The organism is Gemmatimonadota bacterium (assembly GCA_040882465.1).
GTDB lineage: Bacteria > Gemmatimonadota > Gemmatimonadetes > Longimicrobiales > Gaopeijiaceae > JBBEBG01.
On the sequence record JBBEBG010000018.1, the window covers coordinates 1 to 57,671 of the forward strand.

Below are 57,671 nucleotides of genomic sequence, written 5' to 3' on the forward strand. Positions count from 1 at the left end.
CCCCCCCCCCCCTTCGATTTCCCCCCCTGGTGACCCCCCGAAATCCCGCTTCCGACAAGACTCTTGACCCCCATGGGACCACTCCCTAAGTTGTCCCAGTCGTTGCCACAACTTACCACTCTAACCCACTTGCACCCACTCAAGGGGGAGCGTGACGGGGTTTCTCGGGCGGTTTGAATACCAGCTGGATCAGAAAGGGCGGGTGAGCCTGCCGGCCGATTATCGCCACAAGGCCCAGGGCACCCGCTTCGTTCTCCTCCAGTGGGAGCGCACCCACCTCACCCTCTTTCCAGAAGAGGTGTGGGGCGAGGTCAAGGAGCGGCTCCTCGAACTGCGCCGTACCCGTGCCGATCTGTCGCAAGTGCTCCGCGACGTGACCTCGCGGGCGACCGAAGTGGAGCCCGACAAGCAGGGGCGCATCCTGATTCCCGGGTGGCTGAAAGAGCGCGCTGGGCTGAAGGGGGCGGTTCTCCTCATCGGTGCGATGGACCGGATCGAGGTCTGGGATCCAAAGACGTTCCTGGACCGGCACCCCGACGAAGTGCCGGAGGATGCGGAGCGGGCGGCGGAGATGCACCGGATCTTCGGCTGACCGGGGAGGCTCTTGGCGAAAGACTTCCACCATCAGCCGGTGTTGGTCCGGGAGGTCGTCAATCTGATGGAGCCCGCGGGGCGCGGGGAGATCATGGACGGAACCGCTGGGGGCGGCGGCCACACCCTCGCGCTTCTCGAGCGATATCCGGAGTGCCGGATCCTCGCGGTGGATCGGGACCCCGAGGCGCTGGCGGCGGCGCGAGTGAACGTGGGGCGCCACGAGGGGCGGGTTCGATTCTTTGAGGGAGGGTTCGAGGAGGCGGCCCGCTCCGCGGCCGACGAGGGGCCGAAGCTGGCGGGGGCCCTGCTCGACCTGGGAGTGAGCGCACACCAGCTCGATCGCGACGCGCGGGGATTCACCTTTCGGCCCGAGGCTCCACTCGACATGAGAATGACGGGCGCGAAAGGCGCCGGGCCGACGGCTGCCGACGTCCTGAACGGGTGGGAGGAGGAGGAGCTCCGGCGGATTTTCCGTGAATACGGGGAGGAGCCCCAGGCGCGACGGCTCGCGAAGGCCGTAACTCTACTTCGGGGCGACCGCCCCTTTCGCGTCGCGGCTGACTTCATCGAAGCGATGGAGAAGGCCTTTCGGCGGCCGCCCACGATCAAAGAGAAGGCTCGTTGCTTCATGAGCCTGCGACTCGAGGTGAACAGGGAGATCGAGGTCCTCGAGGCCGCGCTCCCCGCCCTCAAGGAGGCGCTGTGCCCGGGCGGGATTCTGGCCGTGATCTCCTACCACTCTCTGGAGGACCGGCGGGTAAAGCAGGCCTTCCAGTCCTGGAGCCAGGGCTGCGTCTGTCCCCCCAAGCTCCCCGTTTGCCTCTGCGGGGGGAAGGCGTCCGGGACTCTCATCACCCGCCGCGTCGTCCGCCCCGACGAAGACGAAGTCGAGGCGAACCCTCGCGCACGAAGTGCGCGGCTGAGGGCCTGGAGGAAGGCGGCATGAGATCCGCGAACCCCCTTCTCGTGGCGCTGGCCGCGGCGCTCCTCCTCGCCTCGCTCAGCCTCGTGACCTGGCGTCAGGCTCGGGCGCTTGAAGAGCTGGCGGAACTCGACGGTCTCCGTCGGGAGATCTCGCTTCTCGAGGCGGAGCGGACCGACCTCGAGACGCGGATCCAGGCTCTCGAGAGCCGGGGAAGGGTCCTACGCACCGCGAGCGAGCGCCTCGGCATGCGTCGGCCGAACGACGCGTCCGGAGAGATCGTTCTCCTCTCGGGGACCGAGCCATGACGCGCCGCTCTTCGACGAAGCCGCAGCGCTCGACCAACCGAAAACGGGCTGCTCCGACCGGGAACGGTTTCCCCTCAGAGCGCACGCTCGAATGGCGGCGGAGGATTCTCCTCGGAGCCTGGGTCTTCGGTGGAGCGCTCCTTTTCGCGCGTGCCGTCGAGCTCCAGGTACTCGAGGGCACGGAATGGCGCGAGGAAGCGGAACGCCAGCACCAGATGTTGGGCGAGGTCGCGGCTCCCCGCGGAGCGATTTTCGACCGCGAGGGACTCTACCTCGCACTGTCGCACGAGACCTTCCGAGTGGCGCTCGCGCCGCACGAATTGACCGACCGAGGACAAGCCGCAGAGCTCCTGGCCGCGGCGCTCGACCTCTCTCCCGCACAGGCTCGCCGTTACACCAACGATTCCCGTCGCTGGGTTACCATTCCCGGACGTTTTCCCCCGGCGGTGCGGGATGCGCTCTCCGGAGCGCGGGGGATCTACATCGAGCGGGAGCTGCGCCGCGCCTATCCGCACGACGATCTCTTCAAAGGGGTTCTGGGCGGCGTCGTGGACGGGGTCGGGACGGGAGGAATCGAGCAAGAATTCGGGGACCTGCTCGAGGGGACCCCGGGGACCGAGATCGTCGCGCGGGATTCCGAGGGGCGGGCGATCCCCGGAGAAACCTGGGTCACGCGCGCTCCCGCGGCGGGGGGCACGGTCGTTCTCACCCTCGACACCGCGCTCCAGGAGATCGCGCACGAGGCGCTCCTCGAAGCCGTTGAGAACACGGGCGCGCGGGGCGGCGATCTCATCGTCACCGAGCCATGGACGGGAGAGATCCTGGCGCTCGCTTCGCTCCGCGACGGAGAGACCGGCCTGGCGGGGATCAACACCCCGTACGAGCCGGGTTCGACCCTCAAGCCCTTCACAGTGGCGACCCTCCTCCGCGAGGGGCGGGCCGAGCTGGCGGACTCCGTGGACACCGGAATGGGATCCTGGGTGATCAACCGCCGCACCATCCAGGATGTCGCGCCTGTCGGTGGAATGCTGACGCTCGCGCGGGCACTCCAAGTCTCGTCCAACGTGGGGATCGCCAAGTTCGCGCAGAGTCTCGATCCAAACGAGCAATTCGAAGGCCTCCGCGACTTCGGTTTCGGTGTGCCGACCGGGATCGCACTTCCCGGCGAGGCGAGCGGGGTCCTCCGGCGTCCGTCCTCCTGGTCCTCCCAGTCGGCGGCGTCGCTCGCGATCGGCTACGAGATCAACGTGACCCCGATCCAGATGGCGATGGCGTACGGCGCGATCGCGAATGGCGGGGTCCTCATGGAGCCCCGACTCGTGCTGGAAATCCGTGACGAGTCGGGGCGCGTGATCCAGCGCTTCGACCCGGAGCCCGTTCGACGTGTGCTTTCGGAGGAGATCGCGGAGGAGATCACAGCGACCCTCGTGGGTGCCGTGGAGACGGGAACAGGCACCCAGGCGCGCCTCGCGTCCTTCGCGGTTGCCGGGAAAAGTGGAACGGCGCGCGCTTACGGAGCGGGTGGGTACGAAGAGGGAGCTTACGTGGCCTCCTTCGTCGGGTTTTTCCCGGCCGAACAACCCCAGCTCGTCATCTACGTGAAGCTGGAGCGTCCACAGGGGGCCTATTACGGCGGAGCGACGGCGGCGCCGGTGACCCGCGCCACCATGGAGGCCATCCTCGCGGCACGCCGTCCGCCCCTCGACCGCGAGGCGCTCGCAGCGATCGCCGCGGCGCAACGCCTTCCACGGTCCTCGGTGCCCGTGGTCGCCGCCGCGTTGGCCGAGCCCGTCGAGGTTGCGCCCTCGCCCCCACCCGTGGTCAACGGGCGGATCTCGGTGCCCGACGTGCGGGAGCTCTCTCCCCGCGCGGCGGCAAGGCGGCTCCACTCGATGGGGCTCTCGGTGATCTGGGAGTCGGCCGGAACCGTGACCGGAACCGTCCCCTCTCCCGGGACACTCGTTCTTCTCGGGGACACGATCCGGCTCCTTCCCGTCGTCGCACCCGGACCTCCCAAAGTCACGAGGGGCGCCGATGATTAGGTCGCCCCTGACGCTCGATCGGCTGGTCGAGGCCCTGAAGGGGGCCGGACTCGAGGCCGAGCTTCAGGGACCGGGAAAACTGGCGGTCGCCGCCGCGGCACAGGAATCGGGGCGAATCGGAGAGGGCGAGCTCTTCCTGGCCTGGAAAGGGACGGCAACGGACGCACACGACTTCGTGGCGGAGGCTGCCGAACGCCGCGCGGCGGCGGCTGTCGTCGAGCGCTTCGTCGAGGCGCCGATCCCGCAGATCCGGGTGAACGACGGGCGTCGGGCCGCCGCCATCCTGGCCCACCTCCTGGCGGGTGAGCCGACTCGTCACCTCCGCGTCGCCGCCGTGACGGGGACAAACGGAAAAACGACGACGGCGCTCCTGGCGCGTCATCTCCTCGGTACGCTCGGACCGGCGGCCGCGATGGGGACACTCGGCACCGTGGGCCCGGACGGAGAGGTCGTCCCGGGTTCGGGCGGGCTCACGACCCCTGGCCCCGTGCAGCTGGCGAACGCCCTCGAATGGTTGGTCGAAAAAGGGATGACCACGGTCACAATGGAGGCCTCTTCCCACGCGCTCGATCAGCGGCGGCTCGATGGGCTCGAGGTGGAGGCGGCCGTCTTCACGAACCTTACGCGCGATCACCTCGACTATCACAAGAGCTTCGCGGCGTACCGGGATGCGAAGGCCCGGCTTCTCCTCCTGGTTCGTGCAGGCGGGGGCGTCGTGGTGAACGGGGGAGATCCGGCCTGGTCCGGACTTCCTCCGGTGAAGGAACGACTTCTGATCGGACGGATCGAGGGGGATGAGGTGGCGGGGGTGCCCCCGTGCGAGGGTGAGCGCCTCCCCGATCTGGTGGCCGAGAACGTGGATCTGACGGGGGAAGGGAGCCGCTTTCGGGTGCGGTGGGGTGAAGACGATGCAGCGGTGTCCCTTCCCCTCCTCGGTCGATTCAACATCGAGAATGCAGTCGCCGCCCTCGGGGCGGGACTTCTCATGGGTGTCAGTCTCGACGAGGGAGCCGCGGCGCTGGCGGACGCACCGCCACCCCTCGGGCGCCTCGAAGTGACGGTGCGCGAGCCGGTTCCCGTCATCCTCGACTACGCACACACCCCGGACGCGCTCCGCCGCGTGCTCGAAACGCTCCGTCCCCTTTACCCGGGGCGGCTCATCCTCGTCTTCGGCGCCGGGGGAGACCGGGACCGCGCGAAGCGCCCGGAGATGGGGAAAGTCGCGGTCGCCGGCGCCGACGTGCTCATCGTCACCTCCGACAATCCGCGCACCGAGGACCCCGAAGCGATCATCGCGGAGATTCTTGCCGGGATGGTCGGGGCGACTTACGAGCGGATCACCGACCGACGGAAGGCGATCGCGCGGGCGCTCGAAGTCGCCGAGCCGGGGGATGCGATCCTCCTCGCCGGGAAAGGACACGAGACCTACCAGGTCATCGGGACGGAGAAGCGCCCCTTCGACGAGCGGAAAATCGTCCGTGAGCTCCTGGACGACGGGAGGGCCGCTTGACCCACGGCTTCACTTGGACGGATGCCCGGGTGCGCGATGCACTCGGGATCGGGGAAGCGGGTGCCGATCCGCGGCTCGCCTTCACCGGTGTCTCGACCGACACTCGCTCGGTTTCGACCGGGCAACTCTTCGTCGCGCTCACCGGTGAGCGTTTCGACGGCCACGACTTCGTGGGCGAGGCAGTGGCCCGGGGAGCGCGGGGCGCGATCGTCTCACGCTCGGTCGAGCCGGACTCCGCGCTCACGTTGTACCGGGTGGACGACACGCTCACGGCGCTCGGCGCCCTGGCGCGGTACCGTCGGCGGGCTCTTCCGGCGCGAGTGGTGGGGGTCACCGGGTCGGCGGGAAAAACGACCGTGAAAAATTTCCTCGCCGCGGCTCTCGCCCCATCGTACCGAGTCCACGCCACACGGGGGAATCTGAACAATCGGGTGGGCGTTCCCCTGACCTTGCTCGGGACGCCCGAAACCACGGAGATCCTGGTCCTCGAGATGGGGACGAGTGAACCGGGGGAGATTGCGATCCTGACCACGGTCAGCGAGCCTGACGCCTCAGTGGTGACCACGGTCAGCGAGGCTCATCTCGAAGGGCTCGGTTCCTTCCAGGGAGTCCTGCGGGAGAAATTGGATCTGACCCGGGGAACACGCACCGGCGGGCCCATCGTCGTGGGGGATGTCCCCGAAGAGCTTCCTCGCGAGGCGCGGGCGATGAGGCCGGACGTGCAGGTCGCCGGATTCACGTCCCTCGCCGACGCGGAGCTGCGCGCGGAGCTCCACGCCGAGCCGGACGAAGAGGGGCGCTTCCGCTTCCGACTCTGGGACCGCGAGATCACCGCGCCCGTTCCGGGACGGCATGGGGCGCGGAACTTCCTCCTGGCCCTCGTCATGGCCCGCTCCCTCGGCGCGAGGCTCGACGCCGCCGTCCGTGGGGCGTCGGAAGTGCGGGCGGGGTCGCTCCGAGGCGAAGTGCGGCGCGTCGGAGGCCTGACCCTCCTCCTGGATTGTTACAACGCGAATCCGCAGTCCGTCGCGGCCGCGCTCGACCTCCTGGCCGAACTCCCGGGCGCGAGGGGGCGGATCGCCTTCCTGGGGACCATGCTCGAGCTGGGTGAAGAGACAGGTCGCCTTCACCGCGCCGTGCTGGAACGGGCCCTCGCTCTCCCTCTGGACCTCATCGTCGCCTCCGGCGCGTTCGCGGATCCTGCGCGGGTGCTCTCCCGTGGGCGTGGTTCCGAGCACCCCGCGCTCCTGGCGGCCGAGACGATCGAGGAGGGATACGCCGCGCTCCTTCCGCGCCTCACCGGATCCGAGACGGTCCTCTTGAAGGCATCGCGCGGCGTGGCGATGGAGGGACTCCTCGACCGCTTCGAGGCGGACTTCGGGGGAGAAGGCTGAATGTTCTATCACTTCCTCCCGCGCTTCGCGGACTTCCACATCATCTTCAACGTCTTCAACTACCTGACGTTCCGGTCCGCAGGCGCGGTCGTGACGTCATTCGTCATCGCCTTTCTGGCGGGACCGAGAACGATCCGGTGGCTGCGCGAGCTTCGCGTGGGCCAGGTGGTTCGGACCGAAGGCCCCGAAACCCATCTGAAGAAAGCCGGGACGCCCACCATGGGCGGGAGCCTGATCGTCGGATCGGCCGCGATCTCCACCCTTCTCTGGGCGCAGCTCACGAACTGGTACGTCGTCCTCGCTTTCCTCACGCTCCTCTGGATGGGGGCGATCGGCTTCATGGACGACTACCTGAAGGTGGTGCGAAACCACCCGAAGGGGCTGATCGCGTTCTACAAGCTCGTGGGGCAGTTCTCCTTCGGGATCGCCCTCGGGCTCTTCCTCCTCTTCCACCCGATCTCGCCCGTCCAGCCGACCTGGACGATGGTTCCGTTCTTCGACGGGTGGGCCGCGGCCTTCTGGCCTCCGGCCTACGTGGCCTTCGTCTCTTTCATCATCTCCGGGTCGGCGAATGCGGTGAACTTCACCGACGGGCTCGATGGGCTCGCCGCGGGGCTGGGGGCGGTCGCGCTCGCGACCTTCGGGATCTTCGCCTACCTGATCGGCCGCGTGGATACCTCCGCCTACCTCGGGCTCTTTTACCTTCCCGGCTCGGGGGAACTCGCCGTCTTCGCGGCCGCGCTCGCCGGTGGCGCGGTGGGATTCCTCTGGTTCAACGCCCACCCCGCCGAGGTCTTCATGGGCGACACGGGGTCGCTCGCCCTCGGGGGAGCGCTCGCCGTCCTCGCCATTCTGCTCAAGGCCGAGTTCCTCCTCGCGATCGTGGGCGGCGTCTTCGTCGCCGAAGCGCTCTCGGTCATGCTGCAGATGGGCTGGTTCAAGTACACCCGCCGCCGCACGGGGGAAGGGAAGCGGCTTTTTCTCATGGCTCCGGTACACCACCACTTCGAAAAAGCAGGATGGTCGGAAACGAAGGTGGTGGTCCGCTTCTGGATCCTGGGAATCCTCTGCGCCCTCGTCGCCTTCAGCACGCTGAAGATCCGCTGATGGGAGCCTCGGTTTCGATCATCGGCCTGGGAGCGAGCGGAATCTCCGCCGCGCGCCTGGCCCTCACGAAAGGAGAAACCGTCTATGTCTCGGACGTCTCGACCAACCCTCGCGTTGCAGCTCGTGGACGTGAGCTCGAACTCCTGGGAGCCGAAGTCCAGCTGGGATCCCACGACCTCGACCGGATCCAAGCGTCCCGCCTGGTGGTGGTATCCCCAGGAATCGCCCCGGACACTCCTGTGCTCGCGGCTCTCCGGTCGAGGGGCGTCCGATGGATCTCCGAACCCGAGTTTGCCGTTCGGTTCTACTCGGGTTCACTGATCGCCATCACGGGCACGAATGGGAAAACGACGACCTCCTCACTGACGGCGCACCTCCTCGAGAGCTCGGGAATCACGGCTGCGCTCGGGGGGAATGTCGGAGGGTCGCTCGCGCCACCGGCTTCGGATCTGGCGCTGCTCGATCCGCCTCCGGCGTGGTACGTCCTCGAGATGAGCTCCTTCCAGCTCGCGGACACCCTGAGCTTTGCGCCGGAGATCGGCGTGGTGACGAACCTCGCGCCGGACCATCTGGATCGTTACCCGGACACGACGACGTATTTCGCGGACAAGGCGCTTCTCTTCCGGAACGCGAAAGAGTCGAGCCTCTGGGTGCTGAACGGGGACGACCCCGCGACCCTGGCGCTTCCCGGCAGCGCGGCCGGCGTGCGGCATCTTTTCACCTGGGCTTCGCCCGGGAACGAGCGGGCCGGGACGAATGGATCGCGAGGAAAGCCGTCGCCGTCGGCTTACGTGCGGGACGGGGTCCTCACGCTTGCCGTGGGTGGATCGAGGGGTGAGGAGGGTGGGGACGAGGCGCCCCTCCTCCCTCGTGGGGAGCTCCAGCTCCTGGGGCGACACAACGTCATGAATGCCCTCGCCGCTTCCCTCGCGGCGCGTCTCGCCGGGGCCGACCCGGAGGGAATCCGGAAGGGGCTCCGGTCGTTCCGGCCTCTCCCGCACCGGCTGGAGCCGGTCCTCGACGGGGGGGGCGTCCTCTGGGTGAACGACTCGAAGGCGACGAACGTCGCCGCCTCGCTCAGCGCGATCCGGAGCATGGAACGCCCTCTCGTCCTCCTCCTCGGGGGAAAGGACAAAGGCGAGGACTTCCGCCCACTCGGGCGGGCGCTGTCCGGCAAGTCACGCGCGGTGGTGATGTACGGGGCCGCGGCGGCGCGGCTCGGAAGAGAATTGGCGGAGGCACTCGGAGAGAAGGAGGCGAGCTCGTCGCGGAAGGCCCCCGTACTTCTTCACGTCGCGGGGGGACTCGAAGAGGCCGTCGCGCTCGCGGGATCGGTCACCGAGGCCGGGGACGCGGTGCTCCTCGCCCCCGCCTGCTCCTCCTTCGATGAATTCGAGGGTTACGAGGCGCGGGGGAGGCGGTTCGCGGAGCTCGCGAGCTTGCTCGGATCTTCGCGCGAAGGCGGCGAGCGATGACCCCGCTCCGGACCGACCTCGGTTCCTTGGTCCCGCCCTCCTTTCCGGACACCGGAATCGGGCGCGGGTGGGAGCCGGCCGTCCTCGCCGGGGTCACTCTCGTCCTCCTCTGCTTCGGCCTCGTGAACCTCTATTCCGCCTCGTCCTTTCTTGCGCAGAGGCAGGACTTCGCCGACACCTTCTACGTCTTGCGTCAGACCGCGGGAGCGGCCGTCGGGCTCTTCATCCTCGTCGCGTGCGCGCGGGTTCCGCACGGCTGGTGGCGCCACGTCGCCTGGCCTCTCCTCGTGGCGACCTGGATCTGCCTCCTTCTCCTCGTCCTTCCCTGGACGCAAGCGATCGCCCCACCGACGAACGGCGCTCGCCGTTGGCTCGAGCTCGGAATTTCCTTCCAGCCCTCGGAGATCGCGAAGCTCGCCGTCATCATCTGGACGGCGCATCTCGCGGTGAAGAAAAGCGGGCAGTTCCGAAGCCTGACGAAGGGACTCTTCCCCTTTCTCCTCGTCTGGGGCATCACGATCGCGCCGATCCTCCTCCAGCCCGATCTCTCGACCGCCTTTGTCGTCGGCGCGGCGGGGGCGATCACCGTTTTTGCGGCGGGGGCGCGCATCGGGCACTTCGTCGCGCTCGGGATCGGGCTCCTCCCGCTCGCGGTGGCGCAACTCGGATCCGGATTCCGGCTCGAGCGCCTCATCGCCTTCCGGGACGTGGAGGCCCACGCGACGAACGCGGGTTATCAGATCCACCAATCTCTCATCGCGCTCGGCTCGGGCGGGATCGCGGGCGTCGGCTTCGGGGCTGGGCGCCAGAAGTTCGGCTTCCTTCCGGAACCGCACAACGACTTCATCTTCTCGATGATCGGTGAAGAGTGGGGGCTTCTCGGCGTGGCCTTTCTCCTCGTCCTCTACCTCGCGTTGGTCCTGGTCGGATTCCGGATCGCGCGGCGGGCCGGGGACCCCTTCGGGGAGCTCCTCGCGATCGGGCTCACGAGCCTGATCGCCCTGCACGCCTTCCTGCACATGGGCGTCGGGCTCGGGCTCCTGCCGCCCACGGGGCTCTCCCTCCCGCTCGTGTCGTACGGGAGGTCGAACCTCCTCGTGATTCTGGCCGCCGTGGGGATGCTCATTTCCATCGCGCGCGGAAGCGCGGATCCTGGGAGGACCTCGGGATGACGGAGCGCATCGTTGCGATCTTTTCGGGCGGCGGTACCGGTGGACATCTGTATCCGGCGCTCGCTCTCGCCGGAGCTCTCGTGGAGCGCCGCCCCGACGTCCGCCCCTTTTTCATCGGCGCGCAGCGGGGCGTGGAAGCTCGCGTCCTTCCCGATCGCGGGGTCGAGCACCTTCTCGTCCCCGTGGAAGGGGCGCGCCGCGGCGCGCTCCTTGGGAATCTTCGAGTGATCCGCTTCCTCGGGACCGCCCTCGCGCAGGTGGCCGAGACCTTTCATCGGCTGCGGCCCCGCCTCGTGGTCGTAACCGGAGGATATGCGGGGGGACCCGCCGGGCTCGTCGCCATCCTGACCCGGACCCGCCTCGTTCTCCAGGAGCAGAACTCGGTCCCCGGGCTCACGACCCGCGTCCTCTCCCTCTTTGCGCGCGAGGTCCACCTCGCCTTCCCGGAGGCCGTCGCCGTCCTTCCCCGCAGTTCCCGCGGGAAGGCGCGGATCTCCGGAAATCCGGTGCGCCCCCCCGTCCCGGTCAAGAGGGAGGACGCAGCGCGTGCCTTCGGACTCGACCCGAGCGCTCCCGTGGTTCTCGTCGTGGGGGGGAGCCAGGGTTCCGAGGCGCTGAATGCCTCGGTCCTCGAATCGGTGACTGGGGTCGTAGAGGGGCGGATCGAGCGGGGTCCGGAGACGCAGATCCTTTGGGGGACGGGACCCACGCACTTCGTGCGGATCCAGGCCGGGCTCGCGGCGCTCGGATCGCCTTCCTGGGTCCATGCTCTCGGTTACATTGACGAGATGCCGCTCGCGCTCGCCGCGACGGACCTCGCCGTGAGCCGCGCGGGCGCGATGGCGACATCCGAATTCCTGGCCTGGGGCATTCCCGCGATTCTGATCCCGCTACCCACCGCCGCCGCCGACCACCAGAGGCAGAACGCCGAGGCGCTCCGCGAGGCCGGCGCCGCCCTCCATCTCCGTCAGTCGGAGACGACCGGCGCGATCCTTTGGGACGCGGTGCGGGGCCTCCTTTCGAATCCGGAAGGGCGGGAGAAGATGGCGCGGGCGGCCCGCGAGCGAGGACGCCCGCAGGCCGTGCATGAGATCGCGCGCGCGCTCGATGCGCTTCTCCCCTCTCCTCTTGCCGAGGTGGCCCGGTGAGCGGCACCGGCGTGCGGGAGCTCATGCGCGGGGGGACCGTCCATTTCATGGGGATCGGGGGGGCGGGGATGTGCGCTTTGGCCGAAGCGATGGTCCGGCAGGGGGGACGCGTAACGGGATGTGACACCGCGCCCGGGGGTTCTCTCGAGCCGCTCAAGAAACTCGGTGTGACCGTCTTCCAGGGGCATGGTCCGGAGCATGTGGAGGGGGTTGCCGCGCTCGTCACGACGGCCGCGATTCCGCCCGATCACCCCGAACTCGCCCGGGCCCGGGAGCGGGGCGTTCCCGTCCTCAAGAGGGCGCGGGCGCTCGGCGAATGGGTGAACGCGGGCGATGTCGTGGCGATCGCCGGGACACATGGGAAGACGACCACCACCGCGATGACGACCGAGATCCTCGCACGGGCGGGGAAGGAACCCACCGGATTCGTCGGCGGGTGGGTGACGGCATGGGGCGGACATCTCCGGCCCGGAAGCGACCGACTCTACGTCGTCGAAGCGGACGAATACGACCGCTCCTTCCACCACCTCCGTCCCACCGTCGCGGTTGTCACGAACATGGAGCCGGATCACCTCGACGTGTACGGCGACTTCAACGGAGTCCGCGCCGGATTCCGTACCTTTCTCGATGGAGTGCGGGAGGGCGGCACCGTGCTCGCGTGCGCGGACGATTCCGGCGCCTCGAGCCTCCTCGCGGGGCTCGCCGTGGAGGGTCGGAGCTTCGGCTTTGCGGCCGGGAGCCAGTTCCGCGGCGAGGCCCTCGAAACCTCGGCCTCGCTCACCCGGTTTCGCGTCGTCGAAGATGGGCGGAACCGGGGCACGCTCGCGGTCCCCATCCCCGGCGCGCACAACGCAAAAAACGCTCTCGGCGCGGCGGCCGCGGCGCGTGCGATGGGGGCCGATTGGGAGGCGATCCGGAGCGCGCTCGCCGATTTCACCGGGGTCGCCCGCCGCTTCCATCGGCTCGGCGAGTTCGGCGGAATCACCGTCGTGGATGACTACGCGCATCATCCGACGGAGCTTGCGGCCGCGATCGCCTCGGGGCGGCAGTTTTTCCCCGACTCCCGGCTCGTCGCCGTATTTCAGCCGCACCTCTACACGCGGACGCGCGACTTCGCTCAGGAGTTCGCTCGTGTCCTGGCGACCGCGGACGTGGTTTGGATGGCCGAGATCTACCCTGCGCGGGAGCCGGCGATTCCGGGAGTGGACGGAGCCTTTCTGGCGCGGGAGGTCGAGAGAGCCGCGGACGACGGCGGGAAAGTGAGGGAGGTCATTCTGCACACCCGCCTGGACGACCTCGCCGCGGCACTCGCGGCGTGGCTTCGCCCCGGCGACCTCTGCCTCACCCTCGGGGCCGGCTCGATCGAGAAGGTGGGTCCGGCGCTAGCGGAGCGCCTGCACCCGGCTCACGCCGGGAGTGCGCATGCGTAAAGGCATGCGGCTTCTCCTCGTCGTCACCTTCGCGATGGCTCTCGCCGTTTTCGCGCCGAGTTTCCGAGAGGTCCTCTCCGGCATCAAGGCGTTCGAGGTCTCCGAGGTCGCCGTGGAAGGGAACCGGTATCTGAATGCGGCCGAAGTCCGCGACGCGGTGGCGATCCCCGACGGGGCGAACCTCTGGGATGACCTGAACGCCGCGGAGACACGGCTCCGCGCGCACCCCGGCATCGCGGGGGTCCGCATCACGAGGAGGATCCCCGGCCGGCTCGTCGTACATGTCACCGAGCGGGAGCCGGTCGCGCTCTTCCCGAATCCGACGCTCGTTCCCCTCGACGCGGAGGGGGTGCTCCTCCCGATCGACCCGGCCACGCACAGGCTGGACCTCCCCCTCGTGCATCCGCGTCGCGACCCGGCCGGGCACGGCCCCCTCCTTACCGCCACCCAGTTGCGCGCCCTCGTTTCGGAGCTCTCGGCAATCGAAGGGCTGGATCCGAAGGTCGCGGCGACGTTGTCGGACGTCGCTTTCGACCTCTGGGGCGACGTGATGGTGAGGCTCGAGTCGGGGGTCACCCTGGTTTACCGGATCCCGCTCACGGCCCGCCGCCTTCAGGAGGGGCTCGCCGTCCTCGCGGACATACGGGAGCGGCACCCCGAACGCACCCCCGCCGCGGTGGACCTGCGCTTCGCGGACCAGGTCGTGGTGCGTCTCTCGCCGGGGAGGGCGCGCTGACCATGCGGGCCAATCTGATCACGGGGCTCGACATCGGGACGACCAAGACGTGCGCGGTCATCGGCGAGCTGGTGAGCGACGGACGCCGGCGCCCCGAGCTCAAGATTCTCGGAGTGGGGCAGGCGCGCACCAGCGGGGTGCGGCGGGAGGTCGTCACCCACATCGAGGAGACGACGGAGACGATCCAGCGCGCGATGGAGGAGGCCGAGCTGATGGCGGGCGTCACCGTGGACCGGGTCTGGGCCGGAATCGGGGGCGACCATGTCCAGTCGCAGTCGTCGCTTGGAGTCGTGGCGGTGGCGGGAGACGAGATCACCGCGAACGACCTGAGGCGGGTGCATGAAGTGGCCCGGGCGGTCGCGCTTCCTCCCGACCGAGAACTCTTCCACGCGCTCCCGCAAGAGTACCTCGTGGATCACCAGCGCGGGATCAAAGACCCGATCGGGATGTCGGGCGTTCGGCTCGAGGCCGACGTCTACCTCGTCACCGGGTCCGCTTCCGTCTCCGCCAACATCCGGAAGGCGGTCTCCCGTGCGGGTTACCGGGTGCAGGCGCTCGTCCTCGATCCGCTCGCGACCGCGCGTGCAGTGTTGTCCGAGGACGAGAAGGAAGTGGGAGTCGCGATGGTGGAGGTGGGCGCGGCGGGGACTCAACTCGTCGTCTATTACGAGGGGAAGATCCGGCACATCGGGCTCATCCGGATCGGGGGGGACGCCGTCACGAACGATCTGGTACGCGGGTTGTCGGTTCCCTTCGCCGAAGCGCAGAAGGCGAAGGAGCAATTCGCCGTCGCCTTCACGCAGCTTGTCGATCCGCAAGAGACCGTGGAGCTTCCCGGCCCGAGCCCGGGACAGAAGCGCCACGTCGCGCGCGAGCTCATCGCACACATCGTCGAGCAGCGACTGGACGAACTCTTCGGAATGGTGCAGGATGAACTGGAGCGGATCGAACTCCTGGATCGGCTGGGCGCGGGCATCGTGCTCACGGGAGGGACCGCCGCTCTCCATGGGATCGTGGAGATGGCCGGGCAGGTTTTCGCCACTCCAGTTCGAATCGGGATCCCCGACGAAGGATTGTCGGGGCTGGCGGACTCGGTTGGGCGGCCGAGGTTCGCCACGGTGACCGGGCTCTGCCTTTTCGGAGCGGACCGGTTCCACGAAACGGGGGAGGGCGTCTCGACGCTCTCTTCTGGAGTCGTCACCCGGATCGGGGCCTGGATCCGGGAATTTTTCTGACCATGACATGGATCCCATGAACCCTCATCGAGGGGAGGAGCAGATGATGATCTTCGAATTCGAAGAAACCACCCGGAACAACGCCCACATGAAGGTGGTAGGCGTGGGCGGCGCGGGAGGAAACGCCGTCAACCGGATGGTGGACGAAGACCTCGAGGGGGTCGAGTTCATTTCCGCGAACACCGACGCTCAGGCGCTCAAGGGTTCGCGGGCCAACATCACGATTCAGCTCGGAAAGAAGCTCACGCGCGGGCTGGGCGCGGGGGCGCGTCCGGAGATCGGTCGTCAGGCCGTTTCCGAGTCCGAAGAGGAAATCCGACGCGCGCTCGAGGGCGCTGACCTCGTCTTCGTAACGGCGGGGATGGGCGGCGGTACCGGGACCGGAGCTGCACCGATCATCGGCGAGATCGCCCGCGGAATGGGTGCGCTCACCATCGGAATCGTGACCCGTCCCTTCGCCTTCGAAGGGAAGAAGCGGATGCGGCAAGCGGAGCAAGGGCTTGCCGAGCTCAAGCGATGCGTGGATACGATGATCGTCGTCCCGAACGACCGCCTTCTCTCCGTGGTCGGGAAGGGAACCACCTTCAAGGACGCTCTCAAGAAGGCCGACGAAGTCCTCCTCCACGCCACCCAGGGGATTTCCGACCTCATCCGGGTTACCGGAGAGGTCAACGTAGACTTCGCCGACGTCCGGACGGTCATGGCGTGCCGGGGCCCGGCCCTCATGGGCTCCGGGTTCGGGGAAGGGGAAAATCGTGCCGTAGAAGCGGCACAAGAAGCCGTATCGTCGCCCCTCCTCGACGACGTCTCGATCAAGGGAGCGCGCGGAGTTCTCATCAATATCACGGGTGGAATGGATCTTGCTATTGACGAGGTCACACAGATCTCTACGATTATCCAGGAAGAGGCCGGTGACGAGGCGGAGATTATCTTCGGGGCCGTGCACGATCCCGAGTTGGAAGGTAAGATTCGGGTGACGGTGATCGCCACGGGATTCGGATCGGCGGAGGATCGGCTGGACGAGCAGGTGATTCGCCCCGATTTTCGCCGGTCTCCGGCGCCGCGCCACGAGGGGCGGGTGGCCGTCGAGGCGGTCCGGGAGGAGCGGAAGATCGCGGTCGGCGGAGGATTGCCGCAGCGCGAGGTGGTTCCCTTCCAGCGGCCTCCGGAGCGCGTGGTCGAAAGAAGCTACTTGGGCGAACTGGACATTCCCACATTCATTCGCCGGCAAATGGACTGACGCCTGGTCCGCTGCCGGCCGAGGGGTGGCGGCAGCGCAAATGAACCGAATCATGCGGCTGGTGCGCGAACCTATCGTGGCACTGATGGGGATGGGAGGATTCCTGGGAGTCGGTGCCCTCGCCGTGCTCCCGGTCTTTTCGTCCACCCCCGACGCCGGCCTTCTGACTCCGCTCCGTGCGGCTTCCGCGGAAGAGATCCGGGTCGAGGTCCTCGCTTCGGGGCAAACCTTCGGCGGGGTCCTCGAGCGCTCCTCGCTCTCCGCGAACGAACAGCAGAGCGTTCTCCTCGCCTTCCGGGAGCTCGCGAACCCGGCGCGCCTCCGAACCGGCACCGAGGTGGTGCTCCGCTTCGTCCGGGGGGCCGGGGCGCTGCGCGGCGTGGACGTGGCCGTGTCCAAGGACGAACTCGTTCGGTTGGAGAGAGACGGATACGGGTGGCGCTCCTCCCTGGTCGAGACGCCGGTCTGGACCGATACGATCACGGTCGCGGCGATCATCGAACGAGACCTCTGGAGCGCGATCGTCCTGAATCCGGACCTCGAGGTCATGCCACGGGCCGACCGGGCAGAGGTGATCCACCTCATGGACCGGGTCTTCCAGTGGCAACTCGACTTCTCGCGCCAGATCCAACATGGGGATTCCTATCGACTCGCCTTCGAAAGGGAAGTGCGTCCCGACGGAAGCATGCGGAGCGGCCGGATCCTCGCGGCCGAGATCGTGAACTCGGGGACGCCCCTGCACGCGATCTGGTTCGACCTGCATGGCGACGAAGTCGGCGGCTATTACGACCTCGCGGGCGAATCGCTCCGGCGCGCCTTCATTCGAGCCCCTCTCGAGTACCGCCGCATCTCTTCGACCTTCTCGATGAATCGGTTCCACCCCATCCTCCGCGTGAGTCGCCCCCACATAGGAGTGGACTACGCGGCCGCGTCCGGGACGCCCGTCATGGCTACGGCGGATGGGACAGTCACACTCAGAGGGGTAAACGGCGGGTACGGGAATTCGATCGAGATTCGCCACGCGAACGGGTTCATGACCCGTTATGCACACCTGAGCGGATACGCGTCGGGGCTTCGCGCGGGGGGGCGGGTCTCGCAGGGCCAGGTGATTGGATACGTCGGGATGACGGGACAAGCGACCGGACCCCACCTCCACTACGAGATGCACCGGAATGGATCGGCGGTGGACCCCCTGAATATCGACATTCCCGCCGGGGACCCCATTCCCGCCGACGCGCGGACGCGCTGGACGGAGGACCTCACCGGGCGGTACGCGATTCTGAACTCCCTCCCTTCGGGATCGGAATCGAGAATCGCGCAGACGGAGGGGGAAGAGGGAATCGGGTCGGATCGGGGGAGCCAGTGACGGCTGGCGCCTTCCCCGACCGGGCGTGACGGGACTCACACTTCCCATCCTGATGTTTGGGGCGGCCGGGATTTTCCTGGCCGCCCTCTTTTATCTCCGGGACGAGGTCCCGGTCCGTGGGCGTTCCCTTCTTCTCGCCCTCCGCATCACCTCGATCGTCGTCGTGGTGCTTCTCCTCCTCGACCTGCGTCTCCCCGGAGCCGATCCCGCACGGGATGGTGCCGATGAGGGAAGCTGGGTCCTGGTGGATCCCGACCTCTCCCTCATCGTTGCCTCGGATGGCGAGAGGACGTTGTGGGAGGAGGGGGTCGGCCGCGCGGTCGAGGAGGTACGGCGAGGATCGAGTCTCGCTCTCGCCACTCCGCGGGGCCGAGGCCCGGAGGGGATGGATACGACCTCTCTCCGGCTGCGAGCTCCGGACCATCCCCCCGGCGACATGGCCGAGGGTATCATTCGGTTGGGGGAATCCGGCGCGGATTCCGTGCTCGTTCTCTCCTCCTTCCGAATTCCGCCCGAGGAGCTCGGGCGAATCGCGGAAGTGACGCCGGTCCCGCTCAGATTCGAGCGTCTGGGAGGAGCGGTGCGGAACGCCGGCATCGGCGATCTCACTCTCCCCCCACACGCTCCGGCGGACGAGGAGGTCGAAGGGCGGGTGACCATCTTCGCGGAGGGAGGGCTACCCGGGGATTCCCTGGACCTGGAGATCGCCGCCAACGGCCAAGCCGTCCACGTCGCGCGGCTTCCAGTTCCGGAGACCGGTGTAGAGCGAGGCGAGGACTTCATCCTCCCTGCGCCACCCTCGGGCGCCGCCCTCGTGCGATACACCGCGCGCGTGCGCCTCGGAGGCGACGTCTTCGCCGTGGACGATGAGCGGGCGGGCTGGGTGACCGTCGGCGACGAGGATCAGGGGATCCTCCTCCTCTCCCTCCGTCCGGATTGGGAGCCCCGGGTGCTCCTCCCCCTCCTGGAGGCCGTCACGGGGCTCGAGGGGGACGGATACCTCTTGTTGGGGAACGGACGGTTTCTCCCCCTCGCCGAGGGGAGCGAAGGAGTGGAGATTGTAGGGGAAGGCGTTTTTCGCGACAGAATCCCGCGCGCACGCATCCTCGTTCTGGACGGAGGTGCCGAGGCGATCGAGGGGTGGTTGGACGCGCTCGTGCGGAGCCATCCGAGGGTGGTCCACCTCCCGGACGATCCCGTCGGCGCCGCGCTCGTGGGAATCCGGGTGGACGACCGCTGGGAAGGAGAGTGGGTCGTCGAACCCGAGATGGCCGCGTCGCCCGTCTCGCCGTTCCTGAGCGGCGTCCGGCTGGCGGGACTCCCCCCCCTCGCATCCCTCCTCCCGGTCACCGGCGAGTTTTCGGGAACCGTGGCGCTCACGGCGCGCAGGGCCCAGGTGGGGGATGCGCTCCCTGTCCTCCTCTTTCGCGAGACCCCGGCCGGACGCCGAGCGGTGATCCTCGCCGACGGCCTCTGGCGATGGGCAAGCCGGGAGGGCGCTTCCCGGGAAGTCTACCGGGGGATCTGGGGGGGAGTCGCGGATTGGCTTCTCTCCGCGACCGATCCGGTGGCGGGAACCCTCGTGGCCCCGGCGGAGCGCACGAGCCCGCGTGGGGAGCCGCTCGATTGGGATGTCGCGCCGGAAGCCGCCGGGTCCGTCCTCTCTCTCCTCCCGACCGATGTAGACCAGGCGGGGCGGTGGGACGCGCCGGTGAGTCCCGACGACGCGCCCGCTTTCGAGGGGCCCATCATCCCGGGCGAAGACGGGGTCGCCACCACACCGGCCGTGGCCCCAGGGCTCTACCGCTACGAGGTTCGGGAAGCGGATGCCGCCCCGGACGCCCTTCCGACCGCCGTCGGAGTCGTGGAAGTCGAAGCGTGGGCTCCATCGCTCCGGCGCCCGCCGCTGGAGGTCGCCGGCCTGGAGCTTCCCGCCGCGACCAGGGCGGGGGAGAGGGAAGGCGGGGGCGGACGGCCCCTTCGGGCGCATCCATTCCCCTATCTTCTCCTTCTCCTCCTCCTCTGCGCGGAATGGATCGGACGGCGCGCCGTGGGGCTGCGGTAGATCCAGACCACGAACGGCATCAGGATGCGACTCTTCAGGAGCAAGGACGAAAAACGGAAAGGACTTTGGAAGCGCGTCGTGGACCTCGCGCTCACCGACGTGCGGGTCCTCGCCGGCGGGCTCGATCGCGACACGCTCGAAGGCCTCGAGGAGCGGCTCCTCGCGGCGGATTTCGGAGTCGCGGCGACGCTCCGGCTCGTGGACCGGGTGGAGGAGCTGGCCCGGAGGGGGAAGGTGACAGGTGCCGCCGGCCTCAGGGGGGCGGTCCGCGACGAGGTCGAGAAGATCCTCGCCCCGGCAGCGGACGCCGAGCTTGCGATGAATTCCTCCGGGGGGCCGACGGTCTATCTCGTCGTCGGAGTGAACGGGGTGGGGAAGACCACCTCGATCGCCAAGCTCGCGTACCGGTTCGTGGCGGCGGGAAAGTCAGTGCTCGTCGCCGCCGGGGACACCTTCAGAGCGGGCGCCGTGAATCAGCTCGAGGAGTGGGCGGGCCGCGTGGGCGCCGACTTCGTCCGGGGGCAGGCCGGAGGGGACCCGGCCGCCGTCGCCTTCGACGCGATCGAGGCGGGGATATCCCGCGGGGTGGAGGTCGTCCTGATCGATACCGCGGGGCGACTTCACACGAACGCGGGACTCATGGAGGAGCTGAAAAAAGTGGACCGGGTCGTTCGCCGGAAGCTCGACGGCGCTCCGCACGAAACACTCATCGTCCTCGACGCCACGGTGGGGCAAAACGCGCTTTCGCAGCTCCGGGCCTTCGGTGAGGTCGTGACCCCGACCGGCATCATACTGGCCAAGCTCGATTCGACCGCCCGGGGCGGAATCGTCGTGGCCGTCCTTCAGGAGTTCGGGGTGCCCGTCAAGCTCGTGGGAGTGGGGGAGGGGGTCGAGGATCTGGAGCCGTTCGACCGCGCGGCGTTCCTCGATGGCGTCTTCGGCGAAGGGTGAGCCCGTGGGTTTTTCGCAGCTGGACCGGCCCGTCCAGTTTCTCAAGGGTGTCGGACCGAAGCGATCCCAGTCTCTGAAGAAGCTCGGGATCGGGACCGCGCGCGACCTTCTCTTTCACATCCCCCGTCGCTACGACGACGCCTCGACGATCCACCCGATTGCTTCTCTCCAGGTGGGGATGGACGCGACCGTGGTCGGCCGGGTGCGTTCGAAGGGGATCATTCCCACCCGTTCCGGGCTCCGGGTCTTCCAGGCGGTTCTCGAGGACGATTCGGGCTACATCACCTGTTCTTGGCCCGGTCAGCCCTGGGTGGAGCGAAAGATCCGGGAAGGGGACGAGATCCTCGCGACCGGCCCCGTCCGGCACTTCCACGGCCACCAGCTCCACCCCCGGGAGTTCACCCTCATCTCGCGCACGGGGCGCGACGAGGAGGATCGGGCTCCGGGAACGATCTTCGTCACCTACCCTGCGGCGGATGAGGTTCCCCAGTGGGTGCTCCGCCGCATCTTCAGCCGGAATCTCGACTTCCTCCTCGAGCAGATTCCCGAGGAGGAATATCTCGCGGATGAGGTTCGTGAAGAGCTCGGCCTTCCTCCCCTCGCCGAGGCATTTCGCCGCCTCCACCGTCCCGACACGGTGCGCGACCCGGAAGAAGGTCGCCGCCGCCTCGCCTTCGACGAGCTCTTTTTCCTTCAACTGGTGCAGGCGATCGCTCGCCACCGAGAAACCGAGGTGGAGCCCGGAATCGCGTTCCAGCGCACCAACCAGCTCATCCGCCCCCTTCACGAGAGCCTTCCCTTCCGTCTGACGGAGGCGCAGGCCCGCGTGCTTCGCGAGATCTACGAGGACATGGGGTCCTCCCGCCGGATGAACCGCTTCCTCCAAGGCGACGTCGGATCCGGGAAGACGCTCGTCGCCCTCTTCGCGATTCTCCTCGCGGCCGAGGGCGGTTACCAGTCCGCTTTCATGGCCCCGACGGAGCTCTTGGCGGAACAACACGTCACGCAGATCCGAGCCCTCCTCGCGGGTGCGGGGCTCGACCTCCCGGTCATTCTCCTCACGGGCCGGATGGGAGCGCGGGAACGGCGGGACGCGCTCGCCGCGCTGGACACGGGCGGCGAGGGAATCATCGCCGTGGGTACCCATGCCCTCATCCAGGAGGGAGTGCGATTTCGCCGCCTCGGGCTGGTGGTCGTGGATGAGCAGCACCGCTTCGGGGTGCGCCAGCGCATGGCCCTGGCCGAAGGGGTGAATGACGAGGCGCGCCCGGACGTCCTCGTCATGTCCGCGACCCCCATCCCCCGGTCGCTGGCCCTGACCCTCTTCGGGGATCTCGACCTGAGCGTTCTCGACGAGATCCCTCCCGGGAGGCCTCCCGTGCAGACGATCCTGCACGGTTCCGGAGAAAGGGAGAGAGCCTATGCCCGGGTGAAGGAAGAGCTCGCGCAGGGACGACAGGGCTACATCGTGTATCCTCTGGTGGAGGAGTCGGAACGCTCCGAGCTGCGTGCGGCGACCCAGGAATTCGAGCGGCTTGCGACGGAGGTCTTTCCGGGGGAAAGGCTCGGCCTCTTACACGGCCAGCTCTCCTCCGACGAAAAGGACCGGGTCATGCGGGCGTTCCGCGACGGCGAGATCCGGGTGATCGTGGCAACCTCGGTGATCGAGGTCGGGATCGACGTTCCGAATGCGACCTTCATGGTGATCGAACACGGGGATCGCTTCGGGTTGAGCCAGCTCCACCAGCTCCGGGGGCGGGTGGGGAGGGGGCCCCACCCGTCCGTGTGCATCGTCATCGCGGATCCGGGGGAACAATCCCAGGAGCGCCTCGCCGTCTTCCGCGAGACGACCGACGGCTTTAGGATCGCCCAGGCCGACCTCCAGATCCGGGGGCAGGGAGACCTCTTCGGTGCCCAGCAACACGGTCGGGACCTTCTCCTTCGCTTTGCGGACCTGGGGAGGGACGAGGGGCTCCTCACGCTGGCGCGTCGGTTGGCGCGGGAGGTCGTGGCGCGTGACGCCGAGCTCGCACGCGGGGAACATGCGAGAATTCGTGAGCTCCTGGAGGGGCGGCACGCTGAGCGGCTTCGGATGTGGCGGGTGGGATAATCCAGGGACACAGAGGAGGAGGGTGGATGGGAGGAGGTGAGGAGCTCGTCGAGGTTCGCCGGCTCGCGGAGCATGCGGGAGAGACGGTCTCGGTGGCGGGCTGGGTCGAGACCTTTCGGGCGCACGGAAAGCTGGCCTTCGCCGTGATCCGCGACGGGACCGGGGTCGTTCAGTGTGTTCTCGCCCGTTCAGAGCTCGATCCGGCGGTCTGGGAAAGGGCGGCGACGCTGACGCAGGAGTCGAGCGTGAGGGTCACCGGCACGGTGCGTCCGGAGCCCCGGTCCCCGGGAGGTTTTGAGATCGGCGTGACCGAGCTCGAGGTGATCGGGGAGTCCGCCGGGTACCCGATCCAGCCAAAGGAGCATGGGGTCGAGTTCCTCATGGACCACCGTCACCTCTGGATCCGCTCGACGCAGCAACGCGCGGTGCTCCGCGTCCGATCCGAGATCATGCAGGGGGTCACGGACTTTTTTTATGCGGAGGGATTCACACGGATCGATGCGCCGGTCCTGACCGGCTCGATCGGGGAGTCCGCGGGCACCCTCTTCTCGACCGACTACTTCGGGGAGACGGCGTACCTCGCGCAGACCGGGCAGCTGTACATCGAAGCCGCCTGCCCGGCCTTCCGAAAGGTGTACTGCTTCGGCCCGACCTTTCGCGCCGAGAAGTCGAAGACGCGCCGGCACCTCACCGAGTTCTGGATGGTCGAGCCCGAGGTCGCGTTCGCGAATTCCGACGACAACATGGCGCTCCAGGAGCGTTTCGTGAGCTACCTCGTGGGGCGGGCCCTCGAACGGTGCGCCGAGGAGCTCGCGTCGCTCGAGCGGGATACGAGCAAGCTCGAGTCCGTGTCACCCCCTTTTCCGCGGCTGTCCTACTCCGAAGCGGTGGAACTCCTCCGGTCCCGCGGTAGCGAGATCGAATGGGGGAGCGACCTCGCGGGGTCGGACGAGACCCTCCTTTCCGGTGACCTCGACCGGCCTCTCTTCGTCTACAATTATCCGCGAGAGGCGAAGGCCTTCTACATGAAGGAGAATCCAGCGGACCCCAGGACCGTGCTTTGCAACGATCTCCTTGCCCCGGAGGGTTACGGAGAGATCATCGGGGGGAGCCAGCGCGAGGACGATTTCGCCCGACTCCTGGGGCGCATTCGTGAGGAAAAGCTCCCGGAGGAGGCCTACTCCTGGTATCTGGATCTGCGCCGCTACGGGACTTTCGTACACTCCGGGTTCGGACTCGGGATCGAGCGAACCGTCGCCTGGATCACTGGACGGTCGCATGTGCGTGAGCTCATTCCCTTCCCACGCCTCATGAACCGGCTTCACCCGTAGCCGGCCTCGGAAGGGAAGCGACCATGGCCGACGTCGTGCTCAACCTGAGGGACGAGCGCCCCATCTGGACCATTCCCGCATGGGCCGTGGGTGAGATTGCGGGCGCGATTCCCTCGAGTTGGATCCTTCACATTGCATCGGGCCCCGCCGACGGCTCGGGGGACGGCGGTGGGTCCCCGCCGCCCGAGGTCCTGGATGCGCTTCAGGGAGCTAAGATCTACTTCGGCTTCGGGGTGCCCCCCTCGGTCCTCGAGGTGGGAAGAGGGACCCTTCGCTGGGTTCATTCCGCGGCGGCAGGCGTCGGGAGCTCCCTGCAAGAGGCGATGCGTGCCTCCGAAGTGCGATTCACGAACTCGGCCGGAATCCACGGCCCTCCGATCGCCGAGACGGTGCTCGCGATGCTCCTCCATTTTGTCCGAGGACTCGACTTCGCGGTCGCGGCTCAGGCGCGGGGCACCTGGGACACGGAACCGTTTCTCTCGGCCGAGACTCCAGTCCGGGAGATCGCGGGGATGACCGTCGGGATCCTGGGATACGGCGGGATCGGGAGGGAGATCGCCTGCCGGGTAGGGGCGCTCGGTGCGCACGTGCTCGGACTTTGCCGCGCGGAGCGGGGCGGGGACGTAGATGAGATTGGCGTCGAGCTCCTCCATGGGAAGGCGGGGCTCGACCGCCTCGTCGCGGAGAGCGAGGCGCTCGTCGTCGCCGCTCCGCTGACGGCGGAAACCCGGGGAGTTCTCTCCGCCGAAAGGATTCGAGCGATTCCGAAGGGGGCCCTCCTAATCAACGTCTCCCGGGGCGCCCTCGTGGACGAGGAAGCCCTCGTCGCGGCGCTCCGGGACGGCCACCTCCGCGGCGCGGGGCTCGATGTGTTCGCGACCGAGCCCCTTCCCGTGGATCACCCCCTCTGGAACCTTCCGAACGTCCTTCTGACCCCGCATACGGCGGCGGTCTCGCGGGGATTCTGGCGGCGGGAGACCGATCTGATCCTGGAGAACTTACGGCGCTTCCTCGCGGGCGAATCACTCATCAACGAGGTGGATCGGGTGCGGGGGTATTGAGCCGGCGGCGAACGCGGCGCACAACGAAGGGGGGAGGGGTCGGCCTCCCTACCATCCGCTGTCCCGCCCCGCCGCCCCTCCTCCGCGCCTCCCGGACGGTCGGCCGACCCCTCCCCCCTTCATTGTGCGCCGCTTCCCAGTGAGGTCCTATTTCTCCCCCCGTTTCACCTCGTCCCAGAGCGCATCCATCTCCTCGAGGGAGCCGCCCGGGATGGGGAGGCCACGTTCGCGTGCCAGTAGTTCCATCGCATTGAATCGCTTGCGGAACTTAATGTTAGCTTCTTCTAGTGCAGGTCCGGCATGAAGCCCGGAGAGGCGAGCGAAATTCACGACCGCGAAGAGGAGATCGCCGATTTCCTCCGCCAACCGAAGTGGGTTTGCATCGGCCGCCGCCTCTTCGACCTCGGCCAGCTCTTCTTTCACCTTCGCCATCGCGCCGGAAGGGTTGGCCCAGTCGAATCCGGCACTCGAGGCCTTCTCCTGGAGGCGGTGCGCTCGGAGGAGGGAGTCGAGGCCGCCCGGGAGACCATCCAGGGTGCGGAGTCCACTCGCATCACCTTCACGCTGGGCGGTTTCGCGCCTCTCCCGGGCCTTGATCGTTTCCCACCCCACCTTTTCTCCGGTCCCGAAAAGGTGCGGGTGACGGCGCGCGATTTTCTCCTCGAGTCCACGCACGACCTCTTCGCGGGTGAACCTCCTCTCTTCTTCGCCGATCACGATCTGAAAGGCGAGATTGAGAAGGAGGTCGCCGAGCTCGTCCCGGAGTGCGCGTTCATCGCCGCCGTGAATCGCATCCACGACCTCGTGGGTTTCTTCGAGGAGATGGGGAACGAGAGTGCTGGGGGTCTGGCGCCGGTCCCAGGGATCGTGCTCGCGGAGGAAGGAGACGAGCGCGAGGGCGCGATCGAGGACGCCCGGACGGTCGGAAGAGGGCGGGCGGGGATCCGCGGATCGGCTTCCCTCCTCGCCCCCATGCTTGCCGCTTCCCATCAGCTCTCCGGTCGCTCGCGCTTCCCCATCCGACCCTCCCAAAGATTCGGGACCCCGCGGAGGATCGCCGCCTCCGTACGCCCTTGCTCGGGGGGTACTTTGTGGCATCTTTCTGCGACCATGTCAACAGAACCGCGGAGTCGGGCCTGGGTGGAGGTGGACGCGGGGGCGCTCCGGCGGAACCTCGAGACCGTTCGTGTGGCCGCCGGGGAGAGGGTGGGCCTTCTCCCGATGTTGAAGGCGGATGCGTACGGGGTTGGCCTCGCGGGAGCGGTCCGCGTATTCGAACCGGAAAACCCCTGGGGATATGGGGTCGCCACCGTTCCGGAGGGGATCGCGGTCCGGGAGCTCGGGGTGACTCGCCCGATTCTCGTCCTGTCACCGATTCCACCGGGAGCGGAGCACGCGGCGGTCGCGGCCGGGCTCGCGCTCTCGGTCTCGGATACGGATGCGGCGCAAAAGATCGCTTCCGCGGCGGCGGGTCTTGCGGTGGAGGCGACGATTCACGCGGAGGTGGACACGGGGATGGGGCGCGCGGGACTCGACTGGAGGGGAGTGGATCGATGGGGGCCCGAGCTGGTGGCGATCTCGGGGCGGGGGGTCCGCTGGGAGGGGCTCTTCACCCATCTGTACTCCGCGGATCAGGCGGACCCTGGGTCGGTCTCCCTACAGGCGGATCGGTTTCGCGCGACCATAGACGCGGTCGAGGCGGCCGGGTGGAAGAGAGGACTGCTTCACGTGAACAACTCGGCAGGGACCCTTCGCCGACCGGATCTGTCGTTCGACATGGTGCGCCCCGGAATCTTTCTTTACGGGGGCGACGCGGGGGAGGGGCTCCCCGCTGCGGAGGAGGTCGTGAAGGTCCGCTCGCGCATCGTGCTCGTGCGGGAGGTCGCGGCGGGAACGACGCTCGGCTATGGCGCCACCTATACCGCCACCCGGACGGAACGGTGGGCCACGCTCGGGATCGGATATGGCGACGGGCTCCCGCGGGCCCTTGGAAACCGAGGAGCGGCGCTGGTCCGGGGACGCAGGGTGCCGGTCATCGGAAGGATCTCGATGGACCTGACGGTGGTAGACATCACGGACCTCCCGGGGGCGGAGGATGCGGTGGGTGAGATCGTCACTCTGATCGGCTCCGACGGGGAGAATCGAATCCCGTTGGAAGAGGCCGCCGGGCTCGCCGGAACGATCGGTTACGAAGTGCTCACGGGGTTGACCGGCCGGCTCCCACGAGTCTGGTTAGACTGACGCGATGAAGGGACGATCTTCAACTCGGGGCGGGAGGCGCGACGGAAGGGATGGCTGGGTGACGATCAGACACGGACTCCTCGCGTTCTTCGCGGGGCTCCTTTCGATCCAGGGATGCGAGGACGCGATTCCTACCTCGACGGATGGCGACCTCCTTCCGGTCGAGGCTGTCACCGTGGAGCTTCGCCTTCCATTCTCGGAGTTCGCGACCGACTTCCAGCTCTTCGACGGGTTCGGCTCGACCTCGATCCTTCCTTCGCTCGTGCTCGCGCATGAGTGGGAGGAAACCGTCGAGGCGCGGTCCCTCTTCCGGTTCCTCGATCTGCCCCGGATTATTTTCGTCTTTCCACCCGGGTCGAACAGCACCGTCACCGATTCCTTGTTCGTACCCGTTTCGGGCGAAGTGGCGCTGGAGTTGGACACGCTCGACGTGCGGGGCCTCACCCCTTTCTTGCTCGAAGCGGGCGTGACCCAGACGCCCTGGCACCCCCCTTCGGTGGACTGGGACTTCGCGGTGGACACCCTTGGAGCCCAGGTCCCCTGGCCCGAACCCGGAGGCGGCCCCGTGGCCTTCGCGGGGCAAGGCGAGTGGGATCCCAATGCCGATGGAGGAGGGGGGGGGAGCGAAATCGACCCGCCGTTGATCACGCGGGCCACCATCCCTCTCGATTCGGCCGGCGTGACGGCCTTGTTGGACACTACGGTCGCCGGGCGAGGAGTCCGCGTCTCTTCTCTGTCGCCCGATTCGCGGCTCCGTGTGCGAAGCGCGGAGCTGGTCGTGCGGGTGCGGTCCTCGGTGAATCCGGATACGATCGTCGCCATCACCGTCGGCGTGAGATCGGTCGCCCTCCTACAGGATCCGCCGCCGTCCCTGGATCCTGCGGCGTTCCCGATCGGCGGGGCACCGGCCGTCCGGGCGACCTTTCGGTTCGATCTTCCGGAGTCGGTCCCGGGGAGTCCCGCGGTCTGCGCCGTTGTCTCCTGTCCGGTGGAACTCCTTCCCGAGCGGCTCGTTTACGCCGGGCTCGAGTTGTATACGCACGAGACGATCCCCACGGGGCTTCGGCCCATCCAGGAGACGGTCATCGAGTTGCGTCCGGTCCTCAGCCCGGAAAGGCTTCCGCGTTCGCCTCTGGGATTTCCGCTGGCATGCCCGAGCGGCGAATGCTCCATGAACCTTCCCTCGACCGTGATCGAGGAGGACTTCTTCACAATCGAGCAGGGAACCCGGGTGGACCTTCCGATCACCCGGTACGTGCGGGATCTCCTCCGCGACGACGGTTCCTCGGCGACGCCGGTTCCCTCGACGCTGGTGCTGATGAACGGCGTGGATCCCCAGACTCTCCTCGAGCTGCGACCCCTTCAGTATTCGACTTTTTGGGGGCCCGGAACCGAATTCGAGCCCACGCTCCGGCTCGTCCTCACGGTCGCGAGCGGGGTGCCCTCTCCATGAGGACAACCGTGCCACGCGAATCCGCATCGCGACCTCTTCGGACATTCCAAGTTCTCTTCTCGTCGCTTCCGACCGCAGTCGCGGCCCTATGGGGTTTCGGAATCGGCATGCCGTCGCCGGCGGGCGCCCAGTCCCTTCTCGCATCAGCCGGGCTCGGAATCCCTGCCGAGCCGCTGGACGCACGCGCGCGCGCTCTCGGAGGGAGCGGGATCGGACAGCCGGGGTGGCACCTCCTCCCGACCGATCCTGCCGCGGCCGCCGGCGTCGCACTTCCTACGATCTCGGCGAGCTTCCAGCCGACCCGGGCGACCCTGCGCGACGGACGTAGCGCCGGGCACGCCCGGTTTCCGACCGCGGTCGTTGCTTATCCGCTCTGGGGAAACGTTTTCTCGGTCGGGTTCGCGAGCGTCCTGGATCAGGAGTGGGAGGTCGTCGCCAATCGCACCATTGACCTGAACGGCACCGAGGTCTCCGCGATCGATATTTTTCGCTCGCGCGGAAACCTGAGCCGCGTGCAAGTCGGTTGGGCACGACAGGTCGGGGGGAACTTCGGGTTGGGGGTCACCGTCGGCAGTTATGCCGGCGCGCTGGAGAGGAGCTTCGTCCGCCTCCTCGACACGGATACGGCCGGCCAGGGTGTGGAGGCCTTCGCCATCCAGGGGCGTTGGCGCGCCTCGGGCGTCGTCGCGGGAGCGGGCGTCGCCTGGGATCCGTCCGCACTGATACGGATCGCCGCCGCGGTCACCTGGTCGGACAAACTCGCTCTTTCTCCGTCCACCGGCGTAACCCCCGAAGGTGGGGAGTACTCGATTCCACTCGAGTTGCGCGCAGGCGCCACGGCGATTCTGGCGCCTGGATTCGGAGTCTCGGCCGGTGTCGTTTTTGCGGACTGGAGCGCGGTGGGAGAGGAATTGGGCGCCGGAACTACGCGCGAGGCCTCCTGGAGTTACGGCGGAGGGATCGAGTGGGCGCGTGCGACCCTGTTCGGCCGCACGCTCCCGCTCCGAGCCGGTGTTCGCCACCAGGACCTTCCCTTCCACTTCGACGGTTCGCCCGCCCAGGAGCGGACACTCTCCGCGGGGTTCGGCCTGGAGCTCGTGGAGTCGGAGGGACAGCCGATCGCACGCCTCGATTTCGGGCTCGAGAGGGGGACCCGCTCGGCGCAGGGTCTGTCGGAGAGCTTCCTCAGGACGACGCTTTCGGTGCGCCTCGCGGGCGGCTGACCTCCTTTCAAACCCGGCGGTCTCGCTATTGATCTCACCGGGGCAGGGCGATTCAATTAGGACCATGACGAAGTCCCTAACCGAAGCGGGGCGCGCGTACGTGGAAACGTACGGGTGCCAGATGAACGTCGCCGACGGCGAATTGATGGAGGGGATTCTCGCTGCGGACGGGTACGAGATTGTTTCGTCCCCGGAGGAGGCCGACGTCATCCTCGTGAATACCTGTGCCATCCGCGATCACGCGGAGCGGCGGGTTTTGGGCCGTATCGGCCAACTCAGCGGGCTGAAGCGCGGCCACCCCGGCCTTCTGATCGGCGTAACCGGGTGCATGGCGCAGCGACTTGGCCGAACCCTCTTCAACCAGGCCTCCCAGGTGGATCTCGTGGTCGGTCCGGACGCCTACCGCTCACTTCCGGACCAGCTTCGGCGCCTCCGGGGCCAGCGAGGGGAGACGGAGGTCGAGGCCAAGCCTTGCGTTGTGCGACCCGGAAAGCGCCGCACCCAGCTCGCCGTCCTCGATCTCGACCCGGAAGAGAGCTACGAGGGGCTCGAACAGAGGCGTGAAGCCGGAGCGTCCGCCTGGGTCCCGATTCAGCGGGGCTGCGATCACCGCTGCACCTTCTGCATCGTGCCCTATGTCCGAGGTCCGGAGAAAAATCGCCGACCGGAGGAGGTAGTGGCCGAGGTTCGGGGATTGGCCGCGCGAGGGGTGACCGAGGTCACACTCCTCGGCCAGACCGTCAACTCCTACCGACGGGGCGATTGGAACTTCGCGCGGCTTCTGCGGGAAGTCGCGCGAATCGCGGGGATCCGGCGCGTTCGATTCACCTCGCCGCACCCGAACGACGTCACCCGCGAGCTGGTGGAGGTCATGGCTGAGGAGGAGGCGGTGTGTGAGCATCTCCACCTCCCGGTTCAGTCGGGAAGTGACCAGGTCCTTCGCCGGATGCTCAGGCGCTACACCGTCGAGAGCTACCTCGAGAAGGTGAGGATGGCGCGGGAGGCCATTCCCGATCTCTCCCTCTCGACGGACATCATCGCGGCATTTCCAGGCGAAACCCGGTCCGACTTCGAGGCGACGCTCGACCTCGTGCGCGAGGTCGGCTTCGACGAGGCGTACACCTACCGGTACTCGCCCCGCGAGGGGACTCCCGCGATGCGGCTTCCCGCCGAGGATTTTCTCCCCGAACCGGAGGCGCGGGCCCGGCTGGCGGAGCTCATCACGGTTTGCCGGGAGATCCAGGGCGGGATCAACGCTGGGGAAGTCGGGCGCCAGGACGAGGTTCTCGTCGAAAGGGATGCACGTGACCCCGGCCAGGTTCTGGGACGCACCCGCCGAAACAAGTTCGTGGCCTTTCCGTCGGAGGGGATTGGAATCGGGGAGTACGCCTGGATCGAGCTCACGGGAACGACCGGGGCCACATTCCAGGGCGCCCTGGTTGGCTCTCTCGCGGCCGGGGCCCACCGGTGAGCCGCTTCACCGGGGCTGCGGGTGTCCTGGTGGTCCTCCTCCTGGTCATGTTTTTCGCGCGTTGGAACGCGGGAGAGCGGGTCACGCTCGACCTGGGCTTCACCACGGTGTACCGGATTCCGGTGACCTATGTGGCGTTCGGAAGCCTCTTCGTCGGCATGCTGGTGATGCTCGTCGCGGGGATCCATTCGGACCTGAAGGTACGGCGCTTCCTGCGGGAGCGTCTCGAGGCGGAGGGGCGGGAAGAGCGCCTGAGGACCGACCGAACGCAGCAGGATCTCTTCACCTCTTTCCCGGAGGGAGAAGAGGAAAAGTGAGGTCCTGACGGACCAGATTCCACTCGTCGCACGGGTGGCCTTGGCGCATGCCGCCGGGATCGCCCTCCCCCTCCTCGGCGCCTCCCTTCCACCGGCGCTCCTCCTCTTCCTCCTTCTCGGCGCGCTCCTCCTCCTATGGCGTCGCCCCTGGCCCGCGGGGGTGCTCGTTGCCGCAGCCGTGGCCGGGATGGCTTCGGGAGCAGCCGTCGTCCACCGGGAGGAATCAGACTGCCGCCTGCACCTCCCGCGGCGCTGGGACGGAGAGGTCACGGGCCGATTTCTGACGCGAGTCAGTTCCGACGGCTCCTTCCCCTTCCGGATCGAAGAGGGCGGGCCGGGTGAGGTGGGCGGCCCCGATGAGTGCCGCGGGGTGGTCCGTGCTCTCCTGCCGCGGGGGGCGACCCTCCCCCGCGCGGGAGGCCGAATCCGGGTCGCGTCCTCCTGGGAGGGGCGCGCGTTTCCTCAACCCGGGCTGGCCGAGTGGGCAGGGCGCCTCCGGTTGGCGGGGGATTGGGAACCCGCCCCCGGTGGCGGGCCTTGGGGAAAAGTTCTCGTGCTGCGCGGCGCGATCCAGGAGCGGATGGTGGCGCTCTGGGGGGAGCGGACGGCGCCGATGGTAGAGGCGCTCGTCCTCGCGCGCCGCGAACACCTCGACCCGGAGCTCCGCGACGCCTTTGCGCTTTCCGGAACGGCGCACCTTCTGGCGATCTCGGGATTTCACGTGGGAGTGGTTGCCGGGATCCTCCTCGGGCTCCTTCGCCTCGTCGGGCTCGGCCGGCGCGCGGCCGAGGGAGGAGCGGCCGCGGGATGCTGGAGCTACGTCCTCGCCATCGGGGCTCCGCACGCCGCGGTCCGGGCGGCTGTCCTCCTCACCCTCTTGGTCGCCGCACGGGTGCGAGGTCGGCCGGTCGTTCCGGCGGGGGCGCTCGGCTCGGCACTCCTGCTCCTGCTCGTCTTCGATCCGGGGTGGCTCGCGTCCGTGGGGTTTCAGCTTTCGTTCGCGGGCACGGCGGGGCTGGTCCTCCTCCGCGATCCCGTCTCGCGGGCGCTCGACCGGGGATGGAAGACTCTGACCGGGCGGGAGAGGCCGGGGCGGGGCCGCCAGGGGCTCGGTGCCGACCTCCTCAAGGGCGGGGCCGCGGGAATCGTGGCGGGTGTCTCCGCGACATTGCCGACCCTCCCTTTCCTCGCCTGGCACTTCGATCGCGTCTCTCTCATCGGGATTCCGGCGACCCTGGCAGTCGCGCCGGCGGTCGCCGCGGCGATTCCCGGGATCGGCGCGGGGCTCTTCCTCTCCCTCTTCTCCATGACCCTCGGGCGCTTCGCGGCGGGGGGAAGCGGGCTCCTCCTCGACGGCGTCGGGAGGGCGATTCGATGGACCGCCGCCCTCCCGGGCGCCTCGTTCTGGGTTTCTCGCGGGGCCCTGATCGCCGCGGCTCTGGGAGGGATCGCCGTCTACTTCTACCTTCGCCGGGGTTACGCCGGAAGGGTCGGACCCGGGGCGCGCCGGCTCGCGGCCACGACGGCGGGCACCGCGCTGGTGCTCCTCCTCCCTCTCCTCCCGCTCGGCCGGGATCTGGAGCTCCACCTCATCGACGTGGGGCAGGGGGATGCCGTGGCGCTCCGGACCCCGCGAGGGCGCTGGCTTCTCGTGGACGCCGGGCCCCGAAGCGCGGGCTTCGATTCCGGAACGCGGCGCGTCGTCCCCTATCTTCGGCGCCATGGTGCGCGGGGCGTGGAGGCGCTCGTCCTCACCCACCCCCACCTGGATCACATCGGGGGCGCCCCCGGGGTCATCGCGGGGATCGGGGTTCGTGGGATCCTCGATCCGTCGCGCCCGTACGGGTCGGGTCCGTATCTGGCGGTCCTCGAAGCCGCCCGCGAAGAGGGGATCTGGTGGTGGGTGGCTCGCGAGGGGAGCGCCTTTCAGGTGGACGGCCTCCGGATCGAGGTCCTCCATCCGGACGCCGAAACCGCCGATGCCCCAGAGCTCGCGGACCCGAACGATCTGTCCGTCGTGCTTTTGGTGCGTTGGGGCGAGGGGGCTGTTCTCCTCACCGGCGACGCCCCCGCCGCGGTCGAGCGCCGCGTTCTCGAGCGGGTCCCGCGCCTCTCCGTTCTCAAGGTGGGGCACCATGGAAGCCGAACTTCCACCTCGCCCGAGTTCCTCGCGGCCACTCACCCGGGCGCCGCGCTCATCGGGGTAGGAGATCCGAACGGCTTCGGCCACCCCCACGACGTGGTCGTGGAACGGCTGGAAGCGGCCGGCGCACGGATCTTCCGGACCGACCGGGACGGGGACGTCCGGGTGCGGATCCGCCGCGACGGAACGGTCCACGCGGAGACGTCCCGCTGAGGGATCGCCCCGGCCCCTGCGTGCGCCGTCCCACACTTCTTCAGAACGCGTCGAGGCGATACAATGGAGCCGGAATCGGGCCCATACCGACGCACGGGGACAAGATGAAGGACACCCACATCATCACGATCGAGCGGCACATCATCGAAGAGGAGCGGCGCCGTCCCGCCGCCAGCGGGGTCTTCAGCAACATCCTCTCGGACATGGCGCTCGCGGCGAAGGTGATCTCCCGCCAGGTGAACATGGCGGGGCTGATCGACGTGCTCGGGAAGACGGGGGAGTCCAACATCCAGGGGGAGGCGGTCGAGAAGCTCGACGTCTTCGCCCAGAGCGTGATCTACCGGGCGATGGACCACACGGGATACCTCTGCTGCATGGTTTCGGAAGAGGTCGAGGGCTTCATTCCGATCCCGGAGAAATTTCCCGCCGGGGAATACGTGCTCGTGTTCGACCCGCTTGACGGTTCTTCGAACATCGACGTGAACGTCTCGATCGGAACCGTCTTCGCCATTTACCGGAAGTCCTCGGACACGGAGCGCGGGAGCCTCGAGGATTGTCTCCAGGGAGGACGGAAGCAGCTCGCGGCGGGTTACATCGTGTACGGCTCCTCGACCATGATGGTCTACACGACGGGTCGCGGAGTTCATGGTTTCACCCTCGATCCGTCTATCGGAGAATTCCTCCTCAGCCACCCGGACATCCGAATCCCCGAACCTCCCATGCGGAGCTACTCGGCGAACGAGGCATATGCGTCCCGCTGGACCCCGGGAGTCCGCAGGTTCGTGGATCATCTCCGGGACGGCGATCCGGCGCGGGGCGGGGGCGACTATTCGTCGCGCTACATCGGCTCCCTGGTGGCCGACTTTCACCGAATCCTGCTGCGAGGGGGGATCTTCTTTTATCCGCGCCACCGGAATAGCCCCGAAGGGAAACTTCGGCTCCTCTACGAAGCGTATCCGCTGGCCTTGATCGCGGAGGAAGCAGGGGGGCGGGCGTCAGACGGGGAGCGCGATATCCTCGACGTCGAGGCGCGGGCACTCCACCAGCGGACCCCCCTCTTCATCGGCTCGGCCGACCTCGTTACGATGGCCAACCGGTTCATCGCGGAAGAAGGGTAACCGTCAGCAGCCGGGCGGCACGTGATTTGCTGTGAGCCCCTTTTCCAGGTCTACGAGGGGCGCCGTATAGTTTCCAGAGAAGCAGGCATCGCAGAAGGGACCCACCTTCTCGACCGCCTTCAGCATGCCCTCGAGAGAGAGGTATCCGAGGGAGTTGACGCCCAGAATCGCGCGGATCTCTTCCACCGACTTCGACGCGCCGATCAGCTCTTCCCGCGAGGGCATGTCGATTCCGTAAAAACAGGGGAATCGTACGGGCGGACTCGCGATGCGGAAGTGGACCTCGCGGGCCCCCGCATCCTTCAGGAATTTCACCAGGGAGGAGGAAGTCGTCCCCCGGACGAGCGAATCGTCCACGACCACCACGCGACGCCCTTCGACGATCTCCTTCACGGGGTTGTACTTGATGCGCGCCCCGAAGTCGCGGTCTGCCTGCAACGGGCGGATGAAGGTGCGTCCGACGTAGTGGTTCCGAAGGAGCCCGAGCTCGAAGGGGAGCCCTGACTCCTCGGCGTAGCCGAGCGCTGCGGAGTTCGCCGAGTCAGGGACCGAGATCACGCAGTCCGCGTCGGCCGGTTGTTCGCGCGCGAGCCGTTGGCCGAAGGCCCGCCGCGCGCGGTCCACGCTCAGGCCCCAGAAGTTCGAGTCGGGGCGGGCGAAATAAACGAGCTCGAAGACGCAGGGAGAGGGCGTTTCTGGGGTCAGCCCGTTCTGCGACTCCACGACGCCGTCCCGGATCCGCACGATTTCCCCCGGCCGGATGTCGCGAATGAACTCCGCGCCGATGATGTCGAGAGCACAGCTCTCGGATGCGACGACGTGGCCGCCTTCTTTCCGCCCCAGCACGAGCGGGCGGAACCCGCGCGGATCGCGCGCCGCGTAGAGAGCATCGCCGATCGAGAGGACGATGGAGAAGGCGCCCTCGAGCTGAGAAAGCGCGTCATGCACCTGGGCATCCACCGTCGTCTCCCTCGACCGTGAAATGAGGTGGACGATCACCTCCGAGTCCGAGCTGCTCTGGAATAGGGCCCCTTCTTCGACGAGGCGGCCGCGGAGCAGCTGGGCGTTCGTGAGGTTCCCGTTGTGCGCGATGGAGAGGTCGCCTCGCGCGTACCGGACGACGATCGGTTGCGCGTTTTGCGGGCGGCTCCCTCCCGCTGTCGAATACCGCACGTGGCCAACGCCAGTCCGTCCGGGGAGCTGGTTCAGGTCGTCGGCGGTAAAGACGTCCGCGACCAGCCCCGTCCCCTTCCGGACCCGGGCCGTGCCATTCCCATTCACGGTGCAAATCCCGGCGGATTCTTGGCCGCGATGCTGGAGCGCGTAAAGGCCGAAGAAGGTCAACTCGGCGGCTCCGTCCACCCCACTGATCCCGAAGACGCCGCACTCCTCGCGGGGAAGCTCCTCGAGCGAGGAGGTGAGGATGTCCTCGGAACGGGCCGGACGGGCCGGCCCGAGAGGCGTGGTCATGTCGCGTCCTTCTCCATCCAATTCGGAATGGCCTCCCCATGAACTCGCACCGCCTGGTCGGCCTCCACCCGGATCCAGCCGCGCGGAGAGCGAAGATTCATAGTACCCCCTTGGGATCCGACCGTGCCGATTTCCCGCGCGGGGACTCCGTGCTCCGACGCGATCCCCAGGAGCGCCGCCGCGTCTACCTGAGCACAGGAAACGATCACTCGTCCCTGGGTTTCGCCGAAGAAAAGAGCGACAGGTGCGATCGAGTCCCCGAGCTCCACGTCGAACCCCAAAGCGCCGCCAGATCCGCCGATCGCGCACTCGGCCAGCGCACAGGCGAGCCCGCCCTCCGAGCAGTCGTGGGCGGAGCGGGCGAGGCCTCGGTCCGCGATCGAAAGGAGAGTCCGCTGGAGCTGACGCTCGGCCACCAGGTCGACCGCCGGAGGGTGGCCGGCCACGAGTCGCTCGGTTCGGTAGAGGTACTCGGAGCCTCCGATCTCTTCGAGATTTTCGCCGAGGAGGACGATTCGGTCGCCCACTTCCTGAAATCCGTGGCGCACCACCTTCGCGACGTCGTCGAGGATGCCCACCATCCCGATCACCGGTGTCGGGTAAATGGCCCGCCCCCCTGTTTCGTTGTAAAGGGAGACGTTCCCGCCGGTCACGGGCGTCTCGAAGAGGGCGCATGCCTCCGCCATCCCGAGGACCGCCTCACGGAGCTGGAAATAAATCTCGGGGCGGAGCGGGCTCCCGAAGTTCAGGTTGTTCGTGACGGCGGTCGGGAGGGCGCCGACACATGCCAGGTTCCGGGCCGCCTCAGCCACGGCGGCCTTCGCTCCCAGCCGCGGATCGAGGTAACAGTAACGACCATTGCAGTCGGTCGTGGCGGCGACTCCCCGCTTCGTCCCGCGGAATCGGATGACGCCGGCGTCCCCGCCCGGCGCGACCACGGTGCTCGTCCGGACGGTCGTGTCGTATTGGTCGTAGATCCAGCGGCGCGACGCGACGTTCGGTGACCCGAGCAAGTCGAGGAAGCGCTCCGAGAGGTCGCCGTGCGGCGCGAGCACCTGCGAAAGGTCCTTTTCTCGGAGCGCGCGGATCTCTGCGCTCTCAACCCCTTCCCGCTCGTAGGTGGGACACCCTTCCGTGAGAGGGAGGGCGGGGATGTCAGCGACGACCTTTCCCCGCTCCAGAATGCGGAATTGTCCATCGTCGGTCACCCGTCCCACCTCCTGCGCCTCGAGCTCCCACTTCCCGAGGATCTTCCGAACCTCTTCCTCCTTTCCTTTCTCGGCTACGACGAGCATCCGTTCCTGTGACTCCGAGAGAAGGATCTCGTAGGGCGTCATTCCCTCCTCGCGGACCGGGACGAGCGAAACCTCGAGTTCGACTCCGCTCCCCGCGCGTCCGGCCATTTCCGAAGCCGAGGAGGTGAGCCCCGCGGCGCCCATGTCCTGGATCCCGACGATATGGCCGCTTCCGATGAGCTCGAGGGAGGCTTCGAGGAGAAGTTTTTCAGTGAAAGGGTCGCCCACCTGGACGCGTGGCCGGCTAGCCTCGTCCGAGTCTTCGGAGAGCTCGCCGGATGCGAAGGTGGCGCCGTGGATTCCGTCGCGGCCGGTACGGGCACCCACGGCCATCAGCGTGTTTCCCGTCCCGGACGCCGTCCCGCGGATCATGTCGTCGGCGCGCATCACGCCGAGACACATCGCGTTCACGAGCGGATTGGCTTCGTATCCCCGGTCGAAATAGACCTCACCGCCGATGTTCGGAATCCCGACGCAGTTTCCGTAGTCCCCGATCCCGCGGACGACGCCCGAGAATAGGTAACGCACCCGCGCGGAATCGAGATCGCCGAAGCGGAGCGAGTCCAGCACCGCGACGGGGCGCGCGCCCATGGTGAAGATGTCGCGGAGGATCCCGCCGACCCCGGTTGCGGCGCCCTGGTACGGTTCCACAGCGGACGGATGGTTGTGCGACTCGATCTTGAAGGCGAGTGCGAGGCCGTCCCCGAGTTCGATGACCCCGGCGTTTTCGCCCGGACCCTGGATGACCCAGGGCGCCTCGGTGGGGAGAAGCCGGAGGAGGCGTTTCGAGTTCTTGTATCCACAATGTTCGGACCACATCGCGGAGAAGATCCCGAGTTCGGTGAAGGTCGGTTCGCGTCCCAGGATTCCCAGAATCCGTTGGTATTCCTCTTCCGAGAGGCCGTGCGTACGCACCAACTCGGAGGTGATCTCGGGGTCGCCTTCGCGGCGGGCCAGCGCGAGCGTCATCCGGCAACGCCCGCCAGGTGCCGCGCGAGCGATTCAAAGACGCCGCGGCCGTCGGAGGAGCCGAGCGCATCCTCCATGGCCCGTTCCGGGTGGGGCATCAATCCGAGGACGTTTCGAGACGCGTTCAGGATCCCCGCGATGTTGTGGCAGGACCCGTTGGGATTCGAGCCCGGACCGAGCCCGCCGTCCGGAGTCGTGTAACGAAAAACCACGCGGTCCTCCCCTTCGAGTTGGGCGAGGGTCTCGGAGTCCGCGAAGTAGTTTCCTTCGCCGTGCGCGATGGGAATCCTGAGGATCTGTCCCTTCCGGTAAGCCGAAGTGAAGGGGGTGTTCACCGTTTCGACGCGGATATGCACCGGGTGGCTGCGGAATCGGAGCGAGTCGTTCCGGAGAAAGGCCCCGGGGAGGAGCCCTGTCTCGCAAAGGACCTGAAAGCCGTTGCAAATGCCGATCACCGGACCGCCGGCCTCCGCAAAGGCCTGCACGGGGCGCATGACGGGGGAAAATCGTGCGATGGCGCCGGCGCGGAGGTAATCGCCGTGGGCGAATCCTCCCGGGAGGACGACCGCGTCTACGGCCCCAAGGTCAGCCGTGCGGTGCCAGACGAACTCCGGCTCCAACCCAGGGACCTGCTCCAGCGCGCGGAAGCAGTCTTCGTCGCAGTTGGAGCCGGGGAAGGTGAGGACCGCGACCCTCACTTTCGTCCTCCTTCACCATTCGCCTGCGAGACGACGGTGATGTCGAAGTCTTCCGTGACCGGATTGGCGAGCAACTTTCGGCACATCTCCCGGCCGCGCTCGACGGCGGCTTCGGCGTGGCCGGCGGTGAGATCCAGGTCGATCACCTTTCCCACGCGAACCGATTCGATCCCGGGATACCCGAGAGACTCGAGCGCGTGGTGGATGGCCTTTCCCTCGGGGTCCAGGAGCCCTGGGCGAGGTTTTACGCGCACTTCCAACCGATATCGGCTCAAGTCCGTCTTCCTCTTTCGTCGGTCGCTCAGCCGCCGGGGCGAGGGAGATCTGCCTCGGGGGGGAGCGGGTCGTCGGAATGGTAGCGGGTCGGGGCGATCTCGCCGTAGTCCACGGACCGGATCTCCGCCCCGCCGTCATCCTCCTCTTCTTCGTCGAGGAGTGGGTCCTGGTCGGGGAGCCGTTCGATGAGCCCGAGGATCATGCCGCGGGTTACCCCCCAAAGTGTGTAGGTGCCCAACAAGGGAAAGATGACGTACTCGGGCACGACGAGTGCGGCTACTCCAAAGGCGGAGAGGATCATCCAGATCAACGCGGCGCGAGCGCCCCGGATCGAGAGGCGCGGCACGAGTGGGTAAGGCACGTGGCTCAACATGAGGAGCGCCAGGCAGATCATGAGGATCCCGACCACCTGCGCCGACGGTGGTCCGCCGAACAGTCGTTCCACCTCCGGAGCGGTGAAAAAGGGATAGGCGGTGGCGAGCACCATCCCGGCGGTCGGGGAGGGGAGCCCGTGGAAGCTGCGTTTCGCGTGCCCCCCCTGCTCGATGTTGAAGCGGGCGAGCCGAACTACCGCCGCGGTGATGTAGCTGAAGGAGAAGAGCCAGCCCCACGCCTGGTCGGCGAAGTAGATCTCGTAGGCGATGAAGGCCGGGGCGACTCCGAAGGTGACGGCGTCCACGAGGGAGTCGAGCTCGGCGCCGAAGCGGGTTCCGGTGGCGGTGAAACGGGCGATCCTTCCGTCGAGCATGTCGAGGATCGCGGCGAAGACGATGCACCAGGCTGCCCACTGGAAGTCTCCGCGTCCGGCCGAGACGATGGCGAAGATCCCGAAGAAGAGATTCCCGATCGTGAAGGCGGAGGGAAGGATGATGACGCTGCGGAGGAGACCGGCCCTCCGCTTGGGCACAGGACTGTCGGGCGTCATTGCCCCCTCGCTTCAGCGTTGAAGAATGGGGGGTCGAATCGGTCCAGGTCGGTCCCGGTCAGCCGCCGAAAGATCTCCAGGTAACGCTCGGTCGCGGCCGCGACGACTTCGTCCGTGAGGTCGGGAGGCGGTGGAGTTCGGTCCCAGTCCGCGAGGGCGTCGAGCCAATCCCGGATCGGCTGCTTGTCGAGGGACGGGGGGGAGCTCCCCGGTTTCCACTCCGAAGCCGGCCAGTAACGGGACGAATCCGGGGTGAGGACTTCGTCGATGAGGAGGAGCTCGCCCTCCGGCGTGACCCCGAACTCGAACTTCGTATCGGCCAGAAGGATGCCGCGCTCGGCCGCCGCGTCGCGGGCGAATTCGTAGATCCGGAAGGCATCGGACCGAAGGCGGCCGGCCATGTCGGGCCCGATCCGGGATGCCACCTCGTCGAAGGTGATGTTTTCGTCGTGCCCTTCATCGGCTTTCGTCGCGGGCGAAAAAATCGGAGGATCGAGGCGCTGGCTCTGCACTAGCCTCGCGGGAAGGGGTTCGCCCGCAAGCGTCCCGCTCTTCCGGTACTCGGCCCACGCCGAGCCGGCGAGGTATCCCCGGACCACGCACTCGATCGGGAGGGGACGCGCCCTCCGGACCAGGAGGGAGCGCCGCTCCCACCGGTGGCGTCCCTCCGGGAGCTCCGCGAGGGCGGGGACGCGGACGAGGATCTCCTCGGGGCGCGCGGCCACGACATGGTGGGGGACGAGGCCGCGCATCCGGTCGAGCCACCACGCGGTGAGCAGCGTGAGCACTTCGCCCTTTCGCGGAATCGGCTGGCGCATGACCACGTCGAAGGCGGAGACGCGGTCGGAGGCCACCATGAGCAAGAGGTCAGGGCCGGCCTCGTACATCTCGCGAACCTTCCCCCGGTGGATGAGGGGGAGAGGGAGCGCCGAATCAAGGAGGGCGGGCGGCATTCCCGCCAGCTCAGACCCGGACATCCGGAACTCCAAGAAGTGAGTCCGCTTCGTCCGTGAGGCGCGCCAGGACCGGTGCGACCCAACTCTCGAGGAAGTGGTCCACCTGCTCGGGGGCTCTCCCGACGAAGCGCGCCGGCTCGAGGAGCTCTTCCAGCGCGCGCCGGTCCATCCCGAAGGCGTCGTCTCCCGCGAGCCGCTCGACGAGGTCGGACTCGCCGCCCCCCTTGATTCGCTCTGCCGCCGCGAAGGCGTGCTGGCGGATCCGTTCGTGCAGATCCTGGCGATCTCCGCCTCCCTCCACCCCGCGCATGAGAAGCGCCTCGGTGGCCATGAAGGGGAGCTCCTCGCGCAGGTTCTTGCGTACGACTTCGGAGTGGACGCGCAGCCCCCCCGCGACATTTTCGGCGAGAACGAGCGCGCCGTCGAGAGTGAGAAACGCGTCCGGAATGGAGAGGCGCCGATTGGCCGAGTCATCGAGCGTGCGCTCGAGCCACTGCGTCGCCGCCGTCGTCGCCGGGTCCTGGTAGAGGGAGATGACGTGGCGCGCGAGCGCGCAAATCCGCTCCGCGCGCATCGGATTCCGCTTGTAGGGCATGGCGGAGGAGCCGATCTGCTCCTCCTCGAAGGGCTCTTCGACCTCCCGGAGGTGCGCGAGAAGGCGGAGGTCGTGTCCGAACTTGGAGAGAGAGATCGCCGTCCCGGCAAGCGTTCCCGCGATCCCCGCGTCCACTTTCCGCGGGTAGGTTTGGCCGCTGGCGCCGTAGGACTGCGTGAAGCCCATCCGCTCCGAGACCAACCGCTCGAGGGCCTCCACCTTCTCGTGGCTTCCGTGGAAGAGCTCGAGGAAAGAGGCCTGTGTCCCGGTCGTCCCGCGGACGCCCCGGAACCGGAGCATGGCGAGGCGAAAATCAATTTCCTCGATGTCGAGGAGGAGGTCCTGGATCCAGAGCGTCGCACGCTTGCCGACCGTCGTGGGCTGCGCGGGCTGGAAGTGCGTGTACCCGAGCGTCGGAAGGGCGCGGTGCTCCTTCGCGAAAGAGGCGAGGGCGCGGATGGTGCGGACGGCCCGAGCCCGGACCAGGGTGAGCGCCTCCCGGTGGAGAATCAGGTCGGCGTTGTCGCCGACGTAGGCCGAAGTGGCGCCGAGGTGGAGGATCGGGCGGGCGGAGGGCGCGACATCGCCGAAGAGGTGAACGTGCGCCATCACGTCGTGGCGGAAGCGGCGCTCGTATTCGGCGGCCTTCGAAAGGTCTATGTCATCGAGGCCGGCCCGCATCTCTTCCAGTGCCTCAGGCGAGATCGCGAGTCCCAGCTCGCGCTGCGACTCGGCGAGGGCGAGCCAGAGGCGCCGCCAGACTCCGATGCGGCGCTCGGGGGAGAAGACCGACTGCATCTCGCGGGACGCATACCGGTCGGCGAGGGGGTGGAGGTAGCGGCCGGCCTCGCGTTCGGTCACGTGCGTTCCGCGCCCGCCGGCCGGGCCGCCGGGGATTGCCTACCGACCCAGGATGAAGGGCTGCTCACCGAACTCCCCGTTTCGTTCAAAGGTGAGGAAGGCGCGCGCGCCGGCCGGGATCTGCGCGAGCAGCGCGGAGAGGTCCTCGGCGCTCGGGATCCGCCGGTTGTTCAGCCCGATGATCACATCCCCCTCGACGAGGCCCAGGGCGCCCTGTTGCGCGGGCCGTATCCCCATCACGAGTGCGCCTCCCTGGCTCACGATCCCGCGTTCGCCCCGGATCGCATCCGTCACGGTGACGACTTCCATTTCTCCCAGGACCCTCACCCGCCGAGCCCCGAAAGTGGGGACTTCGTCCGCAGTCATCCTCAGGGGGCCCGCGCTCCCGTTCACCGCCACCGAGACGGGTTCGCCGGCACGAAGATCGAGGAGTGCAGCCTCGAAGTCGAGGGGAGTCACGAGCCGGCGGCCATTCACCTCAGTGATCCGGTCCCCCGGGGAGACGCCGGCCCGGGATCCGGGCGAGTCGTCGTAGACCTGCGCGATCCGCACGCCGCGCGTGCGTCCGAAGGCATCCGCGACCTCGGGCTCCACCCGAATGCCGAGCCAGGCGCGCCGAACACGCCCGTGCTCCAGGAGGTCGTTCGCGATTCGGATCGCCCGCTCGATCGGCACGGCGAACCCCATTCCCTCACTCCCCCCGCTCCGCGAAAAGATGGAGGTGTTCATCCCGATGACTTCCCCCACCGCGTTCACGAGGGGGCCTCCCGAATTGCCGGGATTGATCGCCGCATCGGTCTGAATCATCCCCAGGTAGGACCCCCGCTCCCCTTCGGTCGGGACGATGTGCCGGTGGAGCGCGGAGGCCACGCCGACGGTGACGGAGGGTTCGGGATTCGAGAGGAGGTGGCCGAATGGGTTCCCGAAGGCGATGAGCCATTCCCCGATCCGAAGGTCCTCGGAGCTTCCGAGGGGGACGGGAGTGAGCCCGTCCAATCGGACACGCAAAACGGCGACGTCGGAAGCTTGATCGCTTCCCACCAGCTCCGCCTCCACGTCGCGACCGTCGGGGAAGGAGACGAGGATCCGCTCGGCGCCGCGAACGACGTGGTCGTTGGTGAGAATCACCCCATCGGAGTCGATCACGAATCCCGACCCGAGCGAGGGTACGAGCTGGGTCGTCGTGGTGCCCCAGGGAAGGCCGAAGGGAGAGAAAAAGTCGAAGAATGGATCGCGCGCCCGGACCTGCGCCGCCCTGAGGACATTGACTGCGACGATCCCCTGGGAGACCCGTTCCGCCGCGCGGACGACCGCCGTTTCCCGGCTTTGGTCCAGCTCTCGATTGGCCTCGGGGGCCGGAATCTGTACAGCGGCGGGGAACGCGGGCGCCGAAAGAGGCGCCGCGGTCAGGGCTTCTCCGGCCGCCAGCTCCTCGCCACCCCGGCAGCCGGCCAGAACAAGAGCGCCGAGGAGGAGGGCGGGTCCCGCTCGATGGATTGGGAGTGAGATCATCACACGCCTCCGATTTTCCGCGACCTGCTACAGTTCCTTCCCGAGAGCCTTCCAGTCCTTCAGAAACTGCTCGAGCCCCCGGTCCGTGAGCGGGTGTCCGAGAAGCTGATACAGCACTTTCGGCGGGAGAGTTGCACAGTCCGCGCCCAGCCTCATGGCTTCCGCGACGTGGCGGGGATGGCGGAGCGACGCGGCGAGAATCCCGGTCTCGATATCGTATTCATCGTAGACCTGGCGGATCTCCTCGACGAGAGCCATTCCGTCGTGCCCGACGTCGTCCAGACGCCCCACGAAGGGGGAGATGTAGGTTGCGCCCGCCTTCGCGGCCAGGAGCGCCTGAACGGCCGAGAAGCAAAGGGTGACGTTTACGGCAATGTCCTCCGCTCGCAGCGTGCGGCACGCCCGGAGCCCCTGCTCCGTGAGAGGGACCTTCACGACGATGTTTTCGTGGATCTCCGCAAGCTTTCGGCCTTCGGAGACCATCCCGCCCGCCTCGATCGCGACGACCTCGGCGGACACCGGTCCGTCCACGGCTTCACAGATCTCGAGGAAGATCTCTCGTGGGGAGCGCCCACCGCCCACCTGGGCCATGAGGGACGGATTCGTAGTGATCCCGTCGATGAGCCCTGCCTTGGAGGCCCGGCGGATCTCCGAAATTTCGGCGGTGTCGAGGAAGATCTTCATCGGGCGGACTCGTCTCTCGGCAAAGGGTCTCGGTCGGGATCGTTTCCCAGCCGGTCGGCCGGGTACTCGACCCCGGCGAGAAATAGTCCCTCCGGCGGCGCGGGAGGGGATGTCACGAGGGGCGTGTTGGGCTCGGAGAGTAGCTCATCGAGCTCCCCGAGGGGTCGCCGCCCCCGGGCGACGGCCACCATCGTACCCACGAGGTAACGGACCATATGATGCAGGTACCGGTCCGCAGTGATCGAAAAGCGAAGGCCGGTCCCGTTCCATGTAGACCATCGCGCAGTGCGCACGTCGCACCGCTCGCCGCGTTCGGGCTGGCCACTCTTCGCGAACTTCCGAAAGGACCGCTCCCCCGGAATCAGCCTCGCTCCCGCCTCGAGGAGCGCACGGACTGGCGGTTCGCGTGAGGCGTCCCAACACCACCGCCGGAGAAAAGGAGATCCGGCTTCCGGCCCCGTCCCCACTCGGTACTCGTAGCTTCGAGACGAGGCGTCGTAGCGCGGGTGGAATGCCGCGGGGACGCGCCGTGCCTCGAACACCCGCACGTCCAGCGGGAGGAGCGCGTTCAGCGCGGACCGCAGCCTGCGCGCAGACCAACGACCGGGAATCTCCACCGAGGCCACCTGCCCGAGGGCATGTACTCCCCGGTCGGTCCGTCCGGAGCCGAGCACGGCGCGCCGTTCGCCGGTGATTCGCGCGAGGACTCTCTCGATCTCTCCCTGCACCGTCCTTCCTTCGGCCTGCGCCTGCCACCCCTGGAAGTTGGTTCCGTCGTACTGGATCAGGAGGCTGTAACGGCGAAGTTCCGGGGCGGCCACGCGGGAAAACTAGAGGGGGGGTGGGGGATGTCAAGCCAGCCCCGTGGAGGTGCGGGGATCCGGTTGACCTCCATCCCGGAGAGGGCTAACTCTTGGACCGGCGGGCCGGATCCCCGGCCCCCGAGACCTCCACGAAATGTGAATCGGAATGGAGCTCGGAGCGCTCATCGCTCGGGTCACGGAAGGGGAGGATCTCGCCCTCGAAGAGGCGGAGTCGGCCTTCGGCACCGTCATGCGGGGCGAGGCGACCCCCGTGCAGATCGCCGCCCTCCTCGCTTCCCTGCGGACCAAGGGGCACGCGCCTTCCGAAGTCGCCGGAGGGGTGCGTGCCCTCCGGAGCGCGATGATCCCGGTCCTGGCGCGAAATCCGGGCGAGCTCGTGGATACCTGCGGGACGGGCGGGGGAGGTTTCACGACGTTCAATATCTCCACCGCGGCCGCGCTGGTAGCGGCCGGGGCCGGAGTGCGCATCGCGAAACACGGCAATCGCTCCTTCACTTCACGGAGCGGGAGCGCCGACGTTCTCGAGGCCCTCGGGGTTCGGATCACGCTTTCGCCGGAAGGGATGTCCCGGGTGCTCGAAAAGGCGGGGATCGTCTTCATGTTCGCCCCCCTCCTGCACCCCGCGATGCGGCATGTCGGACCAGTTCGCAAGGAGTTGGGCATTCCGACGATCATGAATCTTCTCGGGCCCCTCACGAACCCGGCGGGGGTCCGGCGCCAGGTCGTGGGGGTGGCCGATCCCGCCTTCATCACGCTCGTGGTCCAGGCTCTTCGGGCGCTGGGGCACGAGCATGCCCTGGTCGTGCATGGGGAGCCCGGGATGGACGAGGTGAGCCCCCTCGGCGAGACTCGCGTGGCCGAACTCGCGGGGGGTGCCGTTCGTGAATTCACGATTCGCCCCGAGGAGCTGGGCCTCGCCCCCGCCAAGCCCGACGAAATCCGTGGCGGGACTCCGGAGGAAAACGCCCGGACGATCGGCGAGATTCTCTCTGGGGAGACGCGCGGCGGCGCGCTCTCGGTCACCCTTCTGAATGCGGCCGCAGCTCTCCTGGTCGCCGATGCGGTCCGGTCGTTCGAGGAGGGCGTCGCCGGCGCACGGGCGTCGGTGGAGTCCGGAGCGGCGCAGCGCGCGCTGGACGCCCTCCGAAAGGCGACCGCCGAGGAGGCGGGGACCTAGTGGTGCGTCCGGTCGGAGCCGTGGCCGGTGTTCGATCCGATTTTGGGACATCGGTCGTCGGGAGCCACACGTTCGACCGTCGGTGGGCCCGAAGCCGGGTCTCCGGTTCTTCCCGCGTCCGAGATTCGGATCACGGCCGCGAGCCGCCAAGGCCCCGGAAAGCCCCGCGGCGCGCCGCTCGGGGCGATGATCAATTTGGAGCCGGCTCGGTCGAGCCGCCCCGCGACGAATCCAATCCGCATCGTCCCCTCCCCGCCACCCCGCTGGTTCGTCCGATCCCGACGACGGTCGCCGGGTCATCCCTACCTCAATATCGCCGAATCACCCCAACCACGACGCCCTGGATCTTCACCCGCTCGGAAGGGAAGAACATCGGCTGAAGCCGTTCGTTCGCCGGCTGGAGTCGGATCTGTCCTCCCTTCTCACGGTAGAGCTTTTTCACGGTGGCTGCCTCCCCGTCTACCAGGGCGACCACCATCTCCCCGTCTTCGGCCACGGGGCGACTGTTCACGATGATGTAGTCGCCGTCCCGGATCTGCTCTTCGATCATCGAGTCTCCGACGACGCGCAGGACGAAGTTCTCTCCGCCCTTGCGAAGGAGATCGGGGGGGACGAGGATCGTCTCCCGGTCTTCGATCGCCTCGATCGGCTGGCCCGCCGCGACTTCCCCGAGAAGGGGGAGCTCGACACCCGCCGGACTTCCGGAAGCCGTGACGACTTCGATGGAACGGCTCTGGTTATACGCCTTCCGGATGTAGCCCTTTCGTTCCAGATTGCTCACGTGCTCGTGCACGGTCGCGAGCGAAGCGTAGTCGAACGCGGCCGCGATCTCCTCGAAGCTCGGGGCGTATCCATGATCTTCGATGTAGCCGGTGATGTAATCGAGAATTCCCTTCTGCCGCCGGGTCAGGGCCATTCATCTCTCCGGGTTGGAAGGCCGGCGCCGGAGTCGGGAGAGCCCGATCCGGCGTCCCGGAAGCGCACGGTTTGCGTCCGGGATGCGGCCTAAACCGAATAAGAACCGAACGAGGATACCCGAAGGTTGCCCGAAACGCAAGAGGAACCCGTCCCCGGTCGAAAGCCGCGAGGAGAGGAGGACGACGTCCTCACGCGAATCGTCGAGACGAAGAGGGGGGAGGTGGCGAAGCTCACGGCGCGGGAGGAGGATCTCCGTGCTCCCGCCGCCGCCGCGCCCCCGCCCCGGGACTTTGCCGGCGCGATCGCTGGCCGGGGAGCCGTCTCGCTCATCGCCGAGGTGAAGCGTCGTTCGCCGGGAGCCGGGCCCATCCGGCCGGGGTTGGACCCTGTCGAGATCGCACGTGCTTACGAAGGGGCCGGGGCCGCCGCGATCTCCGTGTTGACCGACGGGGAGTATTTCGGCGGGTCTCTCGAGGACCTCACCTCCGTGCGGAACGCGGTCGCCCTCCCGGTTCTCCGGAAGGATTTCATCCTCGCTCCCGTGCAGGTTCGGGAGGCGCGCGCGGCGGGGGCCGACGCGATCCTTCTGATCGTACGTATCCTCGATGACCGGGAGCTCCGCGAGCTCCGCCTTCTGGCCGAGGGGCTTGGAATGGCGGTTCTCGTCGAGGCGCACGACGGCGAAGAGCTCGAACGCGCTCTCGCTTCCGGGGCTTCGCTCGTCGGAATCAACAATCGCGACCTCAGGAACTTCACGACGCGGCTCGAGACGACTCTGGACCTCCTCGAGCGGGTTCCCGAAGGGATTGTCCTCGTCTCAGAGAGTGGAATTCGCACCTCGGACGACGTGCGACGGCTCGGGGCGCGGGGTGTACATGCAGTGCTCGTGGGAGAGTCCCTTCTTCGGGCCCCGGACCCCGGGGCCGCGGCGAGGGAGCTCGTCGGGATCCCCGTCGCGATGCGCACGGTCCCGTGAGGCCGCCTGGAATGAAGGTGAAGATCTGCGGCCTGACCCGTCCGGAGGACGCCATCCTCGCCCAGGACGCGGGGGCTTCGTACATCGGGGCCGTCCTCGTTTCGGATTCCCCTCGTGTGGTGTCGCCTGAGCGCGCGCGAGAGCTTTCCTCGGCCGTCACGATCCCGCTCGTGATCGTCACCGGGGACCTGGATCCCGAGGTCGTCGCCGAAGCGGCCGAGACCGCGGGTGCCGCCGTCATTCAGGTTCATGGGGAGGCCTCTCCCCAAGATCTGGCCGAGCTCCGCGCCCGCGGAAGTTGGGAACTCTGGAAAGCGGTCAGGGTCCGCACCCGGGCGGACGTGATCGCGGGCCTTGCGTGGTTCGGTGAGGTGGCCGATCTCCTTCTCCTCGACGGATGGCACCCCTCGGCGTTGGGAGGATCGGGAACCCCCTTCCCCTGGGAGGAGGCGATGGCGCTCGATGCGGAGGTGCGCTCCGGGCTCCGGATCGGCGCCGCGGGCGGGCTTTCGCCTGAAAATGTGGCCGAGGTCGTGCGTCGCCTGGCCCCCGATCTCGTGGACGTGAGCTCCGGTGTCGAGGCGAGCCCCGGGATCAAAGATCCGGGGAAAGTCCGTGACTTCGTGCGGCGCGCGCGCGAAGCGACCCGTTCCATCTGACACGCCCAGCCAGGATGCCCGAGAGTTCGTCACGCTCAGCTCCGCTCGCTTCTCGCGAGCGTCGGGACCGCAGCTTTGGCCGGTTCGGCGGTCGTTACGTCCCCGAGACGTTGATCGCGGCCCTCGACGAACTCGAGGAAGCGTACGCGGCGTCCCAGAGCGACCCCGCCTTCCGAGAAGAGCTCGACGGGCTCCTGCGCGACTTCGTCGGGCGACCTTCGCCCCTGACGCGTGCGCGCCGCCTCGAAGCGGAGGCAGGATGGGGTCCCATCTACCTCAAGCGGGAGGACCTGAATCACACGGGCGCCCACAAGATCAACAACACGATCGGGCAGGCCCTTCTCTCCCGTCGCATGGGAAAACGACGCATCATCGCCGAGACGGGCGCGGGGCAACATGGCGTAGCGACGGCCACCGCCTGTGCCCTCTTCGATCTCGAGTGTGTCGTCTACATGGGTGCCGAGGACGTCGAGCGCCAAGCGCTGAACGTTTTCCGGATGGAGCTCCTCGGGGCCGAAGTGCGGCCGGTGGACTCGGGGACGCGGACGCTCAAGGACGCCACGAACGAGGCGATTCGCGACTGGGTCACGAACGTGACCACGACGCACTACATCATCGGGTCGGTCGTGGGTCCGGCCCCCTTCCCGCGCATCGTGCGCGACTTCCAGTCCGTCATCGGCGGCGAGGCGCGAGAGCAGATCCTGGCCGTCGAAGGGCGCCTCCCCTCTGCCGTCGTCGCCTGTGTCGGGGGCGGGTCGAACGCGATGGGAATCTTCCACGCCTTCGTGAACGATCCCGGGGTCGAACTCGTCGGCGTCGAAGCGGCGGGCGAGGGACTCGCTTCCGGCCATCACTCGGCCTCGCTCGCTGCGGGAGTTCCGGGCGTTTTGCACGGGTCTCTCTCGTATCTCCTCCAGGACGAGGATGGCCAGATCTCGCCGGCACACTCGATCTCGGCGGGGCTGGACTATCCAGGTGTCGGTCCCGAACATTCGTTTCTGAAGGAAACGGGGCGCGCCCGTTACGTTTCGGTCGAGGATCGAGCGGCGCTCGAGGCGTTTCATCGCCTTTCGAGGCTCGAGGGGATCATTCCCGCGCTGGAGACGGCGCACGCGGTCGCCTACCTTTTGGGGGACGGCCGGACCGAAGTCGGCGACGGTCCGGCGATCCTCTGCCTGAGTGGACGCGGAGACAAGGATGTGGCGCATGTCGCCCGGCTCGAGGGTCGCGGCGCCCTCCTTTAGCCGATCCGGGTCGGCGGGAATTGGCCCGGCCCGACCCTTGCTGGTGATCTACAGGTCGCACGCTGGCCCGCACAGACCACGGACTACTCTCGTGCCGCACTACTTTGACAAACATCCGCTCCGGAGTGCGGCCTGATGGAGACCGGGCGGTCCCCTTCGCCTGCTGGCTCCCCGGTTGGGCTCGACTGGAACGATGCGGGCGAGCTGCCCCTCGAAGAAGTCCGCGACGTTTTCCTCACCCTGACGAAGACGCTTCGGGCCTTTCAGTTGTACGACGCTCAAAATCCGGCGGCCCACCGATTCGCCGCGGCACTGCGTGCCGCCTTCCAAAAGGTCTGGGAATCGCGGGACGAGATTCAGGTCCTCGTGCAGGAGGACCGGTTCATCTGGATCGGTGAAGAGGTTTATCGGAATCCGAACCGTGCGGACTCCCTCTCCTTCATCTTTTACCGCGACGGCATTCGCGACCTGACTTTTTTCCGGGGCGTGGAGGACGAGATCCATCTCCTCCTCGGTGCCCTCCAGCGGGCGAAGAGCCAGCGGGACGAGGGCGAAGACCTGGTCACGATTCTTTGGGACCTCGGCCTTCAGCACGTCACCCACTCGGCCGTCGAGCTCGGGATCGAGGGGGCGGATCTCCTGGACCCCGATAAAATTCCGTCCGCTGGCGCGGGCCGCCTCGCTCAGGCGGCGCAGGAAATCCGCTCGGAGGCCTCGGAAGCTCCCGCGGCCGGCGAATTGGCGGATTCCCCGGAGGGAGGCGGTGGCGGCGGCGGAACGCCGGGCGTGGTCCGCACGGAGGACTTCAACCCCACCCTCTATGCCTTCGACGAGGAAGAGAAGAGGCACCTCCAGGAGGCCGTGAGAAAGGAAATGGAGCGGGACCTGCGGACGGATGTGGTCCACGCCCTTCTCGATGCACTCGAGGATCCGACTCAGCCGGCTCGCCAGTCGGAGATCGTGGAACTTCTACGAACGGTTCTCCCGAATTTCCTGAGTCGCGGGGCGGTCCTCCCCGCGGCGATCGTGGTCAGGGAGATTCGCAAGATCGCGACGGGCACTGCCGTGCTCGGCCCCGAGGCGAAGTCGGCCACGGCACAGCTGATCGAGGACCTCTCTTCCCCGGAAGTCGTCGCGGAAATTCTCCGGGCGCTCCAGGAGGGCTCCGTCCGGGCGGACGCCGCGGAGCTCGGGGAGCTCCTCCAATGCCTCGGGCCGGCCGCCCTCGAGTCGCTCGTGGCCGGCGTGGAGTCGGCTCCCACCGAAGCCGGGCGCCACGTCCTCCGCGAGGCGATGCGGGGCATTGCCGATGCGAATCGGGAGGCCGTGGTCCGGCTCTTCGACTCGCCCGATCCGACGGTCGTGCTCGGGGCGGTTCGCCTCGCGGGACAACTGCAGATGGAGGAGGCCGCCTCGGCGCTCGCTTCTCTCATCGACCGAGCCCCGACGGATGTCCGGCTTGCCGCGCTGGAAGTCGCGGCACAACTTCGCTCGCCTCTCATCGCGGGTGCGCTCCTTCGCCTCCTGCGCGAAAAGAACCGCGACCTCCGCATCGCGGCCGCGCGCGTGCTCGGTGGAACCGGTTATCCGCCCGCGGCCCGCGAGCTTCGCAAAATCCTCGAGGGGAAGGAGCTCAAGGCCGCCGACGTGAGCGAAAAGGTCGCCTTCTTCGAGGCCTATGGCCGTCTCGGCGGCGAAGAAGCCGTCACCTACCTGAACGGCATCCTCAACGGGAAGGGGTTCCTCGGAAGGCGGGAGTCCTCCGAAGTGCGGGCGGGCGCCGCGCTCGGGCTGGGGAAGGTCGGCACACCCATGGCGCGCGCCGCGCTCGAGACCGCACGGTCGGATGACGATCCCGTGGTGCGAAGCGCCGCTGGGCGCGCGATTCGGGGCGAGGGGGGCGGTGATGGATAGGGAGTCGAACGGGAAGGGGACGGTCGCGGCTACGGTCTCTCCTCAGGACGAGGGGCGGAAGCTCCTCGCGGCGATGTACGGAGCGATGCGGGCGCTCAAGCTCTATCCCCTCGAAAACGACGTGGTCCAGCAGGCGCTCTTGGAGCTGCACGGACTCGTAACCATCGCGCTCGAACGGATGGGGACGATCGAAGTGCGGATGATGGGCGACTTCTTCTTCCTGAACGAAACCCGGCTCCGCCTCGATCTGCGCAACTTCTCCACTTTCGGATCCTTCGCGCTTGCGCTCCGGAGCCATGGCGTCGGAGAGATCGTCGTGGACGGAAGGGTCCAAAGCCGGGAATGGGCTCCCTTCCTCTCCCTCTTCCTCAGAAGTCCGGACGAGGCCGATCCCTTCAGCGGCTTCGCTGACCGTTTCGCCGGAACGCCCGTCGAACACATTTCGGTCAACTCCGAGCGGGACGCTCCCCTCCTCGACCTCAAGGGTGAGGCGATGGAAGGGGCTAAGCGGACCTACGCCTATTCGGTCCAGGCGGCCCGAGACGCCCTCTCCGACGTGCGCATGGGGAGGGCGGTGAACGTCGGAAGGGTGAAGCGCGCGGTGCAGGGGATCGTGGATCAGGTGATCTCGGACGAGCCGTCGATTCTCGCAATGACCACACTTCGCGAGTTCGACGAATACACCTTCACACATTCGGTGAACGTTTGCATCTTCTCGGTCGTGATCGGCCAGCGGCTCGAGCTGGAAAAGTCACAGCTCTACGAACTTGGGCTCGCGGCTCTGGTCCACGATGTGGGAAAGTCCCGGATCAGCGGCGAGGTGATCAACAAGCAGGCGGAGCTCACGAACGCGGAGTGGGAGATCCTGAAGGAGCATCCCACGGAAGGGCTGATCGCCATCTTTCAGATGCACGGATTTCCGGATATTCCGTACCGGCAGATGCTCGTCGCCTACGAACACCACATGAAGACCGATCTGAGCGGGTACCCCCCGGTCCGCCGTCCCCGAGAGATCGGGCTCTTTTCGCGCATCGTGGCGGTGGCGGACGGTTTCGACGCGGGGACGTCCGTCCGGAGTTACCAGTACAAGCCCTGGACGCCGGATGCAGTTCTCAAAGAGATGCGGGACAATCCGGATCGCGGCTTCGATCAGCTTCTCGTGAAGGCCCTGATGACGGCGACCGGCGTCTATCCGGTGGGAACGCTCGTGATTCTCGATACCTTCGAGCTCGCCGTGGTCACGCGGGCAAATGTGAACCCGGACCGGCCCCACCAGCCTGAGGTGAAGATCCTGGCGGACTCGATGGGGATGCCCCTCCCGGAGCCTCGCGTCGTCAGCCTCGACGAGGTGGACCCGGTTACCGGAGAGTTGAAGCGGACCGTCATCAAGACGGCGGATCCGAACCGGTATCAAATCAACGTCGCCGCCTACGTGACCTGACGTCCTCATGCGAGATCCCGTGTCCACGACAGCCGTAGGACCTTCCGCCGCGACCGCGCCCTCGATCTCGGCCGCGCTCCGCGCCCGCAGGGAACAGGGGGAGGCCGCTCTGATTCCTTACGTCTGCGCCGGGTACCCTTCGTCCGGCGAGAGCCTCGCGCTGATGCGCGCGGCCGCCACCGTGGGCGCCGATGTGATCGAGCTCGGGATCCCATTCTCCGATCCGCTTGCGGACGGTCCCACGATCCAGCGTGCCACCTTTCAGGCCCTCGAGCGCGGGATGACCGTGCGGGGTGCCCTCGCGCTCCTTCGCGAGTTCCGGGCGACGAACGACACGCCGGTAGTTCTCTTCACCTATCTGAACCCGGTGCACCACTTCGGCGTGCGGGATTTCGTGAGGGAAGCGCGAGAGGCGGGGGCGCAGGGGCTGCTCCTCACCGACCTTCCGGCCGGCGCGGATCCCACCCTCGAGCGCGCGATTGGAGAGGGGGGACTCGACCTCATTCGCCTCATCGCCCCCACGACGCTGCCGGCCCGCGTGCGGGAAATTGCGGCGGGCGCCTCGGGGTTCCTCTATTACATCTCGCGAGCCGGAGTCACCGGCGCGAGGTCGGAGTTGAGGAATGAGCTCGCCCGCGAAGTCGGGGGACTGCGGGCACTCACCAAGCTCCCCATCGCTGTGGGTTTCGGAATTTCAAGCCCGGCCCAGGCGGCAGAGGTCGCAGGGGTGGCCGACGGCGTCGTCGTGGGGAGCGCCCTCACCGACGCGGTCGAGCGCGGTGGTGTCGAGGGGGGAAAGGTGTTTCTCGCGGGGCTCCGCAGCGCGATGGACGCCGCTCGCGGCTGAAGGCGCCCATTCCATTCAGCTTCTTTCCGGACCCCGTTCGAGGCGGGCGGCGAGCGCAGGGTCCGGCTCGACCATCAGCGTCTCGAACCGTTCCGGGACCACCGTGCCCGGAGGGGATCTTCGCGGTTTCCGGACATGTTTTCGCCGGGTCCAGACGACGGAGACGCTCGCCGAGCCCCGTGCCTCCGAGTGGAGGGCGGCCAACGTCGCAGCTTCCACGAGGTCGCGGCGAGGCGGGCCTTCCTCCCGTCCCCACCGGAGGATGACGTGGGCCCCCGGAGTCTGCCGCGCGTGCAACCAGATGTCGTCGGGAGACGAGTGGTGGAAGGTCAGCTCGTCATTCTGGCGCGCTCCCCGTCCCACCCGAATCTCGAGGCCGCCCGAGCTGGAATAACGGCGAAAGGGTAAGGCGGGCGCCTGCTGCACGGGTCGGCGCCGCGCAGTCTTCGGCTCCGGCCCCAACGCCTCGTCCAGGTCCGTCCAGGGGAGCTCGCCCGCACGCACGCGAGACGCGAGACCTTTCCAGCGGGCGAGCTCCAACTCTGCTTCCGTAATCCGGGCGGGGAGGATTTCGCGGGCGCGCTCGATTCGTCCCGCTTCAGCGTAGAACCGTGCCGCATTTTCTTGCGGCGGGAGGGACGGGTCGAGCGCGACCTCGGCCGCCGAGCCGTCGAAGTCGCGGAGGGTAACCTGCCCCTCACCTCGGGGGATCTCATTGTAACGGGCGAGGATCAGATCGCCCGTTCCCCGGAGCGCCGAGGGATCACCCGGCTCCTCGAGCTCCCGACGGAGCGCCGCACCCCGGGACTCGGCGCGGCGGATGCGGTCTTGGGCGCGGGCGAGGAGGCGCCAAGGGACGAGGAGGGAGGCGGGCGGTGCGACCTCCTCGGCGCGGGCGCGCGAAAGCCGGAAGGCCTCGAGAAGCGAGGGCGCCGGTTCTGCCTCGAGTCCTTCGAGCGGGACCGGATAGGGGAGTGGCCCCGCTTCCGCTTGGAGGAGGAAGGAGCCCCATGCGGCCGGGTCCGTCATCGCCTTCCAGCGCTCCCACCCGTTTTCCCCGAGGAGGGCATGGACGTTGAGGGACGAGGTCCACGCGACTCCGGCCAGAATGGCCCGCCTCCGCCCTTCCGCCGTAACCCCCCCGCTGGACGCGATTTCCTCCCATTCGCGAGCGTCGAGTGCGGGCTCGATCCCCCGGCGACCCGTTTGCGGCGGCGGGCGATATACTTCCCCGACCGTGAGGCGGCGGGTCCCCTTCGGTCGCGGGAGGAGGACCGCGCGCAGGCGCCGGCTTCCCGCGTCCACGACCAGGGCGTTCCAGCGATTTCCGACCATCTCGAAGACGAGCTCCAACCGTCCGCTCTTCCGAGCGATTTCCACCGCGATGGCGCTGTCGTCTGGGAATGACCGCACCGCCGCGACTCTTCCGGCGAGCGCACGTGCCTCCGGGAGAAGGTCCGAGGGAGGGAGGAGGGAGACCCAGCCGCACGAAGGATGGAGCTCCACCGCAAGGGTATGATCGGAGAGGTGAAGGAGGACGAGCCGCGCGTCGGGGTCGAGGAGGACCGCGCGCACGCGGGCACCCACCAGCGCATCCGAAAGGGCGCGTGCGGTCGCGGCGGCGAGGAGGGGGTCCCAGCGGACAGGCATGTCGGAAAAAGTAACCCGAGCCTGTCGAGGCACCGAGCGAGACAATGGGTCGCCAAGTCGGAGAGCGGCAAAGTCAGGGGCTCGCCGCCGGGAACGGCGGCACGAACCAAGGGTTTGACACATTTCCGGGGTCTCTCTATCGTCGGGCGACAAATTGCCCTTCCTTCCGCCGGAGTCGCATGGCTCCGCCACCAACGTGTCCACCCAGCCCCCATCTCCCTCCACGAAGTCGACGGTCCGGGAGTTCCTGGCGCTCAAATCGCGGGGGACTCCGATCACCGTCCTGACCTGCTACGACGTCCTCTTCGCGAGGATTCTCGAAGAGGCCGGAGTGGACATGATTCTGGTCGGGGATTCTCTCGGACAGGTCGTCCTTGGATACGATTCCACCCTCCCGGTCACCC

Annotated in this window: 48 protein-coding genes (1 of these 48 running past the window's edge); 35 read left to right on the forward strand and 13 right to left on the reverse strand. The window is 67.8% G+C overall.

Annotation, left to right across the window (positions count from 1 at the left end; all coding sequences use genetic code 11):
- The first annotated feature begins 151 nt into the window (after positions 1-151).
- The 20 genes from WEG36_05370 to WEG36_05465 are packed head-to-tail and all read left to right on the forward strand — an operon-like array spanning position 152 to position 25,197.
- A complete protein-coding gene (locus WEG36_05370) occupies positions 152-592 on the forward strand; it encodes a cell division/cell wall cluster transcriptional repressor MraZ (GenBank protein MEX1257029.1) in 441 nt (146 codons plus the stop codon).
- Positions 593-604: 12 nt separating this feature from the next.
- Positions 605-1,540 carry a 16S rRNA (cytosine(1402)-N(4))-methyltransferase RsmH gene (gene rsmH, locus WEG36_05375; protein ID MEX1257030.1) on the forward strand — a complete coding sequence of 312 codons (936 nt, stop codon included), beginning with the start codon at positions 605-607 and terminating at the stop codon, positions 1,538-1,540.
- Positions 1,537-1,824 (forward strand): cell division protein FtsL, encoded by a 288-nt coding sequence (locus WEG36_05380; GenBank protein MEX1257031.1) that lies wholly within the window; start codon positions 1,537-1,539, stop codon positions 1,822-1,824. The genes rsmH and WEG36_05380 overlap by 4 nt, the downstream gene beginning before the upstream one ends.
- Positions 1,821-3,866 carry a penicillin-binding transpeptidase domain-containing protein gene (locus WEG36_05385; GenBank protein ID MEX1257032.1) on the forward strand — a complete coding sequence of 682 codons (2,046 nt, stop codon included), beginning with the start codon at positions 1,821-1,823 and terminating at the stop codon, positions 3,864-3,866. Before WEG36_05380 ends, WEG36_05385 begins: the two co-directional genes overlap by 4 nt.
- The gene (locus tag WEG36_05390) at positions 3,859-5,376 is read left to right on the forward strand and encodes a UDP-N-acetylmuramoyl-L-alanyl-D-glutamate--2,6-diaminopimelate ligase (GenBank protein ID MEX1257033.1); all 1,518 of its coding nucleotides are present in this window, start codon (positions 3,859-3,861) and stop codon (positions 5,374-5,376) included. The genes WEG36_05385 and WEG36_05390 overlap by 8 nt, the downstream gene beginning before the upstream one ends.
- The gene (gene murF / locus WEG36_05395; GenBank protein MEX1257034.1) at positions 5,373-6,770 is read left to right on the forward strand and encodes a UDP-N-acetylmuramoyl-tripeptide--D-alanyl-D-alanine ligase; all 1,398 of its coding nucleotides are present in this window, start codon (positions 5,373-5,375) and stop codon (positions 6,768-6,770) included. Before WEG36_05390 ends, murF begins: the two co-directional genes overlap by 4 nt.
- Positions 6,771-7,877, forward strand: a complete 1,107-nt coding sequence (gene mraY, locus WEG36_05400; protein ID MEX1257035.1) for a phospho-N-acetylmuramoyl-pentapeptide-transferase — start codon at positions 6,771-6,773, stop codon at positions 7,875-7,877.
- Positions 7,877-9,352: a UDP-N-acetylmuramoyl-L-alanine--D-glutamate ligase gene (murD, locus tag WEG36_05405; protein ID MEX1257036.1), complete on the forward strand. Its 1,476-nt coding sequence runs from the start codon at positions 7,877-7,879 to the stop codon at positions 9,350-9,352. Before mraY ends, murD begins: the two co-directional genes overlap by 1 nt.
- Positions 9,349-10,524, forward strand: a complete 1,176-nt coding sequence (locus WEG36_05410; GenBank protein ID MEX1257037.1) for a putative peptidoglycan glycosyltransferase FtsW — start codon at positions 9,349-9,351, stop codon at positions 10,522-10,524. Before murD ends, WEG36_05410 begins: the two co-directional genes overlap by 4 nt.
- Positions 10,521-11,672 (forward strand): undecaprenyldiphospho-muramoylpentapeptide beta-N-acetylglucosaminyltransferase, encoded by a 1,152-nt coding sequence (gene murG / locus WEG36_05415; GenBank protein MEX1257038.1) that lies wholly within the window; start codon positions 10,521-10,523, stop codon positions 11,670-11,672. The genes WEG36_05410 and murG overlap by 4 nt, the downstream gene beginning before the upstream one ends.
- Complete coding sequence (murC, locus tag WEG36_05420; protein MEX1257039.1) at positions 11,669-13,102, forward strand: UDP-N-acetylmuramate--L-alanine ligase; 1,434 nt, start codon at positions 11,669-11,671, stop codon at positions 13,100-13,102. The genes murG and murC overlap by 4 nt, the downstream gene beginning before the upstream one ends.
- A complete protein-coding gene (locus WEG36_05425; protein ID MEX1257040.1) occupies positions 13,095-13,838 on the forward strand; it encodes an FtsQ-type POTRA domain-containing protein in 744 nt (247 codons plus the stop codon). The genes murC and WEG36_05425 overlap by 8 nt, the downstream gene beginning before the upstream one ends.
- A gap of 2 nt (positions 13,839-13,840) precedes the next feature.
- On the forward strand, positions 13,841-15,073 hold the full coding sequence (ftsA, locus tag WEG36_05430; GenBank protein ID MEX1257041.1) for a cell division protein FtsA: 1,233 nt from the start codon (positions 13,841-13,843) through the stop codon (positions 15,071-15,073).
- A gap of 43 nt (positions 15,074-15,116) precedes the next feature.
- Complete coding sequence (gene ftsZ / locus WEG36_05435; GenBank protein ID MEX1257042.1) at positions 15,117-16,313, forward strand: cell division protein FtsZ; 1,197 nt, start codon at positions 15,117-15,119, stop codon at positions 16,311-16,313.
- A 40-nt stretch (positions 16,314-16,353) separates the two neighbouring features.
- Positions 16,354-17,679: a peptidoglycan DD-metalloendopeptidase family protein gene (locus WEG36_05440; protein ID MEX1257043.1), complete on the forward strand. Its 1,326-nt coding sequence runs from the start codon at positions 16,354-16,356 to the stop codon at positions 17,677-17,679.
- A gap of 25 nt (positions 17,680-17,704) precedes the next feature.
- Positions 17,705-19,744: a hypothetical protein gene (locus WEG36_05445; protein ID MEX1257044.1), complete on the forward strand. Its 2,040-nt coding sequence runs from the start codon at positions 17,705-17,707 to the stop codon at positions 19,742-19,744.
- 24 nt (positions 19,745-19,768) lie between these two features.
- A complete protein-coding gene (gene ftsY / locus WEG36_05450; GenBank protein ID MEX1257045.1) occupies positions 19,769-20,695 on the forward strand; it encodes a signal recognition particle-docking protein FtsY in 927 nt (308 codons plus the stop codon).
- Positions 20,673-22,805: an ATP-dependent DNA helicase RecG gene (gene recG, locus WEG36_05455; GenBank protein MEX1257046.1), complete on the forward strand. Its 2,133-nt coding sequence runs from the start codon at positions 20,673-20,675 to the stop codon at positions 22,803-22,805. Before ftsY ends, recG begins: the two co-directional genes overlap by 23 nt.
- Before the next feature lie 26 nt (positions 22,806-22,831).
- Entirely contained in the window at positions 22,832-24,136 is a 1,305-nt protein-coding gene (gene asnS, locus WEG36_05460) for an asparagine--tRNA ligase (GenBank protein ID MEX1257047.1), read from the forward strand.
- Between the two features lie 23 nt (positions 24,137-24,159).
- Positions 24,160-25,197, forward strand: coding sequence for a D-2-hydroxyacid dehydrogenase (locus WEG36_05465; GenBank protein MEX1257048.1), 1,038 nt, complete (start codon positions 24,160-24,162; stop codon positions 25,195-25,197).
- Positions 25,198-25,344: 147 nt separating this feature from the next.
- Here WEG36_05465 and mazG read toward each other — a convergent pair whose 3' ends face one another.
- The gene (gene mazG, locus WEG36_05470; GenBank protein ID MEX1257049.1) at positions 25,345-26,187 is read right to left on the reverse strand and encodes a nucleoside triphosphate pyrophosphohydrolase; all 843 of its coding nucleotides are present in this window, start codon (positions 26,185-26,187) and stop codon (positions 25,345-25,347) included.
- 120 nt (positions 26,188-26,307) lie between these two features.
- Between mazG and alr the strand changes: the two genes are divergently transcribed.
- The 7 genes from alr to fbp all read left to right on the forward strand — a co-directional run bounded on the left by alr (position 26,308) and on the right by fbp (position 35,376).
- Entirely contained in the window at positions 26,308-27,438 is a 1,131-nt protein-coding gene (gene alr, locus WEG36_05475) for an alanine racemase (GenBank protein MEX1257050.1), read from the forward strand.
- A 58-nt stretch (positions 27,439-27,496) separates the two neighbouring features.
- Positions 27,497-28,891: a hypothetical protein gene (locus WEG36_05480; GenBank protein MEX1257051.1), complete on the forward strand. Its 1,395-nt coding sequence runs from the start codon at positions 27,497-27,499 to the stop codon at positions 28,889-28,891.
- Between the two features lie 107 nt (positions 28,892-28,998).
- Complete coding sequence (locus tag WEG36_05485) at positions 28,999-30,114, forward strand: hypothetical protein (GenBank protein MEX1257052.1); 1,116 nt, start codon at positions 28,999-29,001, stop codon at positions 30,112-30,114.
- 64 nt (positions 30,115-30,178) lie between these two features.
- The gene (miaB, locus tag WEG36_05490) at positions 30,179-31,585 is read left to right on the forward strand and encodes a tRNA (N6-isopentenyl adenosine(37)-C2)-methylthiotransferase MiaB (protein ID MEX1257053.1); all 1,407 of its coding nucleotides are present in this window, start codon (positions 30,179-30,181) and stop codon (positions 31,583-31,585) included.
- Positions 31,582-31,902, forward strand: a complete 321-nt coding sequence (locus WEG36_05495; protein ID MEX1257054.1) for a hypothetical protein — start codon at positions 31,582-31,584, stop codon at positions 31,900-31,902. Before miaB ends, WEG36_05495 begins: the two co-directional genes overlap by 4 nt.
- A 40-nt stretch (positions 31,903-31,942) precedes the next feature.
- The gene (locus WEG36_05500) at positions 31,943-34,258 is read left to right on the forward strand and encodes a DNA internalization-related competence protein ComEC/Rec2 (GenBank protein MEX1257055.1); all 2,316 of its coding nucleotides are present in this window, start codon (positions 31,943-31,945) and stop codon (positions 34,256-34,258) included.
- A 104-nt stretch (positions 34,259-34,362) separates the two neighbouring features.
- The gene (gene fbp, locus WEG36_05505) at positions 34,363-35,376 is read left to right on the forward strand and encodes a class 1 fructose-bisphosphatase (protein ID MEX1257056.1); all 1,014 of its coding nucleotides are present in this window, start codon (positions 34,363-34,365) and stop codon (positions 35,374-35,376) included.
- Positions 35,377-35,379: 3 nt separating this feature from the next.
- On the opposite strand, the gene purF is transcribed toward fbp, so the two are convergent.
- From purF to truA, 10 genes are read right to left on the reverse strand one after another with little or no spacing between them, the layout of a single operon-like run.
- Entirely contained in the window at positions 35,380-36,846 is a 1,467-nt protein-coding gene (purF, locus tag WEG36_05510) for an amidophosphoribosyltransferase (GenBank protein ID MEX1257057.1), read from the reverse strand.
- Positions 36,843-39,110, reverse strand: a complete 2,268-nt coding sequence (purL, locus tag WEG36_05515) for a phosphoribosylformylglycinamidine synthase subunit PurL (GenBank protein MEX1257058.1) — start codon at positions 39,108-39,110, stop codon at positions 36,843-36,845. The genes purF and purL overlap by 4 nt, the downstream gene beginning before the upstream one ends.
- Positions 39,107-39,808, reverse strand: a complete 702-nt coding sequence (purQ, locus tag WEG36_05520; GenBank protein MEX1257059.1) for a phosphoribosylformylglycinamidine synthase subunit PurQ — start codon at positions 39,806-39,808, stop codon at positions 39,107-39,109. The genes purL and purQ overlap by 4 nt, the downstream gene beginning before the upstream one ends.
- Positions 39,805-40,083 carry a phosphoribosylformylglycinamidine synthase subunit PurS gene (gene purS, locus WEG36_05525; GenBank protein ID MEX1257060.1) on the reverse strand — a complete coding sequence of 93 codons (279 nt, stop codon included), beginning with the start codon at positions 40,081-40,083 and terminating at the stop codon, positions 39,805-39,807. Before purS ends, purQ begins: the two co-directional genes overlap by 4 nt.
- Before the next feature lie 26 nt (positions 40,084-40,109).
- Positions 40,110-41,009 (reverse strand): CDP-diacylglycerol--serine O-phosphatidyltransferase, encoded by a 900-nt coding sequence (pssA, locus tag WEG36_05530; protein ID MEX1257061.1) that lies wholly within the window; start codon positions 41,007-41,009, stop codon positions 40,110-40,112.
- Positions 41,006-41,986, reverse strand: coding sequence for a phosphoribosylaminoimidazolesuccinocarboxamide synthase (locus WEG36_05535; GenBank protein MEX1257062.1), 981 nt, complete (start codon positions 41,984-41,986; stop codon positions 41,006-41,008). Before WEG36_05535 ends, pssA begins: the two co-directional genes overlap by 4 nt.
- On the reverse strand, positions 41,973-43,421 hold the full coding sequence (purB, locus tag WEG36_05540) for an adenylosuccinate lyase (GenBank protein MEX1257063.1): 1,449 nt from the start codon (positions 43,419-43,421) through the stop codon (positions 41,973-41,975). The genes WEG36_05535 and purB overlap by 14 nt, the downstream gene beginning before the upstream one ends.
- A 39-nt stretch (positions 43,422-43,460) precedes the next feature.
- On the reverse strand, positions 43,461-44,933 hold the full coding sequence (locus WEG36_05545) for a trypsin-like peptidase domain-containing protein (GenBank protein MEX1257064.1): 1,473 nt from the start codon (positions 44,931-44,933) through the stop codon (positions 43,461-43,463).
- A 27-nt stretch (positions 44,934-44,960) separates the two neighbouring features.
- On the reverse strand, positions 44,961-45,617 hold the full coding sequence (gene fsa / locus WEG36_05550; protein ID MEX1257065.1) for a fructose-6-phosphate aldolase: 657 nt from the start codon (positions 45,615-45,617) through the stop codon (positions 44,961-44,963).
- Entirely contained in the window at positions 45,614-46,438 is an 825-nt protein-coding gene (gene truA / locus WEG36_05555) for a tRNA pseudouridine(38-40) synthase TruA (GenBank protein ID MEX1257066.1), read from the reverse strand. Before truA ends, fsa begins: the two co-directional genes overlap by 4 nt.
- 148 nt (positions 46,439-46,586) lie before the next feature.
- Between truA and trpD the strand changes: the two genes are divergently transcribed.
- Positions 46,587-47,618 (forward strand): anthranilate phosphoribosyltransferase, encoded by a 1,032-nt coding sequence (gene trpD / locus WEG36_05560; protein ID MEX1257067.1) that lies wholly within the window; start codon positions 46,587-46,589, stop codon positions 47,616-47,618.
- Between the two features lie 307 nt (positions 47,619-47,925).
- On the opposite strand, the gene lexA is transcribed toward trpD, so the two are convergent.
- Positions 47,926-48,534: a transcriptional repressor LexA gene (gene lexA, locus WEG36_05565; protein ID MEX1257068.1), complete on the reverse strand. Its 609-nt coding sequence runs from the start codon at positions 48,532-48,534 to the stop codon at positions 47,926-47,928.
- 126 nt (positions 48,535-48,660) lie between these two features.
- Between lexA and trpC the strand changes: the two genes are divergently transcribed.
- The 6 genes from trpC (at position 48,661) to trpA (ending at position 55,617) form a co-directional block, all read left to right on the forward strand.
- The gene (trpC, locus tag WEG36_05570) at positions 48,661-49,512 is read left to right on the forward strand and encodes an indole-3-glycerol phosphate synthase TrpC (GenBank protein MEX1257069.1); all 852 of its coding nucleotides are present in this window, start codon (positions 48,661-48,663) and stop codon (positions 49,510-49,512) included.
- 11 nt (positions 49,513-49,523) lie between these two features.
- Positions 49,524-50,171, forward strand: a complete 648-nt coding sequence (locus tag WEG36_05575; GenBank protein ID MEX1257070.1) for a phosphoribosylanthranilate isomerase — start codon at positions 49,524-49,526, stop codon at positions 50,169-50,171.
- 14 nt (positions 50,172-50,185) lie between these two features.
- The gene (gene trpB, locus WEG36_05580; protein MEX1257071.1) at positions 50,186-51,415 is read left to right on the forward strand and encodes a tryptophan synthase subunit beta; all 1,230 of its coding nucleotides are present in this window, start codon (positions 50,186-50,188) and stop codon (positions 51,413-51,415) included.
- A gap of 135 nt (positions 51,416-51,550) precedes the next feature.
- The gene (locus WEG36_05585) at positions 51,551-53,329 is read left to right on the forward strand and encodes a HEAT repeat domain-containing protein (GenBank protein MEX1257072.1); all 1,779 of its coding nucleotides are present in this window, start codon (positions 51,551-51,553) and stop codon (positions 53,327-53,329) included.
- Entirely contained in the window at positions 53,322-54,770 is a 1,449-nt protein-coding gene (locus tag WEG36_05590) for an HD domain-containing phosphohydrolase (protein MEX1257073.1), read from the forward strand. Before WEG36_05585 ends, WEG36_05590 begins: the two co-directional genes overlap by 8 nt.
- 19 nt (positions 54,771-54,789) lie before the next feature.
- Entirely contained in the window at positions 54,790-55,617 is an 828-nt protein-coding gene (gene trpA / locus WEG36_05595) for a tryptophan synthase subunit alpha (GenBank protein MEX1257074.1), read from the forward strand.
- 15 nt (positions 55,618-55,632) lie between these two features.
- On the opposite strand, the gene WEG36_05600 is transcribed toward trpA, so the two are convergent.
- Positions 55,633-57,267 carry an NFACT RNA binding domain-containing protein gene (locus WEG36_05600; protein ID MEX1257075.1) on the reverse strand — a complete coding sequence of 545 codons (1,635 nt, stop codon included), beginning with the start codon at positions 57,265-57,267 and terminating at the stop codon, positions 55,633-55,635.
- Positions 57,268-57,421: 154 nt separating this feature from the next.
- On the opposite strand from WEG36_05600, the gene panB reads away from it, so the two are divergent.
- A protein-coding gene (gene panB / locus WEG36_05605) for a 3-methyl-2-oxobutanoate hydroxymethyltransferase (GenBank protein ID MEX1257076.1) crosses the window boundary here: on the forward strand, positions 57,422-57,671 show its beginning. It continues 629 nt past the right edge of the window; the window shows 250 of its 879 coding nt (coding positions 1-250); it begins with the start codon at positions 57,422-57,424; its stop codon lies off the right edge, out of view.

Bases quoted from the DNA above. Each gene is read 5' to 3' on its own strand.
- murG (MEX1257038.1), top strand. From the start codon at position 10,521: ATGACGGAGCGCATCGTTGCGATCTTTTCGGGCGGCGGTACCGGTGGA.
- WEG36_05465 (MEX1257048.1), top strand. From the start codon at position 24,160: ATGGCCGACGTCGTGCTCAACCTGAGGGACGAGCGCCCCATCTGGACC.
- WEG36_05385 (MEX1257032.1), top strand. From the start codon at position 1,821: ATGACGCGCCGCTCTTCGACGAAGCCGCAGCGCTCGACCAACCGAAAA.
- WEG36_05590 (MEX1257073.1), top strand. From the start codon at position 53,322: ATGGATAGGGAGTCGAACGGGAAGGGGACGGTCGCGGCTACGGTCTCT.
- alr (MEX1257050.1), top strand. From the start codon at position 26,308: ATGTCAACAGAACCGCGGAGTCGGGCCTGGGTGGAGGTGGACGCGGGG.
- WEG36_05440 (MEX1257043.1), top strand. From the start codon at position 16,354: ATGAACCGAATCATGCGGCTGGTGCGCGAACCTATCGTGGCACTGATG.
- WEG36_05410 (MEX1257037.1), top strand. From the start codon at position 9,349: ATGACCCCGCTCCGGACCGACCTCGGTTCCTTGGTCCCGCCCTCCTTT.
- purF (MEX1257057.1), bottom strand. From the start codon at position 36,846: ATGACCACGCCTCTCGGGCCGGCCCGTCCGGCCCGTTCCGAGGACATC.
- fbp (MEX1257056.1), top strand. From the start codon at position 34,363: ATGAAGGACACCCACATCATCACGATCGAGCGGCACATCATCGAAGAG.
- fsa (MEX1257065.1), bottom strand. From the start codon at position 45,617: ATGAAGATCTTCCTCGACACCGCCGAAATTTCGGAGATCCGCCGGGCC.
- WEG36_05485 (MEX1257052.1), top strand. From the start codon at position 28,999: ATGCCGTCGCCGGCGGGCGCCCAGTCCCTTCTCGCATCAGCCGGGCTC.
- purL (MEX1257058.1), bottom strand. From the start codon at position 39,110: ATGACGCTCGCGCTGGCCCGCCGCGAAGGCGACCCCGAGATCACCTCC.
- recG (MEX1257046.1), top strand. From the start codon at position 20,673: ATGGCGTCTTCGGCGAAGGGTGAGCCCGTGGGTTTTTCGCAGCTGGAC.
- pssA (MEX1257061.1), bottom strand. From the start codon at position 41,009: ATGACGCCCGACAGTCCTGTGCCCAAGCGGAGGGCCGGTCTCCTCCGC.
- WEG36_05425 (MEX1257040.1), top strand. From the start codon at position 13,095: ATGCGTAAAGGCATGCGGCTTCTCCTCGTCGTCACCTTCGCGATGGCT.
- trpB (MEX1257071.1), top strand. From the start codon at position 50,186: ATGCCCGAGAGTTCGTCACGCTCAGCTCCGCTCGCTTCTCGCGAGCGT.
- ftsZ (MEX1257042.1), top strand. From the start codon at position 15,117: ATGATGATCTTCGAATTCGAAGAAACCACCCGGAACAACGCCCACATG.
- miaB (MEX1257053.1), top strand. From the start codon at position 30,179: ATGACGAAGTCCCTAACCGAAGCGGGGCGCGCGTACGTGGAAACGTAC.
- WEG36_05600 (MEX1257075.1), bottom strand. From the start codon at position 57,267: ATGCCTGTCCGCTGGGACCCCCTCCTCGCCGCCGCGACCGCACGCGCC.
- murD (MEX1257036.1), top strand. From the start codon at position 7,877: ATGGGAGCCTCGGTTTCGATCATCGGCCTGGGAGCGAGCGGAATCTCC.
- ftsY (MEX1257045.1), top strand. From the start codon at position 19,769: ATGCGACTCTTCAGGAGCAAGGACGAAAAACGGAAAGGACTTTGGAAG.
- WEG36_05585 (MEX1257072.1), top strand. From the start codon at position 51,551: ATGGAGACCGGGCGGTCCCCTTCGCCTGCTGGCTCCCCGGTTGGGCTC.
- WEG36_05380 (MEX1257031.1), top strand. From the start codon at position 1,537: ATGAGATCCGCGAACCCCCTTCTCGTGGCGCTGGCCGCGGCGCTCCTC.
- mazG (MEX1257049.1), bottom strand. From the start codon at position 26,187: ATGGGAAGCGGCAAGCATGGGGGCGAGGAGGGAAGCCGATCCGCGGAT.
- WEG36_05390 (MEX1257033.1), top strand. From the start codon at position 3,859: ATGATTAGGTCGCCCCTGACGCTCGATCGGCTGGTCGAGGCCCTGAAG.
- WEG36_05545 (MEX1257064.1), bottom strand. From the start codon at position 44,933: ATGATCTCACTCCCAATCCATCGAGCGGGACCCGCCCTCCTCCTCGGC.
- WEG36_05575 (MEX1257070.1), top strand. From the start codon at position 49,524: ATGAAGGTGAAGATCTGCGGCCTGACCCGTCCGGAGGACGCCATCCTC.
- ftsA (MEX1257041.1), top strand. From the start codon at position 13,841: ATGCGGGCCAATCTGATCACGGGGCTCGACATCGGGACGACCAAGACG.
- trpD (MEX1257067.1), top strand. From the start codon at position 46,587: ATGGAGCTCGGAGCGCTCATCGCTCGGGTCACGGAAGGGGAGGATCTC.
- mraY (MEX1257035.1), top strand. From the start codon at position 6,771: ATGTTCTATCACTTCCTCCCGCGCTTCGCGGACTTCCACATCATCTTC.
- lexA (MEX1257068.1), bottom strand. From the start codon at position 48,534: ATGGCCCTGACCCGGCGGCAGAAGGGAATTCTCGATTACATCACCGGC.
- asnS (MEX1257047.1), top strand. From the start codon at position 22,832: ATGGGAGGAGGTGAGGAGCTCGTCGAGGTTCGCCGGCTCGCGGAGCAT.
- WEG36_05535 (MEX1257062.1), bottom strand. From the start codon at position 41,986: ATGTCCGGGTCTGAGCTGGCGGGAATGCCGCCCGCCCTCCTTGATTCG.